This window comes from Streptomyces sp. NPDC101151 (genome assembly GCF_044768335.1).
Taxonomy (GTDB): Bacteria; Actinomycetota; Actinomycetes; order Streptomycetales; family Streptomycetaceae; genus Streptomyces.
The window spans coordinates 1-56,696 of record NZ_JBIWPP010000022.1 but is presented as its reverse complement, the minus strand read 5'-3'; the positions used below and the strand labels follow the sequence as shown (position 1 = coordinate 56,696).

At 71.8% G+C, this 56,696-nt stretch carries 51 protein-coding genes, 1 rRNA gene and 1 pseudogene (1 of these 53 running past the window's edge); 14 read left to right on the top strand and 39 right to left on the bottom strand.

Annotated features, from left to right (window positions below):
• The 4 genes and pseudogenes from ACIRU3_RS31730 to ACIRU3_RS31715 all read right to left on the bottom strand — a co-directional run.
• Positions 1-256 (bottom strand): annotated as a pseudogene (locus ACIRU3_RS31730) (LLM class flavin-dependent oxidoreductase) (its annotated part extends 698 nt beyond the left edge of the window); the annotation flags it as partial.
• Positions 257-288: 32 nt separating this feature from the next.
• Positions 289-1,050, bottom strand: a complete 762-nt coding sequence (locus ACIRU3_RS31725; protein ID WP_404063472.1) for an amino acid ABC transporter ATP-binding protein — start codon at positions 1,048-1,050, stop codon at positions 289-291.
• A gap of 38 nt (positions 1,051-1,088) precedes the next feature.
• On the bottom strand, positions 1,089-2,846 hold the full coding sequence (locus ACIRU3_RS31720) for an FAD/NAD(P)-binding protein (protein WP_404063469.1): 1,758 nt from the start codon (positions 2,844-2,846) through the stop codon (positions 1,089-1,091).
• Positions 2,843-3,700 (bottom strand): amino acid ABC transporter permease, encoded by an 858-nt coding sequence (locus ACIRU3_RS31715; protein ID WP_404063466.1) that lies wholly within the window; start codon positions 3,698-3,700, stop codon positions 2,843-2,845. Before ACIRU3_RS31715 ends, ACIRU3_RS31720 begins: the two co-directional genes overlap by 4 nt.
• A 436-nt stretch (positions 3,701-4,136) precedes the next feature.
• On the opposite strand from ACIRU3_RS31715, the gene ACIRU3_RS31710 reads away from it, so the two are divergent.
• Positions 4,137-5,084, top strand: coding sequence for an ABC transporter substrate-binding protein (locus tag ACIRU3_RS31710; RefSeq protein ID WP_404063463.1), 948 nt, complete (start codon positions 4,137-4,139; stop codon positions 5,082-5,084).
• Here ACIRU3_RS31710 and ACIRU3_RS31705 read toward each other — a convergent pair.
• Positions 5,081-6,226, bottom strand: coding sequence for a DUF5685 family protein (locus tag ACIRU3_RS31705; RefSeq protein WP_404063461.1), 1,146 nt, complete (start codon positions 6,224-6,226; stop codon positions 5,081-5,083). The genes ACIRU3_RS31710 and ACIRU3_RS31705 overlap by 4 nt on opposite strands.
• Positions 6,227-6,537: 311 nt before the next feature.
• Here ACIRU3_RS31705 and ACIRU3_RS31700 point away from each other — a divergent pair, with 311 nt between their 5' ends.
• The gene (locus tag ACIRU3_RS31700; protein WP_404063458.1) at positions 6,538-6,975 is read left to right on the top strand and encodes a cell division protein SepF; all 438 of its coding nucleotides are present in this window, start codon (positions 6,538-6,540) and stop codon (positions 6,973-6,975) included.
• 36 nt (positions 6,976-7,011) lie between these two features.
• Here ACIRU3_RS31700 and ACIRU3_RS31695 read toward each other — a convergent pair whose 3' ends face one another.
• Positions 7,012-8,196, bottom strand: a complete 1,185-nt coding sequence (locus tag ACIRU3_RS31695) for an acyl-CoA dehydrogenase family protein (RefSeq protein WP_404063456.1) — start codon at positions 8,194-8,196, stop codon at positions 7,012-7,014.
• A gap of 68 nt (positions 8,197-8,264) precedes the next feature.
• Positions 8,265-9,917 carry an MFS transporter gene (locus tag ACIRU3_RS31690; protein ID WP_404063453.1) on the bottom strand — a complete coding sequence of 551 codons (1,653 nt, stop codon included), beginning with the start codon at positions 9,915-9,917 and terminating at the stop codon, positions 8,265-8,267.
• A gap of 260 nt (positions 9,918-10,177) precedes the next feature.
• Here ACIRU3_RS31690 and ACIRU3_RS31685 point away from each other — a divergent pair, with 260 nt between their 5' ends.
• Both ACIRU3_RS31685 and ACIRU3_RS31680 read left to right on the top strand, forming a co-directional pair.
• Positions 10,178-11,494: a mannosyltransferase family protein gene (locus tag ACIRU3_RS31685; protein WP_404063451.1), complete on the top strand. Its 1,317-nt coding sequence runs from the start codon at positions 10,178-10,180 to the stop codon at positions 11,492-11,494.
• A 239-nt stretch (positions 11,495-11,733) separates the two neighbouring features.
• Positions 11,734-12,756, top strand: a complete 1,023-nt coding sequence (locus tag ACIRU3_RS31680; RefSeq protein ID WP_404063448.1) for a phosphatase PAP2 family protein — start codon at positions 11,734-11,736, stop codon at positions 12,754-12,756.
• Positions 12,757-12,872: 116 nt separating this feature from the next.
• Here the strand turns inward: ACIRU3_RS31680 and ACIRU3_RS31675 are convergent, their stop codons facing one another.
• The 3 genes from ACIRU3_RS31675 to ACIRU3_RS31665 form a co-directional block, all read right to left on the bottom strand.
• Positions 12,873-13,088, bottom strand: a complete 216-nt coding sequence (locus ACIRU3_RS31675; protein WP_404063446.1) for an I78 family peptidase inhibitor — start codon at positions 13,086-13,088, stop codon at positions 12,873-12,875.
• Between the two features lie 359 nt (positions 13,089-13,447).
• On the bottom strand, positions 13,448-14,425 hold the full coding sequence (locus ACIRU3_RS31670; RefSeq protein ID WP_404063443.1) for a helix-turn-helix transcriptional regulator: 978 nt from the start codon (positions 14,423-14,425) through the stop codon (positions 13,448-13,450).
• Positions 14,426-14,511: 86 nt separating this feature from the next.
• Positions 14,512-15,168 carry a transglycosylase family protein gene (locus ACIRU3_RS31665; protein ID WP_404063440.1) on the bottom strand — a complete coding sequence of 219 codons (657 nt, stop codon included), beginning with the start codon at positions 15,166-15,168 and terminating at the stop codon, positions 14,512-14,514.
• A gap of 541 nt (positions 15,169-15,709) precedes the next feature.
• Here ACIRU3_RS31665 and ACIRU3_RS31660 point away from each other — a divergent pair.
• Together ACIRU3_RS31660 and ACIRU3_RS31655 are read left to right on the top strand one after the other, a co-directional pair.
• Positions 15,710-16,504 carry a hypothetical protein gene (locus ACIRU3_RS31660; protein WP_404063437.1) on the top strand — a complete coding sequence of 265 codons (795 nt, stop codon included), beginning with the start codon at positions 15,710-15,712 and terminating at the stop codon, positions 16,502-16,504.
• A gap of 202 nt (positions 16,505-16,706) precedes the next feature.
• A complete protein-coding gene (locus ACIRU3_RS31655; RefSeq protein WP_404063434.1) occupies positions 16,707-17,096 on the top strand; it encodes a hypothetical protein in 390 nt (129 codons plus the stop codon).
• Positions 17,097-17,149: 53 nt separating this feature from the next.
• Here ACIRU3_RS31655 and der read toward each other — a convergent pair whose 3' ends face one another.
• The 5 genes from der to aroH form a co-directional block, all read right to left on the bottom strand.
• Positions 17,150-18,631 carry a ribosome biogenesis GTPase Der gene (gene der / locus ACIRU3_RS31650; RefSeq protein WP_404063431.1) on the bottom strand — a complete coding sequence of 494 codons (1,482 nt, stop codon included), beginning with the start codon at positions 18,629-18,631 and terminating at the stop codon, positions 17,150-17,152.
• Positions 18,632-18,708: 77 nt separating this feature from the next.
• On the bottom strand, positions 18,709-19,296 hold the full coding sequence (locus tag ACIRU3_RS31645; RefSeq protein WP_404063706.1) for a lysophospholipid acyltransferase family protein: 588 nt from the start codon (positions 19,294-19,296) through the stop codon (positions 18,709-18,711).
• 53 nt (positions 19,297-19,349) lie between these two features.
• Entirely contained in the window at positions 19,350-20,042 is a 693-nt protein-coding gene (gene cmk / locus ACIRU3_RS31640; RefSeq protein ID WP_404063428.1) for a (d)CMP kinase, read from the bottom strand.
• 148 nt (positions 20,043-20,190) lie between these two features.
• A complete protein-coding gene (locus tag ACIRU3_RS31635) occupies positions 20,191-21,276 on the bottom strand; it encodes a prephenate dehydrogenase (RefSeq protein ID WP_404063425.1) in 1,086 nt (361 codons plus the stop codon).
• Positions 21,273-21,635, bottom strand: coding sequence for a chorismate mutase (aroH, locus tag ACIRU3_RS31630; protein ID WP_404063422.1), 363 nt, complete (start codon positions 21,633-21,635; stop codon positions 21,273-21,275). Before aroH ends, ACIRU3_RS31635 begins: the two co-directional genes overlap by 4 nt.
• Positions 21,636-21,844: 209 nt before the next feature.
• Here aroH and ACIRU3_RS31625 point away from each other — a divergent pair, with 209 nt between their 5' ends.
• Both ACIRU3_RS31625 and ACIRU3_RS31620 read left to right on the top strand, forming a co-directional pair.
• Entirely contained in the window at positions 21,845-22,243 is a 399-nt protein-coding gene (locus tag ACIRU3_RS31625; RefSeq protein WP_404063419.1) for a Rieske (2Fe-2S) protein, read from the top strand.
• Positions 22,244-22,265: 22 nt separating this feature from the next.
• Positions 22,266-23,009: a DNA polymerase beta superfamily protein gene (locus tag ACIRU3_RS31620; RefSeq protein ID WP_404063416.1), complete on the top strand. Its 744-nt coding sequence runs from the start codon at positions 22,266-22,268 to the stop codon at positions 23,007-23,009.
• Here the strand turns inward: ACIRU3_RS31620 and ACIRU3_RS31615 are convergent.
• The 12 genes from ACIRU3_RS31615 to ACIRU3_RS31560 form a co-directional block, all read right to left on the bottom strand.
• Positions 22,935-23,684, bottom strand: coding sequence for a DNA polymerase beta superfamily protein (locus tag ACIRU3_RS31615; protein ID WP_404063413.1), 750 nt, complete (start codon positions 23,682-23,684; stop codon positions 22,935-22,937). The genes ACIRU3_RS31620 and ACIRU3_RS31615 overlap by 75 nt on opposite strands.
• Before the next feature lie 4 nt (positions 23,685-23,688).
• Positions 23,689-24,711: an ADP-ribosylglycohydrolase family protein gene (locus ACIRU3_RS31610; protein ID WP_404063411.1), complete on the bottom strand. Its 1,023-nt coding sequence runs from the start codon at positions 24,709-24,711 to the stop codon at positions 23,689-23,691.
• On the bottom strand, positions 24,708-25,427 hold the full coding sequence (locus tag ACIRU3_RS31605; protein ID WP_404063409.1) for an NUDIX hydrolase: 720 nt from the start codon (positions 25,425-25,427) through the stop codon (positions 24,708-24,710). The genes ACIRU3_RS31610 and ACIRU3_RS31605 overlap by 4 nt, the downstream gene beginning before the upstream one ends.
• Positions 25,428-25,616: 189 nt before the next feature.
• The gene (locus ACIRU3_RS31600; RefSeq protein ID WP_404063406.1) at positions 25,617-26,738 is read right to left on the bottom strand and encodes a pseudouridine synthase; all 1,122 of its coding nucleotides are present in this window, start codon (positions 26,736-26,738) and stop codon (positions 25,617-25,619) included.
• On the bottom strand, positions 26,738-27,391 hold the full coding sequence (gene scpB / locus ACIRU3_RS31595; RefSeq protein ID WP_404063403.1) for an SMC-Scp complex subunit ScpB: 654 nt from the start codon (positions 27,389-27,391) through the stop codon (positions 26,738-26,740). Before scpB ends, ACIRU3_RS31600 begins: the two co-directional genes overlap by 1 nt.
• On the bottom strand, positions 27,388-28,578 hold the full coding sequence (locus tag ACIRU3_RS31590; protein WP_404063400.1) for a segregation/condensation protein A: 1,191 nt from the start codon (positions 28,576-28,578) through the stop codon (positions 27,388-27,390). Before ACIRU3_RS31590 ends, scpB begins: the two co-directional genes overlap by 4 nt.
• An 18-nt stretch (positions 28,579-28,596) precedes the next feature.
• On the bottom strand, positions 28,597-29,163 hold the full coding sequence (locus ACIRU3_RS31585) for a hypothetical protein (RefSeq protein ID WP_404063397.1): 567 nt from the start codon (positions 29,161-29,163) through the stop codon (positions 28,597-28,599).
• The gene (locus ACIRU3_RS31580; RefSeq protein ID WP_404063394.1) at positions 29,148-30,281 is read right to left on the bottom strand and encodes a ParA family protein; all 1,134 of its coding nucleotides are present in this window, start codon (positions 30,279-30,281) and stop codon (positions 29,148-29,150) included. The genes ACIRU3_RS31585 and ACIRU3_RS31580 overlap by 16 nt, the downstream gene beginning before the upstream one ends.
• Before the next feature lie 414 nt (positions 30,282-30,695).
• Entirely contained in the window at positions 30,696-31,820 is a 1,125-nt protein-coding gene (gene ald, locus ACIRU3_RS31575) for an alanine dehydrogenase (RefSeq protein WP_404063391.1), read from the bottom strand.
• Between the two features lie 139 nt (positions 31,821-31,959).
• Positions 31,960-34,026 (bottom strand): tetratricopeptide repeat protein, encoded by a 2,067-nt coding sequence (locus ACIRU3_RS31570; RefSeq protein WP_404063388.1) that lies wholly within the window; start codon positions 34,024-34,026, stop codon positions 31,960-31,962.
• Positions 34,027-34,188: 162 nt separating this feature from the next.
• Positions 34,189-34,815, bottom strand: a complete 627-nt coding sequence (locus tag ACIRU3_RS31565) for an NUDIX domain-containing protein (RefSeq protein ID WP_404063386.1) — start codon at positions 34,813-34,815, stop codon at positions 34,189-34,191.
• A gap of 101 nt (positions 34,816-34,916) precedes the next feature.
• The gene (locus ACIRU3_RS31560) at positions 34,917-36,587 is read right to left on the bottom strand and encodes a CTP synthase (RefSeq protein ID WP_404063384.1); all 1,671 of its coding nucleotides are present in this window, start codon (positions 36,585-36,587) and stop codon (positions 34,917-34,919) included.
• A 531-nt stretch (positions 36,588-37,118) separates the two neighbouring features.
• Here ACIRU3_RS31560 and ACIRU3_RS31555 point away from each other — a divergent pair.
• From ACIRU3_RS31555 to ACIRU3_RS31545, 3 genes are all read left to right on the top strand, one after another.
• Positions 37,119-38,921 (top strand): glycoside hydrolase family 15 protein, encoded by a 1,803-nt coding sequence (locus ACIRU3_RS31555; RefSeq protein ID WP_404063703.1) that lies wholly within the window; start codon positions 37,119-37,121, stop codon positions 38,919-38,921.
• A gap of 69 nt (positions 38,922-38,990) precedes the next feature.
• Positions 38,991-40,373: an FAD-binding oxidoreductase gene (locus ACIRU3_RS31550; protein WP_404063381.1), complete on the top strand. Its 1,383-nt coding sequence runs from the start codon at positions 38,991-38,993 to the stop codon at positions 40,371-40,373.
• 49 nt (positions 40,374-40,422) lie between these two features.
• On the top strand, positions 40,423-42,108 hold the full coding sequence (locus ACIRU3_RS31545) for a PucR family transcriptional regulator (RefSeq protein WP_404063379.1): 1,686 nt from the start codon (positions 40,423-40,425) through the stop codon (positions 42,106-42,108).
• Between the two features lie 250 nt (positions 42,109-42,358).
• Here ACIRU3_RS31545 and ACIRU3_RS31540 read toward each other — a convergent pair whose 3' ends face one another.
• The 6 genes from ACIRU3_RS31540 to ACIRU3_RS31515 form a co-directional block, all read right to left on the bottom strand.
• Entirely contained in the window at positions 42,359-43,495 is a 1,137-nt protein-coding gene (locus tag ACIRU3_RS31540; protein WP_404063377.1) for a glycosyltransferase family 4 protein, read from the bottom strand.
• Between the two features lie 332 nt (positions 43,496-43,827).
• On the bottom strand, positions 43,828-44,583 hold the full coding sequence (locus tag ACIRU3_RS31535; RefSeq protein ID WP_404063374.1) for a hypothetical protein: 756 nt from the start codon (positions 44,581-44,583) through the stop codon (positions 43,828-43,830).
• A 28-nt stretch (positions 44,584-44,611) separates the two neighbouring features.
• The gene (gene recN, locus ACIRU3_RS31530; protein WP_404063372.1) at positions 44,612-46,354 is read right to left on the bottom strand and encodes a DNA repair protein RecN; all 1,743 of its coding nucleotides are present in this window, start codon (positions 46,352-46,354) and stop codon (positions 44,612-44,614) included.
• A 56-nt stretch (positions 46,355-46,410) separates the two neighbouring features.
• A complete protein-coding gene (locus ACIRU3_RS31525; RefSeq protein WP_404063370.1) occupies positions 46,411-47,316 on the bottom strand; it encodes an NAD kinase in 906 nt (301 codons plus the stop codon).
• Positions 47,313-48,128, bottom strand: a complete 816-nt coding sequence (locus ACIRU3_RS31520) for a TlyA family RNA methyltransferase (protein ID WP_404063367.1) — start codon at positions 48,126-48,128, stop codon at positions 47,313-47,315. The genes ACIRU3_RS31525 and ACIRU3_RS31520 overlap by 4 nt, the downstream gene beginning before the upstream one ends.
• A 72-nt stretch (positions 48,129-48,200) precedes the next feature.
• Positions 48,201-48,491 carry a hypothetical protein gene (locus tag ACIRU3_RS31515; RefSeq protein WP_404063364.1) on the bottom strand — a complete coding sequence of 97 codons (291 nt, stop codon included), beginning with the start codon at positions 48,489-48,491 and terminating at the stop codon, positions 48,201-48,203.
• Positions 48,492-48,532: 41 nt separating this feature from the next.
• On the opposite strand from ACIRU3_RS31515, the gene ACIRU3_RS31510 reads away from it, so the two are divergent.
• Positions 48,533-48,880 carry an SCP2 sterol-binding domain-containing protein gene (locus tag ACIRU3_RS31510; protein WP_404063362.1) on the top strand — a complete coding sequence of 116 codons (348 nt, stop codon included), beginning with the start codon at positions 48,533-48,535 and terminating at the stop codon, positions 48,878-48,880.
• Here ACIRU3_RS31510 and ACIRU3_RS31505 read toward each other — a convergent pair.
• The 4 genes from ACIRU3_RS31505 to ACIRU3_RS31490 are packed head-to-tail and all read right to left on the bottom strand — an operon-like array spanning position 48,864 to position 52,875.
• A complete protein-coding gene (locus tag ACIRU3_RS31505) occupies positions 48,864-49,712 on the bottom strand; it encodes an ABC transporter ATP-binding protein (RefSeq protein ID WP_404063360.1) in 849 nt (282 codons plus the stop codon). The genes ACIRU3_RS31510 and ACIRU3_RS31505 overlap by 17 nt on opposite strands.
• Positions 49,709-50,755 carry a FecCD family ABC transporter permease gene (locus ACIRU3_RS31500; protein WP_404063357.1) on the bottom strand — a complete coding sequence of 349 codons (1,047 nt, stop codon included), beginning with the start codon at positions 50,753-50,755 and terminating at the stop codon, positions 49,709-49,711. The genes ACIRU3_RS31505 and ACIRU3_RS31500 overlap by 4 nt, the downstream gene beginning before the upstream one ends.
• Positions 50,752-51,795, bottom strand: a complete 1,044-nt coding sequence (locus ACIRU3_RS31495; protein WP_404063354.1) for a FecCD family ABC transporter permease — start codon at positions 51,793-51,795, stop codon at positions 50,752-50,754. Before ACIRU3_RS31495 ends, ACIRU3_RS31500 begins: the two co-directional genes overlap by 4 nt.
• A 51-nt stretch (positions 51,796-51,846) precedes the next feature.
• On the bottom strand, positions 51,847-52,875 hold the full coding sequence (locus ACIRU3_RS31490; RefSeq protein WP_404063351.1) for an HAD hydrolase-like protein: 1,029 nt from the start codon (positions 52,873-52,875) through the stop codon (positions 51,847-51,849).
• A gap of 72 nt (positions 52,876-52,947) precedes the next feature.
• Here ACIRU3_RS31490 and ACIRU3_RS31485 point away from each other — a divergent pair, with 72 nt between their 5' ends.
• Positions 52,948-54,231, top strand: coding sequence for a DUF1015 family protein (locus ACIRU3_RS31485; RefSeq protein ID WP_404063349.1), 1,284 nt, complete (start codon positions 52,948-52,950; stop codon positions 54,229-54,231).
• Between the two features lie 67 nt (positions 54,232-54,298).
• On the opposite strand, the gene ACIRU3_RS31480 is transcribed toward ACIRU3_RS31485, so the two are convergent.
• A complete protein-coding gene (locus tag ACIRU3_RS31480; RefSeq protein WP_404063700.1) occupies positions 54,299-55,099 on the bottom strand; it encodes a hypothetical protein in 801 nt (266 codons plus the stop codon).
• A 135-nt stretch (positions 55,100-55,234) separates the two neighbouring features.
• On the opposite strand from ACIRU3_RS31480, the gene ACIRU3_RS31475 reads away from it, so the two are divergent.
• Positions 55,235-56,308 (top strand): hypothetical protein, encoded by a 1,074-nt coding sequence (locus ACIRU3_RS31475; protein ID WP_404063721.1) that lies wholly within the window; start codon positions 55,235-55,237, stop codon positions 56,306-56,308.
• A gap of 87 nt (positions 56,309-56,395) precedes the next feature.
• On the opposite strand, the gene rrf is transcribed toward ACIRU3_RS31475, so the two are convergent.
• Positions 56,396-56,512: ribosomal RNA gene (rrf, locus tag ACIRU3_RS31470) — 5S ribosomal RNA — on the bottom strand.
• Between the last annotated feature and the right edge of the window lie 184 nt (positions 56,513-56,696).

Below are 56,696 nucleotides of genomic sequence, written 5' to 3'. Positions count from 1 at the left end.
GGACACGGAAGGGCTCGGTGTGCGTGGTGGTGACGGTCGGGACCAGCCCGATCCGCCGGGTGGCGGGTGCCACACGGGACAGCACGGCGAGCGCGTCGGGCCCCGGGCCCGCGAAGGAGTCGTCCAGCGTCACGAAGTCCAGCCCACCGCGCTCGGCGAGCTGTGCCGGCTCGACGTAGGAGGCGGCGTCGGGAGATCCCGGCTGATCGATGGCAGCGGCAAGATGCAACAGCCCGCGCCCGTACCGCGCGCTCACGTCGACGCTCCCTGTTTCCGCGCCTTTCCCACTCACAGCACCTTCGCCAGGAACGCCCTCGTCCGCTTCTCCCGCGGAGCGCCCAGCACCTCGCCCGGTGTCCCCTGCTCGACGATCCTCCCGTCGGCCATGAACACCACCGTGTCGGCGACCTCGCGGGCGAAGGCGATCTCATGCGTGACGACGATCATCGTCGTCCCCTGGCGCGCCAGGTCCCGTATGACGTCCAGGACTTCACCGACCAGCTCGGGATCGAGCGCCGAGGTGGGCTCGTCGAACAGCAGCAGCTTCGGCTCCAGCGCGAGCGCCCGGGCGATCGCCACCCGCTGCTGCTGGCCGCCGGACAACTGCCGGGGGTAGGCGTCGGCCTTGTCGGCGAGCCCCACCCGCTCCAGCAGCCGGCGTGCCCGCTCCACCGCGTCCTTCCGCGGCCGTTTCAGTGCGGACACCGGTGCCTCGATGACGTTGTCGAGGACGGTGAGGTGCGGGAAGAGGTTGAAGTTCTGGAAGACGAAGCCGATCCGGGTGCGCTGTCTGAGCACCTCGCGCTCGGGCAGCTCGTACAGGCTGTCGCCGGCGCGCCGGTAGCCGATCAGTGTGCCGTCGACGCTGATCGTCCCCTTGTCCACCTTCTCCAGATGGTTGACGGTGCGCAGCAGCGTCGACTTGCCGGAGCCGGAGGGGCCGAGCACGACGGCGACCTCACCGGCGCGCACCTGGAGGTCGATGCCCTTGAGGACGTCGAGCGGGCCGAAGCTCTTGTGCACCGACCTGATGTCGACCATGACGGTCATGGTGTGGGTTCCTTCTCGGTGGACGTGGTGGGGGCGGCTCAGGCGGCGGCTCTGCCTGCCCGGCCCCGCAGGAAGGCCAGCGCGGCCCGGGCGGTGGCGTCGTTCTGCCGGAACGCGGGCCCGCCGGTGCGCGGCCGGGTGAAGGCGCCGGGGGTGCGGCCGTCGGTGAACGGGCCGAGCGCGAAGCGCCGCGGATGCGGTCGTCCGGCCGCGTCGAGGATCCGGCCGTCGGCGGGGTCGACGCGCAGCAGCCCGTCGGGGGTCTCGGCGGCTCCGTCGGCGTGCAGCTCGCGCAGCAGGGTGTCGCGGGCCCGCGCCACGGTCGGCTCGGGCAGCCGGGCCTCGACCAGCGCCCGCGCCTCGGCGGAGAACCCCGGCACGGTGGGACTGGCCGCCCGGAACACGCCGTCCTCGGCGGTGACGGTCATGTCGGCGCCGATGAACCGCAGGAGGCCGGCCCGGGACAGGGCGAGGATCTGCCGCAGCCGGGGCCCCGGGGGTCCGGACGCCAGGCGGCTGAAGAAGCCGTGCCACCAGGGACCGAGGTCGCCGAGCCGCACCAGCTGCCCGTAGACGGACAGCAATCCGAGGAAGACGCCCAGGTCGGCACTGTGCTCCGGGTCGTGCCGACGGCTCAGGTCGCCCTCGACACGGCCCCGCATACCCTCCTGGAACTCCTCGTGCGAGGCGTAGCGCATCCCGTCGAGCGGGTGGTCGAGCGCGGTGAGGTCGAGGCGGTCGGCCGGGTCCGGCACGGCGGCGGCGACGAGCGCCCGGATCCCGGCGGGGTCGGCGGCGGCCGCGTACTTCTCCTCGAAGTCGGCCCAGGCCATCGCCGTTCGTCCGGCGTGGGCGGTGAACAGCCGGTGGTAGTGGGCGAAGCCCAGCTCCTTCTCCACCAGCGGCCACACATCGCGCCGGAAGTCGAAGCCTCCCGGCCCGGCCGACAGCGCCTCGACCTCGGCGGGACCGAAGAAACGGGGCAGCGGCGGCCGGTCGCCGGTCCAGTCGTAGCCGATCTTCGAGTGGTACGGCACTCCGCGCCGCGAGCCGACGTACAGCACCGGCTCCCGCCCCGAGGGAACGTAGGTGTCACCCTCGTGGCGCCCGCCCCGCCCCTCGGTGAGCAGCACCATCAGGTCGACGAAGGCCAGCCCGAAGCCGCGTACGAGGACGGGTTCGCCGGCCTTCAGCGGAGACAGGTCGCTGTCGGCGGTGAAGGCGGGCGGCAGGTGAATCAGGCCGTGCTCGTCGGCGTACGCGGCCAACTCGGCCTGGTCGTCGTCGGGTTCGGAGTCGAGATGGCCGAGGGCGAGGACGACCAGGTCGGCGAGCAGGGGGCGGGGGCGGCCCTCCAGCCACACCTGCTGGCGCCCCTCGCGCGGGCCGCCGACCCGCAGGGCACGCCGTGGATGGTGGTGGACCGTGACGCCGGGGGGCAGCTCGGCGACGGCCCGCTCGTAGACCCAGCGCAGATAGCGGCCCTGGATCCGGCGGTCGGCGAAGGTGCGTCCGGCCAGGCCGGCCCACTCGTGCAGGGTGGGACCCTCGCGCACCGGGCCGGCCATCCGCACCGTCTCGTCGGTGAACATGGTGACGTCCTCGGCGTGCGAGTTCATCCACAGCAGGGGCGACTGCGCCGCGCGCCAGATGCGTCCGCCGCCCGGCGGATGGGGGTCGACCAGATGGATGTCGAGGTCCGAACCGGCGTACAGCCCGGGCGCGTTGGCGGCGATGCGTTCGAGCAGTCCGGCACCCCGCGGCCCGGCTCCCACGATCACCAGCTGCGGCCTCATCGGGCGGACTCCGTCCCGCGCGCATAGTGCTTCTCGAGGCAGTACTGGCCGACGCCGAGCACCGAGGTGACGAGGGTGTACCAGAGGGTGGCGACCATCAGCAGCGGGATGACCTGGTAGGTGCGGTGGTAGATCAACTGCGCCGAGAACAGCAGGTCGTTGACGGCGATGACGCTGACGATGGAGGTGCCTTTGAGGGTGCCGATCAGCATGTTCCCGGCGGGCGGCACGATGGAGCGCATGGCCTGCGGCAGCACGATCCGCCGCCATCGCCGCCACCGGCTCAGGCCGAGTGCCCGGGCGGCCTGGATCTGCCCGTGGTCGACGGAGAGGATGCCGCCCCTGACGACCTCGGCGGCGTAGGCGGCCTCGTGCAGGGTGAGACCGATGATCGCCACGGCGACCGGGCTCAGCAGATCGACCGTCTTCACCCCGAGGACCTGCGGGTACAGCGCCCCGATGTTGAACCACAGCAGCAGCTGCACCAGGACCGGGATCGACCGGAACAGCCAGACGTACCCCCAGCCGACCGCCCGCAGCACCGGGTTGGCGGACAGCCGGAAGGCGGCGAGCAGGGTGCCGAGGGCGAAGCCGAGGACCATCACGACCGCGGTCAGCCACAGGGTGAGCCACAGTCCGCGCAGGACGGAGTCGGAGGTGAAGTAGTCGGCGACGACGGTCCACCGGAACGCCTCGTTGCGCAGGACCGAGGTGACAGCGAGCCCGAGCAGGACCAGGACGGCGACGGCGGCCGTCCACTGGCCGAGACGGCGCTGCGGAACGATTCTCAGGGCGTCCGCGGGCTCGGGTGCCTGGGCGGCGGCGGGGACTTGGGCGAGGGTGTCGGATGACATGCGAAGGCTCCGTGGTGGGTCCCCCGCCGGGGCGAAGCCGAGAGTGGGGGAAGGTCGAACACGGTGGTGCCTTCACACAGGCGCGCAACGCGGCGCGGACACGGCCGAGCCCCTCAGCAGGGCCGTCCATCGAGAGTACGCGGGCGTTTCGGTGCACTGTCAAGCCCGTCCACACTGTGAGCCTTACGTCTCAAGTCAGTTGACGGGGAATCGGATGCCTGTTCCACTTGGCCCATGCATCCGCAGCAGTGGCTGGTCACCCGCTCCCACATCGACTTCGGTCGCGTGTGGTCCTCGTCCTGTTGAGCTGACCCCCTGCGCGCCCGCCCCGAGCGGGCCGACGCGTTCTCCCTTCTTCTCTTCCTCCCTCGCCTTCACACGCGCCCCTCCCCTCGCGCTCCCTCCCGCCTGCCTGCTCTCAGGAGACCGCTGCCCGATGCGTACGCCCACCCATGTCCACTATCGCCTCTTTCTTCCCTTTGCCGTGATCACTTCGGCCGCTCTGCTGCTCACCGCCTGCGGGTCGGGCTCCGCCGGGCAGGCGGGGACGGGTGCCGCCGGCGGGTCCGGCGGGGTCCCGACCACGGACGTCGTCTCCGCCGTCAGGAAGCACGACGCGGCCGCGAAGCTGCTGCCGGCGGGCGTCACGAGCCTCACCGTGGCGGTCAGCGTCGGCGGCACCCCGCCCGGCACCACCTATCTGTCCGACGGCACGACCCTGACCGGCCAGGACGTCGACTTCACCAAGGCGGTCGCCAAGGTGCTCGGCGTCAGGCTCAGGGTGGAGCAGGCGAGCTTCGAGGCGATCCTGCCGGCCCTGGACAGCGGAAAGTACGACGCCGGAGCGAGCAACTTCGGTGTCACCGACGAGCGTCGCCGGACGATCGACTTCGTCACCTACATCAACGACGGCCAGGCATTCGCCACCCGCAAGGACAGCAAGCTGACCCGGATCACCGATCTGAGGCAGCTGTGCGGGCTCTACATCGCCACCGGCGCGGGCACCACCTTCGAGGCCACACTGGAGGAGAACGCGCACGTGTGCACCGACGCGGGCAGGAAGGCGTACCGGGTACAGACGTACTCCGAGCAGGGCGCGATCTGGTCCTCGGTGCAACAGGGCCGCAGCGACGTCGTGATGTCCACGATCAACGGCCTGCGCTACGCGGTCGCCCACCAGCAGGGCGTGAAATTCCTCAACGAGTACCACCGCCTGGATGTCGGCTTCGCCTTCAAGAAGGGGACCGGTCTGGCCCCGGCCTTCCAGGCAGCGGTGAACGAGCTGATCGCCGACGGCACGTACGACAGGATCCTGAAGAAGTGGGGGACGACGGGCTCGGCGATCACCAAGTCCCGGATCTCCCCACCAGAACTGAAGAACTAGCAGCCGTCGCACGGACAGCAGCAGTCGCAGCCGTCACAGCAGCAACCGTCACAGCCGCAGCCGCCCGGGCAGGAGCAGTCGCAGTACTGGCAGCAGCCGTTGCGCTTCTTCCGGGACCAGGGCCCCTCGTACTCCTCGGCGCAGCACATCTTGCAGGTGCAGCACAGCGCCAGAAACGCCCCGCAGCCCGCCCAGAACCCGCGCGGAACCCTGGGCTTCTCGCCGTACGGAGGCAGCGGGGCGTACGGACCCGGCCCCGGCCCCGGCTGATGCGCGGCACACGTCGGCACCGTGCCGAACGCCCGGTCCACCGAGCGCCCCAGTTCGTGTACGAGCAGCAGATGGGCGAGCCTGCCGTCGGCGAACTCCGCCTCCCGCAGGGCGAGCCGGATGCCGTGCAGTGCGTCCTCGGCGAGCCGACGCGCCTCGGTCAGGGAGGTGCCGGTGACGGTGAGCGGGTTCCAGGAGCCCGAGCGGGCATCGGCTTCCCTGTCCTCGACGGCGTCCAGCAGGTGCGCGAGCCGCCCGAAGAGGCGGCCGGCCTCGGCGAGCGGTTCGGCGTTGCCCGGCCGCCCGGCGAGCACCGCGGTGTGCGCGAAGGCGGCCGCGGTGGCGGTCTCGGTCGGCTCGGTGACCGTCAGGATCGGTGTGCCGGGCCCGGCCAGGGCCTCGATGCCGACCTGCCGGTCGACGGCGTCGACGAGGACGCCAGTGTCGAACCCGACCGCCGAGCCGCTGTGCGCCCCGGCCCGTCCCCAGCTCGCGGCGACCCGGCGCGCCGCGCGCGCCACCGGCCTGTGCGCCAGCAGCCCGTCCCGGTCGGCGACATGGTCGCGCACCTTGGCGGAGGCGAGCACCAGCGAGACCGCGGCGGCGAGCCGCGCGCCCTCGCCCTGCGCGACGGACGCGGTCCGCATCCCGCGCAGCGCACACGGCCCGGCCGTCCGCCGGGATCCGTTCACCGCCCCCGCCTGAGCCTCTGTCAGCACGGAGATGAGCAGTCCGTCGTAGTTCGTCACGACGCGGGCGAGCTGTCCGTGATCCCGGCGCAGCGCCAGACACAGCCCGCACAAGTGTGCCATCCACTGGGTCCTGAGATTCTCCCCGAGCCGGTGGCCGCAGGGCCTGACTATTCCGAACACGATGATCCCCCGTGGTGAGCTGCGACGTTGAGCTGCGGCATCGTATCGACCTACTGTCGGCTCGTATCAGCCCTTGCGTTCACCCGGACGCACCGCGCATCACCCATCCGCCGACGACAATCATATTTCACTCACAGTCAGCAGCCGTATGAGGCAGGACCCTTGGGGCACAAGGACTCTCGACGGATCGGCTGTGCACCAGTACCGTCACAAACCCCCCGCGCGGCGTCTATCCACTTGGCGCGCCGTCCGCATCATGGATGACCATAGGGATGCGGAAAGCAGAAGGACCGCTGTGAGAGGAGGCGTCCATGGGATCGGTACGCAAGGCGAGTGCGTGGCTCGGCCTCGTCGACGACAACGATGACGAGCGTTACTACGACGACGACTACTCCGAGGGCACCGAGCCCGGGGACGCCTGGGTCACGGACCCCCGGGTGAAGGTGGCCACGGACACGGCCGAGGAGAAGGGGCGCCGGATCGGCACGGTCACCCCGGACAGTTTCCGGGACGCCCGCGCCCTCGGCGAGCTGTTCCGGGACGGTGTCCCAGTCATCGTGAACCTCACGGCGATGGAGCCCGCCGACGCCAAGCGCGTGGTGGACTTCGCCGCCGGACTGACCTTCGGCCTGCGGGGCACGATCGAGCGGGTCGCGAACCGGGTCTTCCTGCTGACGCCCGCGAACACGGAGATCGTCAGCGGCGAGCCTGCGGCACGTCGCGACGACGGCTTCTTCAACCAGAGCTGAGGCAGGGCCGCTCACCGGCCCTGCCCCCTCGGGTGCTCACCGGAAGGCGTCGAGCCCGGTGAGCGCCTTGCCCAGCACCAGCTGGTGCATCTCGACGGTGCCCTCGTAGGTGAGCACCGACTCGAGGTTGGTCGCGTGCCGCATCACGGGGTACTCGAGGGAGATCCCGTTGGCGCCGAGGATCGTCCGCGCCGTGCGGCAGATCTCGATGGCCTCGCGGACGTTGTTGAGCTTGCCGAAGCTGACCTGCTCGGCACGCAGACGGCCGGCGTCCATCCGCCGCCCCAGATGGTGGGCGAGCAGGATTCCCTTGTGCAGTTCGACCGCCATGTCGGCGAGCTTGGCCTGGGTGAGCTGGAAGCCGCCGATGGGCCGCCCGAACTGCTCCCGCGTCTTCGCGTACTCCAGGGCCGCCTCGAAGCTGCTGCGCGCCGCGCCCATCGCACCCCAGACGATGCCGTAGCGGGCGTGCGAGAGACAGCTGAGCGGTCCGCGCAGACCGGTGCCCTCGGGGAGTACGGCGCTTGCGGGCAGCCGTACGTCGTCCATGACCAGTTCGCTGGTCACGGAGGCGCGCAGGGACCACTTGTGCTTGATCTCGGGAGCGGAGAAGCCGGGGCGGTCGGTCGGTACGACGAACCCGCGGATCCCGTCCTCGGTCTGCGCCCAGACGACGGCCACCCCGGCCACGGACCCGTTGGTGATCCACATCTTGCGGCCGTTGAGCACCCAGTCGTCGCCGTCGCGCTTGGCGTGGGTGCGCATGGAGGCGGGGTCGGAGCCGTGGTCGGGCTCGGTGAGCCCGAAGCAGCCGATCACCTCGCCTGCGGCCATGCGGGGCAGCCACTCCTGCTTCTGCTCCTCGCTGCCGAACCGGTGGATCGCGTACATCGCGAGCGAGCCCTGGACGGAGACCAGGGAGCGGATGCCCGAGTCGGCGGCCTCCAGCTCCAGACAGGCGAGGCCGTACTGCACGGCCGTGGCGCCCGCACACCCGTACCCGGTGAGCGACATGCCGAGGGCGCCGATACCGCCGAGTTCGCGCGCGAGATCCCTGATACCGGGCAGCTCGCCCTTCTCGTACCAGTCGGCGACGAACGGCAGCACCCGGTCGGCGGCCCAGCTGCGGACGGTGTCCCGAACGGCCAGGTCCTCCGGTTCCAGGAGGTCGTCGATCCCGAGCGGATCGGCGGCATCGAACGGGGGCAACTTCGCGGACATGGAACACCCTCCGGCACACTGGGGCACAGTAAAAACTAGCAACGCTAGTTACGACTCTGCCGCCGACGTTACGGTGCAGTGTCCCGCACGTCCAGAGCGGGGGTCAGGGCCGACACCCTCGGCTTCTCGGCCTCCCGCGGGGACGGCAGGCCCACCTCGGCGGCCCCGTCCTCGATCTCCCCGCACTGCATGACCCGGGGCAGCCGCAGCGCCATCACCGCGCCCATCAGCAACAGGCCCGCGCTCACCAGCAACGTCACATGCAGCCCGTGCACGAAGGAGTCCCGCGCCGCGTGGCGCAGCGCCGCACCGGCGGACCCGCCCAGGCGGCCGGCGACCTCATAGGCCTCGCCCAGCGAGTGACCGGCGGCGTCCGACGCGTGCGAGGGAACGCCCGGCACGGTTTGCAGACCGGGCGCGTACGCCGCGTTCATCACGCTGCCGAGCAGCGCGATCCCGATCCCGGCCCCCAGCTGGTACGACGTCTCGCCGATCGCCGCGGCCCCGCCGGCCTGCTCGGCCGGGGCCTCGCTCAGCATCGACTCGTACGCCCCGAACAGGGTCGTCTCCAGGCCGAACCCGAGCAGCACGAAGCCGAACAGCAGCAGGCCCGCGTCGTCGGTCCCGCCCATCGCCGTCAGCGTCACGACCGCCGCCGCGGTGAGGCAGAAGCCGAAGCACACCATCCGGCGCGGTCCGAAGCGGCGCAGCATGCGTGCGCCCGCGAGGCCCGCCGCCATCGCCGCGATGGTCAGCGGCAGCAGCCTGAGGCCCGTCTCCAGCGGCGACAGGCCGAGCACCAGCTGCAGATACTGCGCCGCGATCAGCTCCAGGCCCACCAGCGCGAGCATCGCCAGCACGATGCAGCCCACCGAGGTGCTGAACGCCGGCCGCCGGAACATCCGCAGGTCCACCAGCGGATGCGGGCGCCGACCCTGCCGCCGTACGAAGAAGAAGAGCAGCGCCGCGCCCGCCAGCAGCGGCACCACGGTGAACGGGCTCATCACCGGCTCACCGCCGCCGAGCCGCTTCACTCCCAGCACGACACCGAACAGGCCGAGCGCCGCCATCAGCGCGCCGATCACGTCCCACGGCCCGTCGCCGTCACCGCGCGACTCGGGCAGCAGCATCCGTCCGACCGGCAGGCTGACAAGCATCAGCGGGATGTTGACCAGGAAGACCGCACCCCACCAGAAGTGCTCCAGCAGGAAGCCGCCGAGCAGCGGCCCGACCGCCGCGCCGACGGCCGCGACCGCGCTCCAGATGCCGATGGCCAGCGCGCGCTCGCGCCGGGCGGGGAAGACCTGGCGGAGGATCGACAGCGTCGCGGGCATGATCATCGCGCCGCCGACGCCGAGCAGCGCCCGCGCGAGGATCAGTGTCTCCGCGGTGTGCGCGAAGGCGGCCAGAGCGGAGGCGACACCGAAGAGGGCGTAGCCGAGAAGCAGGATGCGTCTGCGGCCGACGCGGTCGCCCAGCGTGCCGAACAGGATCAGCAGCGAGGCGCAGACCAGCGGGTAGACGTCGACGATCCAGAGCAGCTCCATGGCGCCGGGCCTGAGGTCCTCGGTGACGGCGGGGACCGCCACATGCAGCACGGTCGCGTCGACGGCGACCAGCAGCAGGCTGACACAGAGAACGACGAGGACGACCCAGCGGTTGGCACCGGCTCCGGCCGCCCGACGGCGCGGCCGTGCGGCAGCCGTGGTCGTCACGGACATGCACGTACCTCCCAGATGGTCCCTCGCGTGCAGCGGATCGGCGGGGTGGGGACTCCCCGTCGTACGGCCGGAGAGGAGCGGGGTCTCCGGCCCGCGCAAACCCACGCGGGTGACTCGTCAGCGTACGCGAGTTCGCCACGGGGACGCGTGGCGGACCTCTCACACGCAGGACCGAACCCGTGTGGCGTACGCCACCCTGCCCGCTGCCGACCACGCCCCGGCGGGCGGTCCGGTTCCCCGTCCGGTCGATAATCGAGCCCGTGACCGACCTTGAAACGCGCATGTCCCCACCGTGCGCCCCCCTCCTGCGCCGGGCGGCGCCGGCCCTGTTCGGGTACGCGGCCGTCCGCGCCCTGAGCCTGGTCGCGCTGGCCGTGTGGAGCGCCGCGCGCGGCAAGAGCCCGTACACCCTGCTGACCGCGCGCTGGGACTCCCTCTGGTACACGCGGGTCGCCGAGCTGGGCTACGGCTACGAGGTGCGGCTGCCGAACGGCGACATCCACTCCAACCTGGCGTTCTTCCCGCTGCTGCCCTGGCTGGAGCGGCTGCTGCACGCGGTCACGCCGCTGTCGTACGCGGACGCCGGCCTCGTCGTCGCCCTGCTCGCCTCGCTCGCCGCCGCCTGCGGGATCTTCGCGGTCGCGGAGTGGGTGTACGGCCCGCGGGTGGGCATCTGCGCGGTGCTGCTGTGGGCGGTGCTGCCCGTCGGGATCGTGCAGTCGATGGCGTACAGCGAGTCCTTGTTCACGGCGCTGGCCGCGTGGTCGCTGTACGCGGTGCTGACCGGCCGGTGGGTGAGCGCGGGCGTGCTGGCGGCGCTGGCCGGGCTGACCCGGCCGGTGGGGCTCGCGGTGGTCGCGGCGGTGTGGGTGGCAGGCGTGATCTCCTTCGTGCGAAACCGAAGCGCGCGGGGCATGCACGGCGCACACAACGGCGAGCACGCCCCGGCTCCGGCGCACGATGCGCACGCCGGGCACATCGCGAACGGGAACGGCTCGCATGAGACAACATGCGCCCCTTCTTCACCGGAGGGCGCGCGCGACACGACACGCGCCCCCTCTCTCACTGCCGATGCCCCTGCCCGGCGGCGCGCCCTCGGCATGCTTCTCGCTCCCCTGGGAGCCGCCGGCTATGTCCTCTGGGTCGGCCACCGCACCGGGAAGGGTCTGCTCGGGTATCTCGATGTGCAGGCCGGATGGCGGAACGGGTTCGACGGCGGGTACGCCTTCGCCGCCTTCGTCGCCGACAAGTTCACGTCATTTCCGTCGGCCCTCGCCGGGGCGGGTCTGGTCATCGGCGTGGCCCTGCTGATCTGGCTCTACGTGACCGGTGTGCGCCAGCGCCAGCCCGTTGCGCTGCTGGTGTACACGGGGGTCGTGCTGGCCCTCGCCCTGTGCGCATCGAGCTACTTCGGTTCGAAGCCACGGCTGCTGATGCCGGCCTTCCCGGTGCTGTTCCCGCTCGCCCGCGCCCTGGCCCGGCTGCGGACGTCGCGAGCGGCGCTGGTCACGGCGGGTGTGGCGGTGGCCACTGCGGTGTACGGGGCCTTCTGGCTGAACGGCTCCGGTCCCCCATGATCGACTCGGCCGTGCCGGTGAGCACTCCCTGAATTCCACCCCATGATTCGGTGAACGAATTCATAAGCACCATAAAACCGCGCCCGCAACCCGATCAAAGGAATTGCAGGAAGCGGGGTCACAGGATTGCGGAATCCAAGGAATTCGGATCACCCCTGAGAGGTTTCCCACATCACATCGTCATCACAAAGCCGCTGATTCGACCGGGATGAGAGCTCACTCGCTGTAACGTCCATTGGGTGCGTACCGAACGAAACCTCACCCGGAGTCTGGACCGGGTGTTCGCCAGGCTGGACCGTGAGCCGGAACGGCCGGCTCACATCGATGTGCCGCGGATGAGCCGGCACCGGGTCGTGCTGTTCACCGCGACCCTCGCCTTTTACCTGGCGATCGTGTGGGCCGTGGTGATCACCTCCTGGCTGGTCCGGCTCGACTGGCAGGTCATGTTCTTCCGGCCGTACCAGCAGTGGCCGGAGATCCACGCCTTCCTCGACTACTACGTGGTGCTCGGCCAGCGCGGCCCCACCGCCGTGATGGTCGCGGCCTGGCTCGGCTGGCGCTCCTGGCGGCAGCACACCCTTCGCCCCCTGCTGACCCTGGCCACCTCGCTGCTGCTGCTGAACATCACGGTCGGCGCCGCCAAGCTCGGCATGGGGCGGCTCGGTCCGCACTACGCGACCGTGATCGGCTCCAGCGAGATGGGTCTGGGCGGCGATATATTCCCCAGCGGCCACACCGCCAACGCGGTGGTGACCTGGGGAATCCTGGCGTATCTGGCCTCCTCCCCCAGAGCGCGCCGCTGGCTGTCCGCGCTCTCCGCGGTCACGTCGCTCGGCGTCGGCCTCACCACCGTCTACCTCGGTACGCACTGGCTGAGCGACGTGTTGCTGGGCTGGGCCGCCGGCCTGCTGATCCTGCTCGCCCTGCCCTGGTTCGAGCCGCTGATCACCAAGGCCGAGACCGCACTCTTCGACCTGCGCGACCTTTGGCGCGCCCGCCGCGGCGGTACGGTGCCCGTGCCGGCCGTCCCGGTCAGGCCGGTGGTGCTCAAGCCGCGCACCGCGGCCGCCGAGTCCGTTCCGGCGCGCGAGCCGGTGTCGTCGGCGCGCGGCTCCCGGGCCTCGGCCCATCGGGCACCGAGTCCGCACACGGCCCGTTCGGAGCGCACGCCGGTCACCCCGGTGGGCAGCCGCCGTCCGCCGCACGCCGACCGCCTCCCGCGCGGCACCACCCAGCAGGCCCGTCCGCTGACGGGAGGCTGACGCTCCATCACGGCAGCGGGGTCCGGTATGCACAGGCCGCCCCCGCTACGACGACGGCCCCGCTCCCCCTTGCCGGGAGCGGGGCCGTCGTCGTAGCGGGGGCGGCGGAGGGCGGGTCAGCCCTTCCAGGCGCGGGCCACCCGACCGCCCTGCACCTCGAAGTTGAGCCTGCCCACCCGGTACTCCATGGTGATGATCGCGCCCGGCGGCAGCGACCGTACCGTCGACCATCCGCGCTCCCGGGCGAGCCGCACGGCGCTGGCCGCGTCGAGGCCGACGTACCCTTCCGGACTGTCCTGGGGCTCCGCTGGCGGAGTGGGAATCGGTGCCATGCGGCCACGCTAGGCCGCATCGCGCGGTGACGGAAGCCGGAACCCTCGGCCCACGCCCCTGGTCCCTCGCCGGTCACACTTCTGTCACAGGTTCCCGACACTCGTTTCCGCCGAACTCCATCACACGTACGGGGGTTTCCGTACCGCTCACGGGAGTAATCGAACAGAATTCCCGCGCGTCGGAGAGCCTCTTCGAATTGCCCGACGGAATACGCCGCGGTGCGGATCGGAGCGGGCCCGCGGGGCGATTCCCCGCGGAATCCGGCGCCATGCCGGGCGAGCTGACACCGCATAGGAATTTCACGGATCGAGCACACAACCGCCGTACGCCGCCCGCCGGAGCACCCGTCCGCCGGGCGTCATGACGAGGCACCACGGGCCAGCGCGGCATCGAGCCGGTCACGAACCGTCCTGATCATCTCGTTCAGCTCGACGGGTTCCAGGACCTCGAAGGGGAAGCCCGTCATCATGATGTGAATGACCATCACCTCCAGGGTCGGCGCACCGCTGCGCAGGATGCAGGCGTCCTCGCCGTCGGCCTCCAGCATCCCCGCGGACGGTGAGATCCGCTCGACGGCCTCGTGCAGCGGCACCAGCAGCCGGACGGTGGAGTGCGTGGCGTACGCGCTCGTGGAGACGCCCTTGGACACATAGGCGGCGAGATCCTCGGCGGGTGGCTCGCGCGGGGTGAAGCGCGGGCCGTGCGGCGGCCTCGGCGTGATGCGGTCGACGCGGAAGGTCCGCCAGTCCTCCCGGTCCATGTCCCAGGCGACCAGATACCAGCGCCGCTCGGTGCACACCAGGCGGTGCGGTTCGACGGTACGGCGGCTCGCGGCGCCCTCGTGGCTGTGGTACTCGAAGCGCAGCCGCTCGGCGTCCCGGCACAGATGGGCGAGTTCGGTGAGCAGGGCCGGGTCGACGGGGGATGCGGGCGGACCGGTGCGCAGCATCGGCACGGTGAAGTCGTTGAGGGCTCCCACCCGGCGGCGCAGCCGGTCCGGCAGCACCTGCTCCAGCTTGGCGAGGGCGCGTACGGAGGTCTCGCCGATGCCCTCGATGCCCTGTCCGGCGGCGGTGCGCAGCCCGACGGCGACCGCGACGGCCTCGTCGTCGTCCAGCAGCAGCGGGGGCAGCTCGGCTCCCGCGCCGAGCTGGTAGCCGCCTCCGGTGCCGGGGCTCGCGTTGACCGGGTAGCCCAGCTCGCGCAGCCGGTCCACATCCCGGCGGACCGTGCGCGGGGTGACGCCGAGCCGGTCGGCGAGTTCGGCGCCGGACCACTCGCGGTGGGCCTGGAGCAGCGAGAGCAGACGCAGCAGTCGTGCCGAGGTCTCCAACATGGGGCCGAGTCTGCCAGCCGATGCGGACAGCCGCTGTCCTCATCGGGACAGCGGCTGCCCATCAGGTGACCGGCGCGGTCGCCGGTTCAGAGGGCGAGGCGCTGGCCGGGCACGATCAGGTCGGGGTCATCGCCGATGACCTTCTTGTTGGCGGCGTAGAGCCGCTGCCAGCTGGTCCCGTGCCGGGCGGCGATGGTGCTCAGGGTGTCGCCCTCGCGGACGGTGTAGTCGCCGCGGGACGCGCTGCGGTCGCTGTGGCCCGCCGGGCGCTCCGGCGTCTTCGCCGGTGCGGACTTCGTCGTCACGCTGCCCTTCGCGGCGGCCGTACCCGAGGAGGCGGCCGCCGGCGCTGTGCCGGAGGCTCCGGCCCGGGCCGAACAGACCGGCCAGGCGCCCCAGCCCTGGGCGCGCTGGACCTGGGTGGCGACGGCGATCTGCGCGCTCCTGGAGGCCTGGTCGGCCGTCGGGGCGTAGGCGGTGCCGCCGTACGCGCGCCAGGTGCCGGCGGAGAACTGGAGCCCGCCGTAGTAGCCGTTGCCGGTGTTGATGTGCCAGTTGCCGCCGCTCTCGCACTGGGCGATGCGGTCCCACACTCCGTTGTCCGCCGCTGCGGCGTTGCCGGTCGCGGCCAGCAGCCCCAGCGGGGCCAGCAGCGCCGCCCCGGCGAGGGCGGCCGTCGTACGGCCCTTGCGGGCGCTGTCGTGACGAGCGGTGTTGCGGGTGGTATCGGCACACTCGGACATGTAATTCCCTCTCCACGAACCCGGGCTCCCCCAGGGCGGAGCGCGTCTGGCCGCGCAGGACCGCGGTTCCTCGCGCCCGCCCCGTCCGCCACGGCCGTTGCTGTGGTCGTGCTCTGCCTGGTGCCGGCCGGCGGACGTACCCGAGCGGTGCTCGTTGCACACGGCGGAGGAATGTAGGGAGGTGAGGCGGCCGATATCAACCAACTCCTTGTCATTCCAGGCCAGTTCGCCGTTACCACGGGTATCGTCAATTTTCGGCCAGCCGTTTCATGCGCTGATTTCACGATTTTTCGACCACCCGCTGAAGCGATCTGTGACCCACTTCACCCATCCAAGTTCCTTGACTGCGCGCAGAGTTGACAGTGAGTGGCCAATTCCGTACCGAAGGTGACCCTGTGCGGTGGATGGTTCGATTCCGTTCTCCCCGGAGCGTGACCCCCACCACAGGACGTCCGTTGTCTTCTTCATGAGCCCGGAACCCCGGGGCTCAGGGGCCGGGAGCCACCCGGCCGACCCAGCACCGCATCCCGAGGGAGCCACCGTGCCGCGCATGCTCGACGTCAGTGACGCCGTACGCGCCGAGATCGGCGACGAAGAAGCCGACCGGCTGCTCGCCGGAGAGAACGCCCCGGGCAGTTACGACTGCACCTCCTGCCGCACCCCGGGCGACTCCGAGCAGGAGCGCACCAGCACCGTTCTGTTCGTCGGCGACGAGACCGCCGTCCTGGCCTTCGCCCACGCCAGCTGCCTGCCCTCGCAGGTCGTCCAGGTCACCGAGGAGCAGCTGCGGGGCGCCGTACGCTCCATCGGCGGGGCCGGCCGGGACATGGCCGCCGGCGGCGAGCAGCACAGCGTCGTGCCCGAGCAGGCCGTGCTCGGCGTGACCAGCGGACTCGTGCTGGTCGAGGGTGAGCTGCACCCCGCGCTCGTCGTCGAGCCGACCGCGCCCGTCGTGCGCCCCGGATCCACCTCGGCCGGCGACGACTTCCTTCCGCTGCTCATCGAGCAGGGCTTCATGCCGGTGACCGAGCTGGTGACCGTTCCGCCGGTGCTGCACGGCTGGTCGGTGCTGCTTGCGGTCGGCCGGCTGCACGCGGTGCTCCAGCCGGGCACCGACGGTGGGCAGCCGGTGGCCTGGTGGCAGGCGCATCAGCCGCTGCAGGTGACGGACAGCTGGCGGGCCGCCGCCAACAAGCACCAGCAGGTGCTCATGTTCGCGGCGCCGGTCGGGTCCATCGGGCGGCAGCCCCGGGAGGATCTCCTGCGGGAGGCGCTCGACAAGGCAGCGGCGAGCGGGAAGCTGGTCTCGGCGGCGCTTCCTCTCGCGGGGACCTGAGAGTCGCCCGAGGGACCCGGAGCCGTCGCCCGAGGGGCCGGGAGCGTCGCCCGAGGAGCGGGGGGCCGTGGTGCTTTGGCGGGTGCGGGAGTGGGTACGCCGTGGCTTCTCGCTCCCACGCGGCGGAGCCGCATATTGATCCGGTCCCGTGCCCCCGTGTGTCCGACCGCATCTCTTTAAAGTTCCGGTCGTTTGGACATACGTGCACGCATATGACACCCCTTCCCGCCGGCCCGCCTTCTCCCCTGTTCCGTCCGCCCGGACGGGGCAGGAGGGGGCCGGTGGGACATCGGCCACGCCGATCTACGACTCGCTCTACGCGGAGTGGGTCAAGACCTTCCGTACGCTGCCGGGTGATCGCAGCGGTGAGGAGGACCTGGGGTTCAGCGCCTTCGGGAGCGCCCCGCACAGCACCGGCTCCTACCGGTCGAACACCTACAGCGCCTACAGCGCGGGGGCGTACAGCGCCCGCCACGGCAGCGGCCATCAGCAGTCGCAGTGGCAGCGGGTCGGCACCCTGGGGCGCCACCAGGACACCGGGATGCACTATGTTCCGGCGGCGCTGCCACCTGGTCCGCGCCGGGGTGTGTGACGTACGGCGAAGGGCGGCCCCTGTTCCGGGGGCCGCCCTTCGCCATGGGGCTGCTACTTCTTCTTGCTGCCGCGCTTCTCGCGCACCCGCACCGAGATGTGGATCGGGGTGCCGTCAAAACCGAACTCCTCGCGCAGGCGGCGCTCGATGAAGCGCCGGTAGCCGGCCTCGATGAAGCCGGAGGCGAAGAGGACGAACCGCGGGGGCTTGGTGCCGGCCTGGGTGCCGAACAGGATGCGCGGCTGCTTGCCGCCCCGGACGGGGTGCGGGTGGGCCGAGACCAGCTCGCCGAGGAAGGCGTTCAGACGGCCCGTGGGGACACGGGTCTCCCAGCCCGCCAGGGCGGTCTCGATCGCCGGGACCAGCTTCTCCATGTGGCGGCCGGTGCGGGCCGAGACATTGACCCGGGGTGCCCAGGTGACCTGGCCCAGCTCGGTCTCGATCTCCCGCTCCAGGTAGTAGCGGCGCTCCTCGTCGAGGTTGTCCCACTTGTTGTAGGCGATGACCATCGCACGGCCCGCCTCGACGGCCATGCTGATGATCCGCTGGTCCTGCACGGAGATGTTCTCGGACGCGTCGATCAGGACGACCGCGACCTCGGCCTTCTCCACGGCCGCGGCCGTGCGCAGGGAGGCGTAGTAGTCGGCGCCCTGCTGGAGGTGGACGCGCTTGCGGATACCGGCGGTGTCGACGAACTTCCAGGTCACGCCGCCGAGTTCGATCAGCTCGTCGACCGGGTCGCGGGTGGTGCCCGCCAGCTCGTTGACGACGACGCGCTCCTCGCCGGCCACCTTGTTCAGCAGCGAGGACTTGCCGACGTTCGGGCGGCCGATCAACGCGATGCGGCGCGGGCCGCCGACGGCGGTGCCGAAGGACTGCTCCGGCGCGTTCGGCAGGACGTCCAGGACCGCGTCGAGCATGTCGCCGGTGCCACGGCCGTGCAGGGCCGAGACGGGGTGGGGCTCGCCGAGGCCCAGGGACCACAGATAGGCCGCGTCGGCCTCGCCGCTCGGGCCGTCGACCTTGTTGGCGGCCAGCACCACGGGCTTGCCGGCCTTGCGCAGCAGCCGTACAACCGCCTCGTCGGTGTCGGTGGCGCCGACCTTGGCGTCCACGACGAAGACGACCGCGTCGGCCGCCTCGATCGCGTACTCGGCCTGGGCGGCGACGGAGGCGTCGATACCGAGGACGTCCTGCTCCCAGCCGCCGGTGTCGACGACCTTGAAGCGGCGGCCCGCCCACTCGGCCTCGTAGGTGACGCGGTCGCGGGTGACGCCGGGCTTGTCCTCCACGACGGCCTCGCGGCGGCCGATGATGCGGTTCACCAGGGTCGACTTGCCGACATTGGGGCGGCCGACGACGGCGAGCACGGGCAGCGGGCCGTGGCCCGCCGCCTCGATGGCACCCTCGACGTCCTCGATGTCGAAGCCCTCTTCGGTGGCGAGCTCCATGAACTCCGCGTACTCGGCGTCGCCGAGCGCCCCGTGCTCGTATTCGTGCTCGGCCGAGCCGTCGGGCTGGATCTGGTCGTTCATGAAGTCCGTACCTCGTCGTTCATCGTGGTGATCGGTGGAGCGGCCCGTCATGGGCTGATCCACTACTCAAGTGTCGCCTAGCGCCCGGTCAGGCGCCTGGCGTTTTCCAGGTGGCTGGTGAGCTGCTTCTGGATGCGTTCGGTCGCCTCGTCCAGCGCCCTGCGCGTGCGCCGCCCGCTGCCGTCACCGGCCTCGAACGGGTCACCGAAGACGACGTCGACGCGGGAGCGCAGCGGAGGCAGCCCCTTTATCAAACGTCCCGGCCGGTCCGTACTTCCCAGCACGGCCACGGGCACGATCGGCGCCCCGCTGCGGACCGCGAAGTAGGCGAGCCCGGCCCGCAGGGAGGCGAAGTCGCCCTCGCCCCGGGTGCCCTCCGGGAAGATGCCGAGCACCCCCCCGTTGTCCAGCAAGCCGAGGGCGTCGGTGATCGCCGTGCGGTCGGCGGTCGTCCGGTCGACCTTCAGCTGGCCGATGCCGCTCAGGAACGAGCCGAGCGGGCCGACGAACGCCTCCTTCTTGATCAGGAAGTGCGTCGGCCGGGGCGACACGCCCATGACCATCGGGCCGTCGATGTTGTGGGAGTGGTTCACGGCGAGGATCGCCGGGCCGGTCGCGGGCATCTTCCAGGCGCCGAGCACGCGCGGCCGCCACAGCCCGTGCATCAGGCCGACGCCGATGCGCCGCCCGACCTCGGCGCCCCGCTCGGACGGAAGGCTCACTTCCCGGCCCGCTTCTCCTCGACCAGGGTGACGACGCACTCGATGACCTGGGCGAGGGTGAGTTCGGTGGTGTCCACCTCGACCGCGTCGCCGGCCTTGGCGAGCGGCGAGGTCTTGCGGCTGGAGTCGGCCGCGTCCCGCTTGATCAGCGCCTCGCGGGTGGTGTGGATGTCCGCGCCCTTCAGCTCGCCGCTGCGGCGGGCCGCGCGGGCCTCGGGGGAGGCGGTGAGGAAGATCTTCAGGTCGGCGTCCGGCAGCACGGTCGTACCGATGTCGCGGCCCTCGACCACTATGCCCAGCTCCGCGCCGGTGGCCAGCGAGCGCTGCAGCTCGGTGATCCGGGAGCGCACCTCGGGGACGGCGCTGACCGCGCTGACCTTGGAGGTGACCTCCTGGGTGCGGATCGGGCCGGCCACGTCGACGCCGTCGACCGTGATGGTCGGGGCGGACGGGTCGGTGCCGGAGACGATCTCCGGCTTGCCGGCCACCGCCGCGATCGCGGTCGGGTCGTCGAGGTCGATGCTGTTGGCCACCATCCACCAGGTGATCGCCCGGTACTGGGCGCCGGTGTCCAGGTAGCTCAGGCCGAGCTGCGAGGCCACGGCCTTCGACGTGCTCGACTTGCCCGTGCCGGAGGGACCGTCGATCGCGACGATCACGGGCTTGGCGGTCGGGGCGCCGTTTTCCACGGGGGGACACCTTCCTGGTGCGGTGCAGTGTGAGCGGGGTGCGGGGAGCGAGAGCGCCCCGCACAAGGTTACTGGGTACGGGTCACTCGTCCGGACGCGTGCGTGCCGGGCCCGATCCGACCCGGCCCGCCACGGCGGCAGCGGGCGTCTACTGTCGCAGCGCCCAGCCCCGCTCCCGCAGCGCCGTCGTCAGCAGGGGAACCGCCTTCGGCTCCACCATGAGCTGGACGAGACCGGCCTGCTGGCCCGTCGCGTGCTCGATGCGGACGTCCTCGACGTTGACACCGGCCCGTCCCGCGTCGGCGAAGATCCTGGCCAGCTGTCCGGGCTGGTCGTCGATCAGCACCGCCACCACCTCGTAGACCCGCGGAGCGGACCCGTGCTTGCCGGGGACCCGCACCTGCCCGGCGTTCCCGCGCCGCAGGACGTCCTCGATGCCCTGGCCGCCCTCGCGCCGCTTGTCCTCGTCGGAGGACTGCAGGGCGCGCAGGGCGCGCACGGTCTCGTCCAGGTCGGCGGAGACGTCCGAGAGGAGGTCGGCGACGGGGCCGGGGTTGGCGGAGAGGATGTCGATCCACATCCCGGGGTCGGAGGCGGCGATCCGGGTCACGTCCCGGATGCCCTGCCCGCACAGCCGTACGGCCGCCTCCTCGGCGTGCTGCAGGCGTGCGGCGACCATGCTGGAGACCAGGTGGGGCATGTGCGAGACGAGGGCGACGGCCCGGTCGTGGGCGTCGGCGTCCATGACGACCGGCACGGCCCGGCAGTGCGAGACCAGCTCCAGGGCGAGGTTCAGCACCTCGGTGTCGGTGTCCCGGGTCGGGGTGAGCACCCAGGGTCGGCCCTCGAACAGGTCCCCGGTCGCGGCCAGCGGGCCGGACTTCTCCCGGCCGGACATGGGGTGGGTGCCGATGTAGGCGGACAGGTCGAGGCCCAGGGCCTCCAGCTCGCGGCGCGGGCCGCCCTTGACGCTGGCCACGTCGACGTATCCGCGCGCCATGCCCCGGGCCATGGCGTCGGCGAGGACGCCGGCCACATGGGCGGGCGGGGCGGCGACGATCGCGAGGTCCACCGGGCCCTCGGGGGCCTCGTCGGTGCCCGCGCCCAGCGCCGCGGCCGTACGGGCCTGCTCGCGGTCGTGGTCGTCGAGGTGGACGACGACGCCCCGCTGGGTCAGGGCGAGCGCGGCGGAGGTGCCGATGAGTCCGGTGCCGATGACAAGTGCGGTCCTCACTGGGCGATGTCCTTGCGCAGGGCGGCGGCGGCGCCGAGGTAGACGTGGGCGATGTCGGCGCGCGGCTTGTCCGACTCGATGTGCGCGAGAACCCGGACGACCCGGGGCATGGCGCCCTCGATGTCGAGTTCCTGGGCGCAGATCAGGGGGACGTCGACGATGCCGAGCTTGCGGGCGGCGGCCGCCGGGAAATCGCAGTGCAGGTCGGGGGTGGCCGTGAACCAGATGCTGATCAGGTCGTCGGCGGTGAGTCCGTTCCGCTCCAGCACCGCGGTGAGCAGGGCGCCCACCTGCTCGTCCATGTGCCCGGCCTCGTCCCGCTCCAGCTGGACGGCCCCCCGGACCGCTCGTACCGCCACGGCGCTGCTCCTTGCTGACATATCGGCTCTTGGTCGGTCCAGCGTAGTCAGACCCGGCCGGCCGGGCGCGCGGCGCCCGCCCGCTGAGACGGGAGGCCGGCCCGGTGACAGCCGTCCTCCGCGCTCTTCACTTCCTTCGACTTTGACCCCTTTGATGCAAAGATGTCGCAAATCAAGGGTTTCTTCCTGTCGATGTTCGGAGTGACGACATGACATACGGCACGACGCGGCGCGCGGTCCTCGTGACGACGGGCGTGGTGGCGCTCGCTGCCGGCTGCGGCAGCGGCAGCGGGGGCACCGAGAGCTCCACGTCGCCCGGCAGCGAGGAACTGGCGAAGACCGGCGACATCCCGGAGGGCGGCGGAAAGGTCTTCAAGGAACAGAAGGTCGTGGTCACCCAGCCGACGAAGGGCGACTTCAAGGCCTTCTCGGCGATCTGCACGCACCAGGGCTGCACGCTGAACCGGGTGGCGGACGGCACGATCGACTGCCCCTGCCACGGCAGCAAGTTCCACATCGCCGACGGCTCGGTGGCGCACGGACCGGCGACCAAGCCGCTGCCCGCCAAGACGATCGAGGTGGCGGGAAAATCGATCCGTCTGGCGTGATCGACCCGCGTACGCTCCGGGCATGCAGCCCGAGGACCTGGTACGCGACCACACGATCTACGCCTGTGTCATGGGCTCGCGCGCCTTCGGCCTGGCCACGGACACCAGTGACACCGACCGCAGGGGCGTCTTCCTCGCCCCCACCCCTCTGTTCTGGCGGTTCGAGAAGCCGCCGACGCATGTGGAGGGGCCGGGCGAGGAGCGGTTCTCCTGGGAGCTCGAGCGCTTCTGCGAGCTGGCGCTGCGCGGCAATCCGAACATCCTGGAGTGCCTGCACTCCCCGCTGGTGGAGCAGGTGGACGACACCGGCCGCGAGCTGCTGGCCCTGCGCGGCGCGTTCCTCTCCCGGCGGGTCTACGACACCTTCACCCGCTACGCCCTGGGCCAGCGCCGCAAGCTGGACGCCGACGTCCGTACGACGGGCGCTCCGCGCTGGAAGCACGCGATGCACCTGCTCCGCCTGCTGATGAGCGCCCGCGACCTGCTGCGCACCGGCGAGCTGCGCCTCGACGTGGGCGACCGCCGCGAGCCGCTGCTGGCCGTGAAGCGGGGCGAGGTCACCTGGGCGGAGGTCGAGGCGCGGATGGCCCGGCTCGCGGCCGAGGCCGAGGAGGCCCTGCACCGCACCACGCTGCCGCCGGAACCGGACCACGCGCGCGTGGCCGGCTTTCTGCACCGGGTCCGCCGTGCCTCAGCCTGCCAGCCGGACGCGGACCACGAAATCGTGCAGGGCGTCGTGCGCGCCGGGCGCGTCGGGCAGGGCTGAGGCTGCCTGCGCCTCGTCGAGCACGGCGTGCAGCCGCTCCACGTCGGCCTCCACGCGCGCGTGCTCGATGTCGGCGGTGCCGTGCTCGCGGTCCGCCTTGGCGGATATCAGCTCGGGCAGATAGCCGGGCGCGTCCACCTGCTCCAGGAGCGTGGGCAGATGAGCCTGGACCTCGCCGCTGCGCATCAGGTGGATGCCGGTGAGCAGCACGCGGAACGTGTAGAGCAGCGGCTTGAGCTCGCCGGTCTTCTCGAACAGCCGCCACTGGGTCACCGCGAACCCGCGGTAGTGGTGGGCGTGGTGGCTGGTGAGGACGCCCGGCACGAGCGCGGTCAGCTCCCGGTGCGCCTCGGTGGTGTGCGCGACCAGGGGCGAGAGCAGCTGCTCCAGCACATAGCCGTTGCGCCGGAGCATCAGCCGTACGAACTTGCGCACGTCGTGGGTGACGAGGTCCATCTCGACGCCGAACCGCACCCACGCCCGTGACCGTGTCTCCTCCGGTTCGTGCAGCCCGACCAGGTCCGCGGCGGGCAGCAGATGGGCGCCGCGCAGGTCCAGATCGGAGTCCCGGGACGGGAAGCCGTACAGGTGGGCTCCGGAGACGGTCGCGAACAGCAGCGGGTCCGGCTGTTCGGCGATCACGGGCGTCAGGTCCATGTCGAGGTCGTCGATCATGGGCCTAAGCGTCCCAGAGCGCTCCCAGGACCAACAGGTCGCCCCGGTACTCGATCCGGTCGGCCCACTCGGTGGGCCAGGCCTCCGCGCCCAGCCAGGCGCCCGCGAAGGCGCCGGTGAGGCAGGCGATCGAGTCCGAGTCGCCCGAGGAGCAGGCGGCCCGGCGCAGAGCGGTGACGGGCTGGTCGGGAAAGAGCAGGAAGCAGAGCAGCCCGGTGGCGAAGGCCTCCTCGGCGATCCAGCCCGCGCCGGTGGCCAGGCACGGGTCGGTCTCCGGGGAGGCGCTGCGCACGGCCTCCTGGAGCCGCGCGAGGATCTGCAGGCACTCGTCCCAGCCGCGCGCGATGAAGTGCTCGGGGCTGGGGTCCTGGGAACGGGTCCAGAGGTCGCCGAGCCAGGTGTGGTGGTAGCGGGTGCGGTTGTCGTAGCCGTACGAGCGCAGCTGTCCGACCAGTCCGGCCGGATCGGTGCCCCGGGCCAGCAGGTGGACCGCCCGGGCGGTCAGGTCGGAGGCGGCCAGCGCGGTGGGGTGTCCGTGGGTGAGCGCGGACTGCAACTGGGCGGCGCCGGCCCGCTGTTCGTCGCTCAGTCCGGGGGCGAGACCGATGGGGGCGACGCGCATGTTGGCGCCGCAGCCCTTGGACCCGATCTGGCTGGCGTCCTGCCAGATCCGGCCCTCCTCCTTCAGCAGGTCGCACGCGGTCAGGCAGGTGCGGCCGGGGGCGCGGTTGTTCTCCGGCGACTGGTACCAGTCCACGAACTCCTCGCGCAGCGGCCGCTCCAGCCGCTTGGGCCCGAGGGACCCGCGGTCCATGGCGGTCCTGAGCGCCCGGCCGAGTGCGAGGGTCATCTGCGTGTCGTCGGAGACGAAGGCGCGCTCGGGCAGCTCCATCTCCCGCCAGGGCCCGCACTTGGCGAGGATCGCGGGCACGTCGTTGAACTCGGTCGGGAAGCCGAGGGCGTCCCCGAGGGCGAGTCCGATCAGGGATCCGGTGGCGGCGCGCTTGCTCGGCTGGGTGGTGGTCATGCGGGGCGTCCTTCCCGGGACGGTCGGAGCAGGGGCGGGTGCAGGGCGGTGGCGGTGCCCGCGCGGTAGAGGGCGGCCGGTTTGCCGCGGCCTCCGGTCAGCCGGGCGGCGCCGGGGACGGGTTCGACGAAGCCGGGCGTGGCGAGCACCTTGCGGCGGAAGTTGGGCCGGTCGAGCGCCGTGCCCCACACCGACTCGTAGACCTGTTGCAGCTCGCCGAGGGTGAACTCGGGCGGGCAGAAGGCGGTGGCGACGCAGCTGTTCTCCAGCCGGCCGCCGATCCGCTCGTGGGCGTCCGCCAGGATCCGCTCGTGGTCGAAGGCGAGCGGCCGGGCGGAGTCGTACGGCAGCCAGCAGGCCCGGGCCGCGTCACCGCCGCCGCGCGGTTCGGGCGGCTCGGGCAGCAGCGCGGTGAAGGCGACCGAGACGACCCGCATCCGGGGGTCGCGGCCGGGCTCGCTGTAGGTGCGCAGCTGCTCCAGGTGCAGCCCGGAGACGTCGTCGAGCCCGGTCTCCTCGGCGAGTTCGCGCCGGGCGGCCGTCTCCGCGGACTCGTCGGGCAGCAGGAAGCCGCCGGGCAGCGCCCACTGCCCGGCGTACGGCTCCTGCCCGCGCTCGACCAGCAGCACGTGCAGGGCGCCCGCGCGAAGGGTCAGGACGGCGAGGTCGACGGTGACGGCGAAAGGCTCGTAGGCGTACTTGTCGTAGCCCTCCACGTGCCCGGCCCCCTCTCTGCACGGCCGACACCTTTATGGTCGACATGACTAATAGTCGCTACGACCATAAAGGGAGGGCGGCCCGGTCCGCAAGACCCTCAGCGCCTCCTGGAGCCCCGTTCACGCATACGACGACGGCCGGTCCCGGGAATCCCGGGACCGGCCGCCAGAAAGCCACGCAGGCGCCTCCTAGAGGTCGACCTCCTGCATGAGCATCCCGACCTCGGTGTTGGACAGGCGGCGCAGCCAGCCCGACTTCTGGTCGCCCAGGGTGATCGGCCCGAAGGACGTGCGCACCAGCTTCTCGACCGGGAAGCCGGCCTCGGCGAGCATGCGCCGAACGATGTGCTTGCGACCCTCGTGCAGGGTCACCTCGACGAGGTAGTTCTTGCCGGTCTGCTCGACGACCCGGAAGTGGTCCGCGCGCGCGTAGCCGTCCTCCAGCTGGATGCCGTCCTTGAGACGCTTGCCGAGGTCGCGCGGGATCGGGCCGACGATGGCGGCGAGGTAGGTCTTCTTCACGCCGTACTTCGGGTGCGTGAGACGGTGCGCCAGCTCGCCGTGGTTGGTGAGCAGGATGACACCCTCGGTCTCGGTGTCGAGCCGGCCGACGTGGAAGAGCCGGGTCTCGCGGTTGGTGACGTAGTCACCGAGGCACTGGCGCCCCTCCGGGTCCTCCATCGTGGAGACGACACCGGCGGGCTTGTTGAGCGAGAAGAACTGGTACGACTGCGTCGCGACCGTCAGGCCGTCGACCTTGACCTCGTCCTTCTCCGGGTCCACGCGGCGGCCCTGCTCCAGGACGATCTCACCGTTGATCTCGACGCGCGCCTGCTCGATCAGCTCCTCGCAGGCCCGGCGGGAGCCGTAGCCCGCGCGCGCGAGGACCTTCTGCAGCCGCTCGCCCTCCTGCTCGGCGCCCGGGAAGGTCTTCGGGAGCTTGACGTCCTTCTTGCCGGCGTACCGCTCGCGGTTGCGCTCCTCGGCGCGGGCGTCGTACTCACGGGAACTCGCCGGAACCGTACGGCCGCGCCCGGTGCTCTGGCCCTGCCTGGGCCCGCCCTTGGCGCCGCCGCGCGCCGAAGCGCCACGACCCGACTTCGGGCCGTCCTGGGTGGCGCCGGGGCCTACGTCGTAGCGCCGCTCCTCCGGGCGCGGCTTCTTCGGCCGGCCGCCCTGCTTGTCGTCGCGGGCGTTCCCGGCGCCGCGGTCATTACCGCGGCCGCCGCTGCTCCCGCCGCGGCCGCCGCTGTTGCCACCACGGCTCCCGCCGTTGTTTCCGCTGCTGTTCCTGCCGCTACTGCTTCGCATCAAAGTTCCGTCTTGTCGTCTGCGTCCTCGGAATCCGGAGCGTCCGGATCGAACGACGGCACGCCCTCCTGGGTCTCGGCCTCGATCGCCTCCGCCTCCGGGAGGAAGGGCGCGAGCTCCGGAAGCTCGTCCAGGCCGCGCAGGCCCATCCGCTCCAGAAAGTAGTTCGTCGTCCTGTACAGGATCGCACCTGTTTCGGGTTCCGTGCCCGCCTCCTCGACCAGACCGCGCTGCAGGAGGGTGCGCATCACACCGTCGCAGTTCACCCCGCGCACCGCGGAGACGCGGCTGCGGCTGACCGGCTGGCGGTAGGCGACTACGGCCAGGGTCTCCAGCGCCGCCTGGGTGAGACGGGCCGTCTGGCCGTCCAGCACGAGCCGCTCGACGGCGGGCGCGTACTCGGCACGGCTGTAGAACCGCCAGCCCCCCGCGACGAACCGCAGCTCGAAGCCGCGGCGCTGCACGGTGTAGTCGTCGGCCAGCTCCCGCAGCGCGTCCGCGATCTGCCGCTTCGGCCGTTCCAGGATCTTCGCCAGGTGTTCCTCGGTCGCGGGCTCGTCCACGACCATGAGGACCGCCTCCAGGGCGGGCTTGAGGTCGAGATCGGCGACGGTACGGAGTCCCGACAGGAGTTCCGCGGTCTCCTCGCTCATGCCTTCTTCTCCTCCTTGGGCTCCTCGGGCGGCCGGTCGAACTCGTCGGTGACCATCGGCGCCGCGTCCCCCTCGCTGCCGGTCCAGCGCACGATCAGCTCCCCGAGCGCGGTCTCCTGGTCCAGCGCGACCGCCTTCTCGCGGTACAGCTCCAGCAGCGCGAGGAAGCGGGCCACCACCGTGAGGGTGTCGTCGGTGTCTTCCACCAGCGCCCGGAAACTGACCTCGCCGAGTTCCTTCAGGCGTGCGACCACGATCCCCGCCTGCTCCTGCACGCTGACCAGTGGGGCGTGGATGTGGTCGACGTACACCTGCGGCTTGGCCCTGGGCTGCATCGCCTTGACGGCGAGCTTGGCGAAGCCTTCGGGGCCGATGCTGATGACGACCTCGGGCAGCAGCTCGGCGTGCTGGGGTTCGAGGCCGACGGTACGGGGGTAGCGGCGCGCCTCCTCGTCCAGGCGCTCGTTGAAGATGTCGGCGATCCGCTTGTAGGCGCGGTACTGCAGCAGCCGTGCGAACAGCAGGTCCCGGGCCTCCAGCAGTGCCAGGTCGGCCTCGTCCTCGACCTCGGCGGTGGGCAGCAGCCGGGCGGCCTTGAGGTCCAGCAGGGTGGCGGCGACGACGAGGAACTCGGTCGTCTGGTCCAGGTCCCAGTCCGGCCCCATGGCCCGGATGTGCGCCATGAACTCGTCGGTGACCTTGGAGAGGGCGACCTCGGTGACGTCCAGCTTGTGCTTGGAGATGAGCTGGAGAAGGAGGTCGAAGGGGCCCTCGAAGTTCGAGAGACGGACCTTGAAGACACCGTCGGACGGCTCTTGGGGTTCGGAGTTCCCGGAGGACAGGGAGGTCCGCTCAGGCCCACGCTGCGGCTCGGGCTCGGGCTGCGGCCCACGCTGTGGCTCGGGCTCGGGCTCCGGCTCCGGTACGGACGTGTCCGGCGCCTGCCCAGGCATTTCCGGCTCGGGGAACTGCGGCTCGGGAATCTCCGGCTCAGCGATCTCGGGCTCGGGAGTCTCCGGCTCAACGGTCTCCGGCTCGGCGATCTCCGGCGCAAGAACCTCGGGCTCGGCGACCTCCACCGGCACCGCGGCCTGCTCGGCCCGAGGAGTTCCCGGCCCCCGCCCCAGCACACGCCGACGGCCGGCGCCTGCGCCGGGGGCCGGTACGGGAACGTCGTTCGAGGTCATGGCCCCCGCAGGCTACCGCTACCGCCCGCGCAGCCGCCGTACCAGGATGCTCGCGTCTCCTCGGGACTCCAGGTCGGCCAGGACCACGGCGACCGCCTCGCGCACGATGCGCCCGCGGTCGACGGCGAGACCGTGCTCGCCGCGGAGCACGAGTCGCGCGTGCTCCAGGTCCATCAGCTCCTCGGCCGAGACGTACACCGTGATCTTCTCGTCGTGCCGCTCGCGTCCGCTGGGCCGCCGGTTGGCCGCACGCCCGCGCTTGCGAGGCTGTGCGGCCGTCGCGGACGAGGCGGCAGAAGAACCTTCCTGCGCCGTCTGCTGCCGCCCCGGCCGGCTGCGGGACTCGCCGGTCCCGGCCGGCTCCGCCTCCGCCGCGGCGTGCTCCGCGCCCTCTCCGTCACCGCCCTGGACGGGCACCGACGGCGGCATGTCCTCGGCGGCGGCGACGTCGTCGCTCTCTCCCGCGGGAGCCGGCACCCGGGCCTCACCGTTGGCCCCGCGCCGGGGCGAGGACGGCTGGAGCGCCGTGCCCCCTGTCGTACGGAACAGTTCGTCGGCACCGGGCAGACTCACTCGGCGTGACACCGGGCGAGCACCTCCCTGGCGAGCTGGCGATAGGCGGCGGCACCGACGGAGTTGGAGGCGTAGGTGGTGATCGGCTCGCCGGCGACCGTGGTCTCCGGGAAGCGGACCGTGCGGCCGATGACCGTGTGGTAGACGTGGTCGTCGAACGCCTCGACGACACGCGCGAGCACCTCACGGCTGTGCACGGTGCGCGAGTCGTACATCGTGGCCAGGATGCCGTCCAGTTCCAGCTCGGGGTTGAGCCGCTCCTGGACCTTCTCGATGGTCTCGGTCAGCAGGGCCACACCGCGCAGGGCGAAGAACTCGCACTCCAGCGGCACGATCACCTTGTGCGCGGCCGTCAGCGCGTTGACCGTGAGCAGGCCGAGCGAGGGCTGACAGTCGATCACGACGTAGTCGTAGTCGGGCAGCAGGGGCTTGAGGGCACGCTGCAGCGTCGACTCGCGCGCGACCTCGGAGACCAGCTGGACCTCGGCGGCCGACAGGTCGATGTTGGAGGGCAGCAGGTCCATGTTGGGGACCGCCGTCTTCAGCAGGACCTCGTCCGCCGACATGCCCCGCTCCATGAGCAGGTTGTAGACGGTGAGGTCCAGCTCCATCGGGTTGACGCCGAGACCCACCGACAGCGCGCCCTGCGGGTCGAAGTCCACGAGCAGCACGCGCCGGCCGTACTCCGCGAGCGCGGCACCCAGGTTGATGGTCGACGTCGTCTTGCCGACGCCGCCCTTCTGGTTGCACATCGCGATGATCTTCGCGGGGCCGTGATCGGTCAGCGGACCCGGGATCGGGAAGTACGGCAGCGGGCGTCCGGTCGGGCCGACGCGCTCACGGCGCTGGCGGGCCGCGTCGGGCGCGAGCGTGGCCGCGTACTCGGGATCGGGCTCGTACTCGGCGTCGGGGTCGTAGAAGTGCCCCTCGGGCAGTTCGTCGTAGTCGGCGAAGTGGTTGTGGGGCGCGCCACTTCCGTCGCCGGCCATGGCGTTCACGTGATGGCCATCCATGCTCTGGTGTGCTGTCCGGACCGTGTGCGGACCCGAACTCTGGTGGGCTGCGAAGGTGCGCACAGCTACGGAGCCGACAGCCTCGAATCCCTCGGGGCCCTGGCCCCGTACAGGCATTCCTGGTCGACCACCCCCGGGAGAAAATGTCGACTCATTCACAAGTCGTCTTACCTCCTTGGGGACCAGGAAACTTCTAGACAAGGTCAGCGTGGCACTATGCCGACGGTTGGCGACTCTATGGCGTGTCGGCGGTCCGCAGCAACACAATCCGCCGGACCCGGCAGGATGTGTCGGCAATGAAACATCCCTCTGTCAAGGGCGTACGGCCGTCGCACAGTAGGTTTCACCGGTGTGCGAATCGGTCGAAGGGTTACGTTCGAGGCGAGTTGACCGAGAGCCGCAAAGTGACCATACACACATCCGGCCAGACCTTGTCGGGCAAGGTCCGGCCGGGTGCGCAGTGTTGACGATCTGTGTTGACGTATCGCCTTTTGCCTGACGGCGACTTAGCGACACACCAGGTCGGAGGGGTCAGCCGAGCAGGGACTCCAGCTCCACGTGCTCCAGGCCGTGCGCCTCGGCGACCTCCTTGTAAACGACCTTGCCGTCATGGGTGTTGAGACCCTTGGCGAGCGCGGCGTCGCGGCGCAGCGCCTCGACCCAGCCGTTGTTGGCCACCGAGACGATGTACGGCAGCGTCGCGTTGGTGAGGGCGTTGGTGGAGGTGTTGGGCACCGCGCCCGGCATGTTGGCGACGCAGTAGAAGACCGAGTTGTGCACCCGGAAGGTCGGCTCGGCGTGCGTGGTGGGACGCGAGTCCTCGAAGCAGCCGCCCTGGTCGATCGCGATGTCGACAAGAACACTTCCGGGCTTCATGCGGGACACCAGCTCGTTGGTGACCAGCTTCGGGGCCTTGGCGCCCGGGATGAGGACGGCGCCGATGACGAGGTCGGCGTCGAGGACGGCCTTCTCCAGCTCGAAGGAGTTGGACATGATCGCCTTGACCTTGCTGCCGAAGACCTTGTCGGCCTCGCGCAGCTTGTTGATGTCACGGTCGAGCAGGGTCACGTCGAAGCCCATGCCGACGGCAATCTGGGTGGCGTTCCAGCCGGAGACACCGCCGCCGATGACGACGACCTTGGCCGGGGTCACACCCGGGACGCCGCCCGGCAGCACGCCGCGACCGCCGACCGGAGCCATCAGGTGGTAGGCGCCGACCTGCGGGGCCAGGCGGCCCGCGACCTCGGACATCGGGGCGAGCAGCGGCAGCGCGCGGCTCGGCAGCTCGACCGTCTCGTAGGCGATGGCCGTGGTGCCGGACTCGATGAGCGCGTCCGTGCACTCCTTGGAAGCGGCCAGGTGCAGGTAGGTGAAGAGGATCTGGTCCTTGCGGAGGCGGTGGTACTCCTCCGCGATGGGCTCCTTGACCTTCAGCAGCAGGTCGGCGGCGGCCCAGACCTCGTCCGCCGTCTCGAGGATCCCGGCACCGGCGGACACGTACTCGGTGTCCGTGATCGACGAGCCGAGGCCGGCGCCCCGCTCGATGACGACCTGGTGGCCGTTGCGCACCAGCTCGTGCACACCGGCGGGGGTGATGGCCACCCGGAACTCGTTGTTCTTGACCTCGCGGGGGATGCCGACCTTCACGTCGATCACGGTCCTTGGCTCAGAGGGTATGGGGGGTGCATTACATGACATACCCAGGCATGCAGGGGCACACCGGGAGACACCGCAGGAGAACGAGCGGCAGAGCCAGTTTAATGAAGGCGTTCCGAGTGTCTAGCCTTTCATTGCATCAATCTTTGTCGGAAGCACTACGGATTTCGCAGGCGTCAGTGTCCTGTTCCGGACTGGATCCGTCCTCCTGCTGTTCCTCGCCCAGCATGCGCTGGGCCGTCGCGCGGTGCAGGCGGGCGGCCGTGGGGTCGCCGAGCCGGTCCAGGGTGTCCGCCAGCCGGAGCTGCAGCGCGGCCTGCAACCGGACCTCCTCGGCACGCCGCGCCCACTCCGCCGCCTCCTGGCAGGTGCGCAGCGACTCCTCGGGCCGCCCCGCGTACTCCTGGACCCGGGCGAGCTCGCTCAACGCCCGCGCGTGGGCACCGATATCGCCGTCCTTGCGGTATCCGGCGGCGGCCGCCCGCCAGTTCCTGAGCGCCTCGCCGTAGCGGCCCGCATAGGTGTGGGCGGTGGCGATGCGGCCGTACAGCCGGGAGGCCTCCGTGCGCTCACCCCGGGCCAGCCGCTCCGCGAGGGCCCGGCCGAACCAGTCGGCGGCCCGGTCGTAGTCCCCCAGCTCCTGATGGGCGCCACCTACGGATTCCATCGCGCGGCCGGTCGCATACGGGTCATTTGCTTCGCGTCCGGCGTCCAGGGCGGCCCGGTAGCGGGCCAGCGCCGCCAGGGTGCGGCCGGTCTGTGCGTCCAGATCGCCCAGGTTCAGCAGGGCCGCGGCCTTCTCCCGGTGCAGCCCGCGCCGCTCGGCGACATCGAGGACCATGCTGTGGACGCCGTACAGATCGGGCGCGGCCGCCTGCGTGCCGAAGTGCGCCGCCACGGCCCTGACCAGCTGGGACATCAGCCGGCGGGCGAGGGTGTCCAGCTCCCCGTCGGCCACCGCGAGGCGGACCGCGGCCAGCAGGGCGGGCCTGCGGACCCGCAGCCAGTCGGCGGCCGCGCGGGGTGTGGGGAAGCGGAGCGCCCGGGGCATCTCCTGCAGCTTGTCGCGGGCCTGCGGGCTGTCCGTCTCGGTGATCGCCCGGCACGACTGCAGCAGCCGTACGGTCCGCTCCAGCATGCGGGCCAGGGCCAGCTGCAGCTCCGCCGGGCGCTCCTGGGCCTCGGCGAGGGAGCGCAGCAGCGGGTGCAGGCAGCCGGGGACGTCGTACTCGGGCAGCGGGGAGTCCACCGCCCGCAGCAGACCGAGGGCGACGAACTCGTCAAGGGCGGCGCGGGCGGCGCCCACCGAGCAGCCGGCCAGCGCGGAGGCGGTGTGCGGGTCGATCAGGCCGGCCGGGGCCAGCCAGAGCAGTCGCAGTATCCGGGCGGCCGGGCCCGGCAACTGGTTGTGGACGAGCTTGAAGACGCGGGCGAGCGGAGTGCCGTCGGCGCCCTCGTCGGTGTCGGTGTGCATCCGCTTGGCGAGGTCGGAGACGGCCGCCTGGGGCCGGGAGGCGAGCCAGCCGCCGGCCAGGGTGAGCGCGGCCGGGTGGCCCTGGCACGCCTCGGCCAGGCTCTCGGCGGAGCGCGGGTCGACGGTGATGCGGACCGAGCCGGTGTAGCGGGTGAGCAGTTCCACCGCCGACTTGGTGTCGAGGCCGCCCAGGGTGCACGGGCGGACGTCCGCGATGCCGGTGAGCGGGCCCCCGGAGACGGCGACCACCAGGCACTCCGGGGCGTCCGGCAGCAGGGCGTCGACCTGCTCGGCGCCGGCCGCGTCGTCCAGCAGGAGCAGCGCGCGCCGTTCGGCGAGGGCCGCGCGCAGCGCCGCGGTCAGGTCGTCCTCGGCGGCTCCCGCGGGCGCCCGCACGTCCAGCGCGGTGAGCAGCTCACGCGCGGTGCGCTCGACCGGTACGGGGGTGCCGTCGGGCTCACTGAGCCGGGCCCGCAGCACTCCGTCGGGGTAACGCTCGGCGACCTGGCGCACGAGTTCCTCGGCGAGCGCGGTCCGGCCCGAGCCGGGGCGGCCGGCGATCAGGAGCACGCGCGCGCGGGGGGCCTTCCGGCCGGAGAGGGTGTCCAGACCCGCACGCTCGATGTCGGCGCGCAGGTCCTTCAACTCCCGTGTGCGGCCCAGGAAATGGTCCGCCGTGGCCGGATGTGCGGACAGCCGCACACCGTCTGTGTCCACCGCCTGATCCGTCACGGGCCACACTCCCGTCCCACCGCACGCGCAAGCCCGCCGGATCTTCCGGTACGGGCGTTTCCAGAGCCTAGTTCACGCTCTGCGACGTTCCGGATGGAGCGCGACGGGCACGTCCCTCGATCGGATCAGGCGATCGTCACACCAATGCGCGAACGGGTGAGTTCAGGACGCGAAGGGACGCGCGGGCCACGGCGCGTCGGCCGGGCGCAGGGCGTCGAGCCCGTCCCCGCCCCGGGCCGCCACCAGCGAGAGGACGCCCACGACGAGGCAGTTGTTGTGCACGTCGCCGGAGAGCGCCCGGCGCACCAGCTCGTCGACCGGCACGCGCGCGTACTCCATGTCGGTCTCCTCGTCCTCCGTCTCGAAGCGCTCCCCCTCGGCCTCGGACAGATTCCGGGCGAGGAAGATCCGCACGGCCTCGTCGCACCCGCCGGGGGTGGTGTACACGTCGGTCAGCACCCGCCAGTCCTCGGCCTTGACGTGCGCCTCCTCGTACAGCTCGCGCTGGGCGGCGTGCAGCGGGTTCTCGCCGGGCACGTCGAGCAGACCGGCCGGGATCTCCCACAGCTTGTGCCGCACCGGGTGGCGGTACTGGCGGATGAGCAGGACCCGGTCCTCCTCGTCCAGGGCGACGACGGCGACCGAGCCGGGGTGGACCTGATAGTCGCGGCGGACCACGGAGCCGTCGGGCATGACCACCTCGTCCGTGCGGACGGAGGTCTTGTTGCCCGTGAAGGGGGTCTCCGTCCTGCGGATCTCCCACTCCTCGGGTGTGTCCTTGATCGTCATGCCCTGTCCTTCCACACGCCTTCACAAAGAACCGGCCAGCCGAAAGCCGGGATGCCCACCTTGTTGAAGGTATGCACCCCGGCCACCGTACAGCTGGTGTGTTACTTGGAATTCTTCCGCGCGCCCTCGGCCTGCTGGCGCTCGACGGCCGCCTTCACCAGGCCGGCGAAGAGCGGGTGCGGACGGGTCGGCCGCGAGCGCAGCTCGGGGTGCGCCTGCGTGGCGACCAGGTAGGGGTGGACATCGCGCGGGTACTCGACGTACTCGACGAGCTTGCCGTCCGGCGAGGTGCCCGAGAAGAGGATGCCTGCCTTCTTCTCCAGCTCCGCGCGGTAGGCGTTGTTCACCTCGTAGCGGTGGCGGTGCCGCTCCTCGACGTACTCCTTGCCGTCGTACACCTCGCGCACGATGGAGCCCTCGGCCAGCTTGGCCGGGTACATGCCGAGCCGCATCGTGCCGCCCATGTCGCCCTCGCCGGCGACGATGTCCAGCTGCTCGGCCATGGTGGAGATGACCGGGTGGGCGGTGGCGGAGTCGAACTCGGTGGAGTTGGCGTCGGTGATGTCGGCGAGGTTGCGGGCCGCCTCGATCACGATGCACTGCAGGCCCAGACAGAGGCCGAGCAGCGGGATCCTGTTCTCGCGGGCGAAGCGGATGGCACCGACCTTGCCGAGCACACCGCGGTCGCCGAAGCCGCCCGGGATGCAGATGCCGTCGACGTCACCGAGCTGCTGCGCGGCGTCCGCCGCCGTCTTGCAGTCGTCGGAGGTGACCCACTTGATCTTCACACGGGCCCTGTTGGCGAAGCCGCCCGCACGCAGCGCCTCGGTGACCGAGAGGTAGGCGTCGGGCAGATCGATGTACTTGCCGACCAGGGCGAGGGTGATCTCGTGGTCCGGGTTGTGGACGCGGTCGAGCAGGTCGTCCCAGGTCGTCCACTCGACGTCCCGGAAGGGCAGGTCCAGCTTGCGGACGACATAGGCGTCCAGGCCCTCGCCGTGCACGGTCTTCGGGATGTCGTAGATCGAGCGGGCGTCGGGGCAGGCCACGACCGCGGCCTCGTCGACGTCGCACATCAGCGAGATCTTGCGCTTGATGGCGGTCGGGACCTCGCGGTCGCAGCGCAGGACGATCGCGTCCGGCTGGATACCGATGTTGCGCAGCGCGGCGACCGAGTGCTGGGTCGGCTTGGTCTTCAGCTCGCCGGAGGGGCCGATGTACGGCAGCAGCGAGATGTGCACGACGAAGACGTTGTCCCGGCCGACCTCGTGGCGGACCTGGCGGACGGTCTCCAGGAACGGCAGCGACTCGATGTCGCCGACCGTGCCGCCGACCTCCGTGATGACGACGTCCACCTCGTCGGTGGCCATGCGCCGGATGCGGTGCTTGATCTCGTTGGTGATGTGCGGGATGACCTGCACGGTGTCGCCCAGGTACTCGCCGCGCCGCTCCTTGGCGATCACCGTCGAGTAGACCTGACCGGTGGTGACGTTGGCGGAGCCGTCCAGGTCGCGGTCGAGGAAGCGCTCGTAGTGGCCGATGTCCAGGTCGGTCTCGGCGCCGTCGTTGGTGACGAACACCTCACCGTGCTGGAAGGGGTTCATCGTGCCCGGGTCGACGTTCAGGTACGGGTCCAGCTTCTGCATCACGACGCGCAGGCCGCGGGCCTTGAGCAGCATGCCCAGGCTGGAGGCGGTGAGGCCCTTGCCGAGAGAGGAGGCGACACCCCCGGTGACGAAGATGTGCTTGGTCGTCGTGGATTTGGGCGTCATGGCCAAGAGGGGGCTCCCGTGGTCGCTGGCTGTCGTGCGGTACGGCTCCCGATCCGGATGCTTCGGGGGTGCCGTCGCTGCGGTTCGGGGGTTTTTCGCCCACCGGTCCACGGGCTACCAGCGTATCAGCGCCCGGGCGGGATGGCTTCCGGCCACGCTCCGCGCCCGCGCCGACACGGAAAGCCCCGCCACATGCGCCGACAGGGCCGCAGCGGTCCCGTCGTTCTCACCCGCAGGTCACTCGTTCGGCCCACACGGGTTGCCCAGAGCGGCACGCAGATCATCTACGTGCGTCGTATCCTGCTCGGACACTCGCTGCCGAGCCCGGCCGGAAACGACGGCACACCCCCGCCTGCATCACCCGGAACAACGAGAGCGCGGCAGTTCGTTGAGCAAGGACTGTCGTTTTGCCTCAGGGCTCGGCGGGCTGCTTTGCTTCACCGCTCAACGACGCACAACAACGACCCCTTGACCGCACTAGCGACAGCCCCCCTGTGCGGGGGTGACGTGGCCGTTCGACTGGAGTTGCACGTGGCCGGGCGCATCGAAGACTACGCACTCATCGGAGACATGCAGACCGCGGCACTGGTCTGCCGGGACGGCACAGTCGACTGGCTGTGCCTGCCCCGCTTCGACTCGCATGCCATCTTCGCCGGCCTGCTGGGCACCGAGGAACACGGCTTCTGGCGGCTCGGCCCGGCGCACGCGGCCGACGCGGCTCCGCCCACGGCCGCCCGGCGGAGCTACCGCGGCGACTCGCTGATCCTGGAATCGGAGTGGGACACCCCGCGCGGCACCGTCCGCGTGACGGATTTCATGCCCCCGCGCGACGGCGCCCCGCAGCTGATCCGGATCGTGGAGGGCGTCACCGGCCGGGTGCCGATGCGCTCGGCGCTCAGGATGCGGTTCTCCTACGGCCGGGTGGTGCCCTGGGTTCACAAGCACGAGGGCCGGACGGTGGCGGTCGCCGGTCCCGACTCGGTGTGGTTCGACACGGAGGCCGAGACCTACGGCAAGGCGCTGACGACCTACTCCGACTTCACGGTCGCCCCGGGTGACCGGATCGCGTTCACGATCTCCTGGGAGCCCTCGCACAAGCAGCCGCCGGCGCTGCCGGAGCCCGAGCAGTCGCTGCAGGCGACGGAGGACTTCTGGCGCGACTGGGTCGAGCACTGCACGTACCACGGCCCGTACCGCGAGGCGGTGGTCCGCTCGCTGATCACCTTGAAGGCGCTGACGTACGCCCCCACCGGCGGCATCGTGGCCGCCCCCACCACCTCGCTGCCCGAGGACATCGGCGGCGTCCGCAACTGGGACTACCGCTACACCTGGCTGCGGGACGCGGCGATCACCCTGTCCTCGCTGCTGCGCACGGGCTACCGCGACGAGGCCCGCGCCTGGCGCGAGTGGCTGCTGCGCGCGGTCGCGGGCGACCCGGAGAACCTGCAGATCATGTACGGCATCGCGGGCGAGCGCGAGCTGGGCGAGGCCGAGCTGGACTGGCTGCCCGGCTACGAGAGCTCGGCCCCGGTCCGGGTCGGCAACGGCGCGGCGCACCAGCTCCAGCTGGACGTGTACGGCGAGGTCACCGAGGCCCTGCACCTGGCCCATATGACAGGTCTGGCCCGCAACGACTACGCCTCCCTGCTCCAGCTGAAGCTGATCCGCTACCTGGAGGACCACTGGCAGGAGCCGGACGAGGGCATCTGGGAGGTGCGCGGACCGCGCCGGCACTTCGTGCACTCCAAGGTCATGGCCTGGGTGGCGGTGGACCGCACCATCAAGCTGATCGAGTCCGGTGACGCGGACGGCCCGCTGGAGCGCTGGAAGGAACTGCGCGACGACATCCACCGGGACGTCTGCGAGAAGGGCTACGACAAGGAGCGCAACACCTTCACCCAGTCCTACGGCTCCAAGGAGCTGGACGCCTCGCTGCTGCTGATTCCGCAGATGGGCTTCCTGCCCCCGGACGACAAGCGGGTGATCGGCACCATCGAGGCGATCCAGCGCGAGCTGTCCACCCCGGACGGGTTCATCCTGCGCTACCCGACGGAGGGCGAGAGCGAGGGCGTCGACGGTCTTCCGGGCGACGAGGGGGCTTTCCTGGCCTGCTCGTTCTGGATGGCGGACGACCTGGCGATGATCGGCCGGGTGGACGAGGCCCGCAAGCTGTTCGAGAAGCTTCTCGCGCTGCGCAACGACCTCGGCCTGCTCGCCGAGGAGTGGGACCCGCGCCTGCAGCGCCAGGTCGGCAACTTCCCGCAGGCCTTCAGCCATGTTCCGCTGATCGACACCGCGCTGCGGCTGACGGCCTCGGGGGCGTACGGCGGCTGAGCGCGACCGGGTGACCGTGCCCGCCTACGCTGGAAGCGCACCACAGCCCCTGTGCGGAAGGGGGCGGCCATGGCTTCCCTCTCGAAGGCGGGCGCGGCTCTCGCCGCGCTGCGCGAGGACCTGGCCGGCGAGGTGTTCGCCCCCGGTGACGGGGGCTACGACGAGGCACGTGCCGTCTTCAACGCGATGATCGACCGGCGCCCGGCCGTGATCGCCCAGTGCGCGGACGCGACCGACGTGGTCCGGGCGGTGCGCTTCGGACGGGAGCTGGACCTGCCCATCGCGGTGCGCGGGGGCGGGCACAGCGTGGCCGGCACGGCCCTGGGCGACGGCGCGCTGGTGGTGGATCTGCGCCGGATGCACCGGGTCACCGTGGACCCGGCGGCCGAGGCGGTACGGGTCGAGGGCGGCGCAACGATGAGCCATCTGGACCGGGCCACCCAGCCCTACGGCCTCGCGACCACCGGCGGCCGGGCCTCCTCCACCGGCGTCGGCGGGTTCGTCCTGGGCGGCGGCAGCGGCTGGCTGGACCGCGCCTTCGGCCTCGCCGTCGACAACCTCATCGGCGTGGAGCTGGTGACCGCCGACGCCGAGCGGGTGCACGCGAACGCCGACGAGAACCCCGAGCTGTTCTGGGCCCTGCACGGGGGCGGCGGCAACTTCGGCGTCGCCACCGCGCTCACCCTGGAGCTGCACGAGCTGCCGGAGTTCGCCGTCGCGCTGCTGCTGTACCTCCCGAAGTCCGGCCCGGACGCGGTCCGCACCTTCCGCGAGGTGCTCGCCACCGGCCCCGACGAGGTGGGCGGCGCGGTGCTGTATCTGACCGGCCCGCCCGCGGAGTTCGTACCGGAGCATCTGGTGGGCACACTGCTGTGCGCGGTACTGCTGACGTACACGGGCGGCGAGGAAGACCTGCGCCGGTCGGCCCGGCCGCTGCTGGCGCTGCCGCACGAGACGGAGCTGGTCGGCGCGCGGCCCTACGCGGACCTGCAGAGCATGCTGGACCCACCGCCCGGCCTGCGGAACTACTGGTCGGCGGAGTATCTGACCGGTCTGCCCGACAAGCTGGTGGACGTCTTCTGCGCCCGCGCCGAGGACATGCCGGTGCCGACCTGCACCCAGCACCTCCTCCTGCCGCAGGGCGGTGCTGTCGCCGCGGGTCCGCACGACTACCCGGTGCCGTACCGGGACGCGCCCTGGGTGGTGCATCCCTTCGGCTGCTGGCCGGACCCGGCCGACGACGAGCGGGCCGTGGCCTGGGTGCGGGACGTCCGCGCGGACGTCGGGCCGTGGAGCACCGGCGAGGTGTACCTGAACTTCATCGGCGAGGAGGGCGCCGAGCGAGTGCGGGCGGGCCTGGGCGCGGGGAACCTGCTGCGGCTGGAAAAGGTGAAGCGGACCTACGACCCGGACAACGTGTTCCGCTTCAACCACAACATCCGTCCGGTGTAGCCGGCTCTCGAGCTGTCGTCCGGGCGTTTGCGCAGGTAGCGTCCGCTCCATGGACAGCGGTACGGAGAGCAGATTCGCCACTCAGGGCGCCGGGATCACCGTGCAGCGGGCCCTGGAGCTGCCCGGGCTGCGCAGCGGGCTCCCGGAGATCCTGGCGGGCGGCGACCGGCTGGGGCGCACGGTCCGCTGGGTGCACGCGGGCGAGGTGCCGAACATCGCCTCGCTGCTCAAGGGCGGCGAGCTGCTGCTGACCACCGGCTACGGCCTGGGGACCCGCCCGGCCGAGCAGCGCGCGTTCGTGCGGACCCTCGCCGAGCGCGGGATCGCCGCGCTGGTGGTGGAGCTGGGCCCGCGCTTCACCCGGCTGCCCGCCGCCCTGGTGGACACCGCCCGCGGCGCGGGGCTGCCGCTGGTCCAACTGCACCGCGAAGTGCCCTTCGTGACCGTCACCGAGGAGATCCACACCGAGATCGTCAACGGGCACTACGCGCTGCTCCAGCGTGCGGAGGAGGTGCACCGGCGGTGTACCGAGGCGCTGTTGGGCGGTGGCGGGGTGCCGCAGGTGCTGGGCATCCTGGCCGACTTCAGCGCCAACCCGGTGTTCCTGGAGACGGCGGACGGGCGGCTGCTGTACGCCGCCGGGTCCGGACCCGAGGGCGCGGACCCGCTGCAGGTGTGGGAGGGGCTGCGGGGTCCGCACAAGGACGTGCCGCCGCCCGCCGGTTCGGTGCTCGTCGACGTGCCCGGCGGCGGGCCCGGGGCGGGGCCGGGGGCGGTACGGGCCCGGCTCGCGCTGCTGCCGGTCCGCTCGCCGCTGGCTCCGGTGCACCGGATCGCCGCCGAGCGTGCCGCGGGCATCCTGGCCGTGGTGCTGATGCAGGCCCGGCAGGAGGAGGAGCTGGCGGCGCGCGGCCGGGGCGACTTCCTCACCGATCTCGCCGAGGGCCGCATCACGGCGGAGGACGCCCCGGCGCAGGCCCGGGTGCTCGGCTTCAAGCCCGGCGGCAGCCCGCTGCTGCCGGTCGTCATGCGGGTCGGGGACTCCCTCTCCCCCGATGGGGGTACCGCCCGCTCGAGCGGAGCCGAGAGTGGGGGAGGCTGGGCGGTGCTGGCGCGTGCGGTCGCCGAGGAGCTGGCCTCGGTGGGTGTGCCGGTGCTGCTGGGCGTGCGGCCGGTCGAGGGCCGGGTGCCGGTGCTGGTCGGGCTGCGCTCGGAGTCGGAGCGCTCCGCGGTCGCGGACCGGGTGGCGGCGGCGCTGCGGGCGGGCGTCGAGCGGGCCGGGATGCAGCGGCCGGGTGCCCCGCCCCCGGTCGTGGTGGTCGGGGTCGCCGGCGGCTGGGCGGCCGCGTCGGCGGGGCTCAGGCATGCGGCGGAGACGGCGACGGCGGCGCAGGGCCTGACCGACCGGCCCTGGTACGACGCCCGCCGGCTCGACATCGACCTGCTGCTGTGGCGGCTGCGCGACCACCCGGACCTGGCGGCCTTCGTGGACCGTGCGATCGGCCCGCTGCGCGACCACGACCACCGCTCCAAGCCACCGCTGCTGCCCACCCTGGAGACCTATCTGGCGCACGCGGGCCGCAAGGCGGAGACCGCCCGCGAGCTGCACCTCAACCGCCAGACCCTCTACAACCGGCTCGCCCGCATCGGGGAGTTGCTGGGCACCGACCTCGACGACCCGCAGACGGTACTGGCTTTGAGCCTGGCCCTGCGCGCCCGCCGGCACGCGCCCTAGGTGGCCTGTCCGGCGGATGAGGCCGGAATGGCGGGGCCTGGGGCGCCCTCCGCCACTGCCTCAAGGGCGTGGGGGCACCCCCGGCGGCGTTGTCGTCGGTTGCCGACTCCCCCACACTCGGCAGCGCTCGCACGGGGCACCCCCATCGCGTCGACTCCCTCCCCCGCCTTGCAGCTGCACGCACCAGACCCTGCACATCCACGCTGACGAGGCACGGTTGCCCGGAGCGGCCTGATCCGCCGGACCGGCCCTAGGCCAGCGGCCTCGGCTGGGTCAGCTCGTCGTACACGCTGAGCACTTGGGCGACGGTCTCGTCCTCGGTCGGCCACGTCGCGGCCTGCCGTGTGCCGTGCTCGCGCAGCGCCTCGCGCCGCTCCGGATCCATGAGCAGTCCGACGACGGCGTCCGCGAGCGCCTCCGCATCGCCGTACGGGACGAGTTCGGCCGCGTCGCCCACGAGGTCCGGGATGCCGCCGACGCGCGTGGCGACGAGCGGCACGCGCGCCTGCAGCGCCTCCTGGGCGAGGACGGACCGTGACTCCCAACTGCTGGTCAGCAGTGCCAGATCGGCGGCAGTGAGCAGCTCGGACACGTCCTCGCGGCGCCCGACGAGCCGCACCGGCAGCTCCTCGTCCTCGATCCGCCGCTGCAGTTCCGGCCGCAGCGGCCCCTCCCCCGCGACCACGACCAGCGGTACGGGGTCGAGGTCCCGCCAGGTCCGGGCCGCGTCCAGCAGGACGTCGTAGCCGCGCTGCCGGTCCAGGGAGCCGACCGCCATGAGCAACGGGCGCCCGGTGGCTCCGAGTTCGGCGCGGATCTTGGGCCGCCGCGGGTCCGGATCGTCGTGGTCGACGGGGCGGAGCCGGCCGGGCAGGGCCACGGCCGCGAGCCGGGCGTCCCGCGCACCCGTGCGGCGTGCCCGGTCCACCAGGTCGGAGGTGGTGGCGAGCACCACGGCGGCGGTCCTCACCACACGTCGCTCCAGCAGCCGCAGCAAATGCGCCCGCGCGCCCTCCGCCCGGGCCCGGTTGTGCCAGGTGACCACCAGCGGGGTGCGGCGCCCGCTGAGGGCGAGCACGGCACGGAAGGAGGCGTGCAGCCCATGGGCGTGCACCAGGTCGGCGTCCGTGCAGGCCGCCCGGAGCGCGGCCACGGATCCAGGGTCGCTGCTGCGCGGCACGTGCACATGGTCGGCGCCGGTCCCGGTGAAGTCGTAGGCGCGATCGGCCTCGACGGGGGCGCACACCGTGACGCGCACGCCCCGGGCGACGAGCCCCTCGGCCAGGGAGCGTACGTGCGCACTGCTGCCGGCGTTGCCTCCGCCCAGCACCTGCACGGTGCGCAGCGACGACTGGCCGTGCGGTGCGTTGCTGCTCACGGGGCTCACAGGGCCGGGGCTCCTGACTCGGCGCGGGCGGTCACGTAGAAACGTACAGAAGGTAGCGGGCGGAGAAGGACGGAAGGACATACCGCGCGCCTCCCGCACGGACTGCGTTCGACCCGCCGCCCGCGCGGCGTTGACCCGCCGCCCGAGCGTAATCCGCCGCCCGCCCTGCGTTCTGTGCCAAGCATGCCAGGACGTACGGCCGTTCCGGGTAATCCCGGGAGGCGCACAGCGCGGCGGGCCGGAGCAGTGCGCCGGAGCACGTCACCCACACGAGTGAGGGAGACCCCGGATCGGCGGCACGGCCACCGTCCCCGTACCACGAGGTCAGCGGCTCACAGTGCCCGCGCCAGGTCACTCACACGGTCCCCGTACACCGCAGCAGCCACGACCGCAGCGGCGTGCGCGAGCAGCCCCGCGCGCCCGTTGCACACGACCACGCCGGCACCGAGCGCCGCCCCCAGGGCGTGCGCCCCCGTGTCACCGATCATCACACGCTCGCCGAGGTCGTCGGGAAGCACGGCCGCGGCACCGCCCAGGGCCGCCGCGGTCAGTTCCGCGCCCGGCCCCTTCCGCGCCAGCCCCGGCGCCCCGAGCGCGAGCACCGCCGCGGCCGCCCGGCCCGGCCGTACGTCGACCAGGTTCACGAAGTGCGCGGCCCCGGCGATCACGACACCCGCCAGCACCTTGTCGACCGGCCGCTGCTTCAGCAGGGCACCCGCCACCAGCCCCGCGGCGGAGATCCCGAACAACTTGACGGCGCCGCTGGTGACTTCACCGTCCCGCAACGCGCCCAGATGCGCCCGGAAGCCGCGCCGCGGATCGCCCGCCCCTACGACGTCGTCGTACGCCCCGCAGACCCCGGCGGCCAGCACCGCGAGTCCGGCACCGGGGTGCACCCGCCCGGCGGCGGCCGCCGCGCCGAGCGCCGCGGCGGGCCCGGCATACAGCCCGACGGTGCGGCCGGCGTGGTTCCTTCGCTCCCAGTGCGCCGGCCCGCCGGGCGGGTCGGCGCGCAGCAACGCCTGGCCAGCCCGGGTGAGCACGGCGGACAGCAGGAACGAGCGGGACCTTCGCACACGGCTGATCATCCCGCCACCCTAAGGCGCCGGACGGGACCTAGAGGTCGGCCCTGGCGGTCGCCAGCAGCTCCTCCGCGTGGGCACGGGCCGTCTCCGAGTCCTCCTGGCCGGCCAGCATCCGGGACAGTTCACGGACCCGCTCCTCGCCCTCCAGGACCTTGACGCCGGAGCGGGTGACCGAGCCGTCGTTGGTCTTCTCGACCAGCAGCTGGCGGTCGGCGAAGGCGGCGACCTGGGGCAGGTGGGTGACCACGACGACCTGTGCGGTCTTGGCGAGCTTCGCCAGGCGCCGCCCGATCTCCACCGCCGCCTTGCCGCCGACACCCGCGTCGACCTCGTCGAAGAGGTACGTCGGCACGGGGTCGGTGCCCGCGAACACGACCTCCACGGCCAGCATCACGCGGGACAGCTCGCCTCCGGAGGCGCCCTTGGCGATGGGCCGCGGCGGTGCTCCCGGGTGCGGGGCGAGCAGCAGTTCCACCTCGTCAGCGCCCGACGGCCCGTACGCCACCGTGCGCCCGCCGACCTCGACGCCCTCCGGGTCCTCGGTCTGCCGGAGATCGAAGGACACCCGCGCGTGGGGCATCGCGAGCGAGGCCAGCTCGGCGGTCACCGCGGCGGCGAACCGCTCGGCGGCCTCCGTCCGTGCGTCCGTCAACGCCTGTGCCAGCCCGCCCAGTTCGGTGCGCAGGGCGTCCCGCTCGGCGGTCAGCTCCCCGATCCGCCCGTCGTCGCCGTCCAGTTCGGTGAGCCGCGCGGCACTCCGCTCGGCCCAGGCGAGGACGGCGTCGATGTCGTCCCCGTACTTGCGTGTGAGGCCGCCCAGCGCGGCCCGGCGCTCCTCCACGGCGGCCAGCCGCAGCGGATCGGCGTCCAGGTCGTCGGCGTACCCCGCCAGCTCACCGGCCACGTCACCGAGCAGGATCCCGATCTCACCGATCCGGTCGGCGAGGGCGGCGAGCGCCGGGTCGTGCGAGCGGACGGCCTCCAGGGCCCGGTGTGCGCCCGCGACGAGCGTCGAGGCATCGATGCCCTCGGGGTCCTCGGGATTGCCCGCGAGAGCGGCGTGCGCGGCGATGGCGGCGGACGACAGCGCCTCGGCGTGCCCCAGCCGCTCCGCCTCCTCGGCCAGCTCCACGTCCTCCCCGGCCCGCGGCTCCACGGCGGCGACCTCGTCGAGCCCGTACCGGAGGTTGTCGGCCTCCTGGGCGCGCTCACGCGCGCGCGTGACGATCTCCTCCAGCTCGGCGGCGACGGCCCGCAGCCGCCGGTAGGCCTCGGTGTACTTGGCGAGCGGCACGGCGACGCCGTCGCCCGCGTACCGGTCGAGCGCCTGCCGCTGCCGGGACAGCTTCAGCAGCCCCTGCTGGTCGGTCTGGCCGTGCACGGCCACCAGGTCGTCGGCCAGCTCGGCGAGCAGCCCCACGGGCACGCTGCGCCCGCCGAGGTGCGCCCGTGAGCGCCCCTCGGCGGAAACGGTACGGCTGATGAGCAGCGCCCCGTCGTCGAGCTCGGCTCCCGCCTCCTCCGCACGTACGAGGGCAGTGGCGTCCGTGGGGACGGTGATCCGCCCCTCCACGACCGCTTTCTCGGCCCCGATCCGCACGAGCGCCGGGTCAGCCCGCCCACCGAGCAGCAGCCCGAGGCTCGTGACCACCATGGTCTTGCCCGCACCCGTCTCACCGGTGACGGCGGTGAACCCCGGCGACAACTCGACGACGGCATCGTCGATGACCCCGAGCGACCGTATCCGCATCTCCTCCAACACGGAACAGACCATACGAGGTCCGGGCGGGCGAGCGCACATGGCCCGCCCCACCACACCCCCATGGGGGGCTAGTGCGGTGCCCCCCGCCACCCATGTGTCGGCAACGCGAACTTCGCCACAAGCCGGTCGGTAAAGGACGAATGATGCAGCCGGGCCAGCCGCACCGGCACGGCTCCCCGCCGCACCTCCACCCGCGCGCCCGGCGGCAGCTCGATGGTCCGCCGCCCGTCGCACCACAGCACCCCGGGCGGGATATGAGGCAGAACCTCCACAGCGAGCACAGAATCCGGCGACGTCACCAACGGCTTCGCGAACAGCGCATGCGCACTGATCGGCACCATCAGCAACGCCTCCACCTCGGGCCACACCACGGGCCCCCCGGCGGAGAACGCGTACGCCGTGGACCCGGTGGGCGTCGACAGGACGATCCCGTCACACCCGAAAGCGGTAACCGGCCGCCCGTCGATCTCCAGGACGACCTCGAGCATCTTCTCGGCGCCGGCCTTCTGCACGGCCGCCTCGTTCAGCGCCCAGTCCGTGTGCACGATGTCCCCGTTGCGATGCACGACGACATCGACGGTCATCCGCTCCTCGACCTCGTACGACCGCGCCACCACCCGGTCGACCACCCGATCGAGGTCGTCCCGCTCGGCCTCCGCGAGGAATCCCACCCGGCCGAGATTGACGCCGAGCATCGGCACTCCGGAGGCGCGGGCGAACTCCGCGCCGCGCAGCAGCGTGCCGTCGCCGCCGAGCACGATCAGCAGCTCACAGCCGTCGAGGCACTGCGGTGTCGCTTCCTTGACGAGTTGCACGTCGTCGGGCAGCGGCAGGTCGCGCGCCTCCTCCTCCAGCACCCGCACCCCGATACCGGACTGCAGCAGCCCCTTGACCACCAGCTCGGCACTGCGGATCGCCGCGGGCCGCCCGGTGTGGGCGAGCAGGAAAACAGTACGCGCTCGGTTCTGTGTCAACGCGGCCCCTCCGCCACTGCTCGGTCGGCATCGGCCGGGTCCAGTTCGGGGGCCCCGGACCGCAGCCAGAGAAAGTACTCGACATTGCCCGAGGGACCGGGCAGCGGACTGGCGGTGACTCCACGCACCCCGAGCCCCAGCTCCCAGGCCTTCTCGGCCACCCCCCGCACGGCCTCCGCCCGCAGCTGCGGACTCCGTACGACACCCCCGCTGCCCAGCCGTTCCTTCCCCACCTCGAACTGCGGCTTGACCATCATCACCAGGTCGGCATCCGGCTTCACGCACCGCTTCAGGGCGGGCAGCACCAGCCCGAGCGGGATGAAGGACAGATCACCCACGACAAGATCCACAGGTTCCCCATCGATCGCCTCAAGCGTCAACTCGCGTACGTTCGTACGGTCCTTGACGACGACGCGTTCATCGTTCTGGAGAGACCAGGCGAGTTGGCCGTATCCGACGTCCACGGCGACGACCTGCGCGGCGCCCGCGCGCAGCAGGACGTCGGTGAAACCACCGGTGGACGCGCCGGCGTCCAGCGCGCGCCGGCCCTCGACCACGAGCCCCTGCGGCACGAAGGCCTCCAGCGCGCCGGCGAGCTTGTGCCCGCCCCGGGACACATAGCCCGGATCGCTCTCGTCGGCCCGGACCACGATCGCCGCGGCGGTCTCCACCTGCGTGGCCGGCTTGGTCGCCACGAGCTTGCCGACGGTGACCCGGCCGGCGGCGATCAGCTGGCTGGCGTGCTCGCGCGAGCGCGCGAGCTTCCGGTGGACCAGTTCCGCGTCCAGACGGCGACGTGCGACTCCTGCCACGTTCGGTTCAGCTCCTGCTTTCGTACGGCAATCGACAGATGCGACCCGAAGGGTCTCACTGAGGGGCGGCGGTCAGTGACGGGCGGGAGCCGGAGGTCCCAGACGGACGTCGAGCGCGGTCAGCGCGTCGCGCAGCCCCCCGTGTACATCCTCGTACACCTCGAGGTGCCCGTCGGTGGCGAGGTGGTCGGCGTCGGCCAGCCGCTCCAGCTGTGCGTCGACCTCGGCATTGCCGGTGGGCGTGCGGGGGACGTTCAGGGGGGGCGGGGCGGCAGGGTCGTACTCGGGTTCGACCTCACCCACGACCTCCGGCTCGGCCACGGAACCGGCCACGGAATCGGCCTCTGACACGGACTCGCTCATGCCCAGACGCTACCCCGAACCACTGGGGTACCGTCGTCGCGATGGCCACGATCGAGGAGTGCCGCGCCGCACTGGGAAAGCTCTCGGACAACATGCAGGGTGCCGAGGGCGACGTCCGCGCGGCCGCCGCCCTGGACCGCTCCGTGAGCTGCCACATCACCGACCTGGACGTCACCTTCGCGGGTCGCCTGACCGGCGGCCGGATCGAGGTGGACGAGACCCACTCGGGGCCACCGCCCGAGAGGGCGCAGATCAGGCTCGCCATGGCGGGCGACGACCTGGTGTCCCTGGTGAACGGCGAGCTGAACTTCGCGACCGCGTGGGGCTCGGGGCGGGTGCGGCTGGAGGCGAACCTGCTGGACCTGTTCCGGCTCAGGAAGCTGCTGTGACCCTCGCCGCACGTGCCTTTCTGGCCGCCGGCACCACCAGTGGGGTCCCCGTCTCGGGGTCGTCGATGATCTGGCAGCGCAGCCCGAAGACCTCCTCGACCAGCTCGGCCGTCACGATCTCGTTCGGGGCCCCCTCGGCGATCACCCGGCCGCCGCGCAGGGCGATGAGATGGGTGGCGTACCGAGCGGCGTGATTGAGGTCGTGCAGGACGGCGACCAGGGTGCGGCCCTGGGTCTCGTGCAGCTCCGCGCACAGGTCGAGGACGTCGATCTGGTGCTGGATGTCCAGGTAGGTGGTCGGCTCGTCCAGGAGCAGCAGCGGCGTCTGCTGGGCGAGCGCCATGGCGATCCACACGCGCTGGCGCTGACCGCCGGACAGCTCGTCCACGTATCGGTCGGCGAGCTCGGCGACGCCCGTCTGCGCCATGGACTCCTGGACGACCCGCTCGTCCTCGGCGGACCACTGCCGCAGGATGCCCTGGTGCGGGTAGCGGCCGCGGCCGACGAGGTCGGCGACGGTGATCCCGTCCGGCGCGATGGACGACTGCGGCAGCAGGCCGAGGGTCCGCGCGACCTTCTTGGCGGGCATCGACTGGATGACCTGCCCGTCCAGCAGCACCCGGCCCTGGCTCGGCCTGAGCATCCGTGACAGCGCCCGCAGCAGCGTCGACTTGCCGCACGCGTTCGGACCGACGATCACCGTGAAGGAGTTGTCGGGGATCTCCACCGACAGCTGTTCGGCGATCACACGCTGGTCGTAGGCGAGGGTGACGTTCTCGGCGGACAGGCGGTTCACAGTGCTCCTTCGGGTGTTCTGGTTCGAGCCGCTCATATCCGGCCCGCCCTGCGCTCGGTGACCAGCAGCCACAGCAGATAGCCGCCGCCGAGGACGCCGGTGACCACGCCCACGGGCAGCTGGTCGGCGCCGAAGGCGCGCTGCGAGGCCCAGTCGGCGCCGACCAGCAGGGTCGCGCCCATGCACAGGGAGGGAACCAGGTTGGGCCCGGGCGAGCGGGTCAGCCGCCGGGCAAGCTGCGGCGCGGTGAGCGCCACGAAGCTGACGGGTCCCGCCGCGGCGGTGGCGGCCGCGGTGAGCAGGACGGCGCAGACCATCAGCACCAGCCGTACGCGCTGCACGCGCACGCCGAGGGCGTTCGCGACGTCGTCGCCCATCTCCATCATCCGCAGGCCCCGCGCCTGGGCGAGAACGAGCGGTACGAGGACGGCGCAGAGCCACGCCATCGGCCAGACCTGCTCCCAGCCGCGGCCGTTGAGGGATCCCGTCATCCACACCACCGCTCGGGCCGCGTCGACCAGGTCGGCCTTGGTCAGCAGATAGCCATTGACGGCGGTGACGATCGCCGAGACGCCGATGCCGACCAGGACCAGCCGGTATCCGTGCACACCTTGCTTCCAGGCGAGCAGATAGATGGCGAGTCCGGTCACCAGGCCGCCGATCAGCGCGCCCACCGTGACCTGGGTGGCGCTGCCGGACATCAACACGATCACGACCAGCGCGCCCGCCGTCGAGCCCTGCGAGAGGCCCAGCACGTCGGGGCTGCCCAGCGGGTTGCGCGAGACCGCCTGGAACAGGGCGCCGCCGAGGCCCAGCGAGGCGCCGACCAGCAGGCCGACCAGGACGCGCGGCAGCCGCAGCTCGTTGACGATGAAGTCCTGGTACGCCGTGCCGTCGCCGGCCAGCGTCCTGATGACGTCGGCCGCCGGGATCTTGGCGTCGCCGGTGCCGATCAGCGCCACGCCGGCGGCGAGCGCGGCGGCCAGCAGCAGGATCACGACGATCAGCGCGCGCAGGTCCAGGCGCAGGGAGAGCCCGCCGGGGGTGCGTACGGCACGGCTCCGGGAGAGTGTCTTCACAGCTGGGCCGTCCTCCGCCGACGTACGAGAAAGATGAAGACCGGCCCGCCGATGATCGCGGTGACGATGCCGACCTGAAGTTCCGAGGGACGGGCGACGATCCGGCCGATGACATCGGCGCCGAGCAGCAGAACCGGCGACAGGACCGTCGCGTACGGCAGGATCCAGCGCAGGTCCGGGCCGGTGAAGGAGCGCACGACGTGCGGGACCATCAGGCCGACGAAGACGATCGGGCCGCAGGCGGCGGTCGCGGCACCGCACAGGACGGTCGCCGCGAGCATGGCCAGGGCGCGGGTGCGGCCCAGGTGGGCACCGAGAGCGCGGGCGGTGTCGTCGCCCATCGCCACGGCGTTCAGCGGCCGGGCGAGCGCCAGCGCGAGGACCGTGCCGACCGCCAGGAACGGCAGCACCTGCACGATGGTCGAGTCCGTGGCCGAGGCCAGCGAACCCACCGTCCAGAACCGCATCTTGCCAAGCGCCGCATCGTCCATGATCATCACGGCCTGGAGATAGCCGTACAGCGCGGCGCTGATCGCCGTACCGGCGAGCGCCAGCCGCACGGGTGTGGCACCCCGGCTGCCGCCGAGAAACCAGACCAGCGCACCGACCGCCGCCGCGCCGCCGAAGGCGAACCACACATAACCGGTGAGGCTGGTGACACCGAAGTAGGTGATGGCCGTGACCACGGCGGCGGAGGCGCCGGCGTTGATGCCGAGCAGTCCGGGGTCGGCCAGCGGATTGCGGGTGAGCGCCTGCAGCACCGCCCCGGACAGGCCGAGCCCGGCACCGGCCAGCAGACCGAGGACCGTGCGCGAGAGCCGCTCGTCGACGACGACGTCGCCGTATGTCCCCGTGCCGTGGAACAGGCCGTGCCAGACCTGGTCCGGCGTCAGCGCCTTCGCCCCGATCGCGATGCTCGCCAAGGCGACGAGCACCAGGATCGCGACGGAGGCCAGGAGCCCAAGAGCCCGCACCGCCCGGCGGGTTGGGGGCGCGGGGGCGGTCTCCGCGCGCTGTTCCGGAGGACTGTCGACCAACACGAGGTTAGGTTAGCCTACCCTCCCATTCGATTCGATCCCGCGGTACCGGGATCAGAGCCCGAGCCGGGCCAGCGCCTTCCCTCCGTCCAGCTCGCAGGAGCCTTCCCCGGCCGCCGTCCAGGCCGCCGCGCACAGCGCCCGCAGCCCGTCCAGGGCCTCGCCCTCGCCCACCAGCTCCAGCCGCTCCGCCCCGGCGGTCGCCGTCCAGCCCCCGCAGCGGAACCCGGCACCGGCCTCGGTGACTTCCGGCTGGCCGGTGAGCAAACCGCGCAGATCGGCATCCACGAACGTCGGCCGGTGCTGCGCGGGCGCGGCGAGCAGCTGGGGACCGTCCGTGACGCCGGTCAGCACCAGCAGCGAGTCCACCTGGCCGTTGAACGCGCCCTCGATGTCCGTGTCCAGCCGGTCCCCCACCACCAGAGGCCGCTCCGCACCCGTACGCAGGATCGTCTCCCGGTGCATGGGCGGCAACGGCTTGCCCGCCACCTGCGGCTCCGCGCCGGTCGCGATCCGTACGACCTCCACGGCCGCCCCGTTGCCCGGCGCGATCCCACGCCCGCTGGGAATCGTCAGATCGGTGTTGGACGCGAACCACGGCACCCCACGCGCCACGGCGTACGACGCCTCCGCGAACCGCCCCCACGACAGGTCGGGCCCGCCGTAGCCCTGCACCACCGCCGCAGGATCGTCGTCCGCCGACTCCACCGGCGTCAGGCCGCGCTCGCGCAGCGCCACCCGCAGCCCCTCACCACCGATCACCAGCACCCGCGCACCGGCCGGCACCTGCTCGCTGATCAGCCGTGCGACCGCCTGCGCGGAGGTGATGACGTCGTCCGCCCCCGTCGGTATCCCCAGCTCCGACAGGTGCTCCGCCACCACGTCCGGCGTCCGGAGCGCGTTGTTGGTGACGTAGGCCAGATGCATCCCGCCCGCGCGCGCGTGGGCCAGCGAGTCGACGGCGTGCACGATCGCGTTCCCGCCCGCGTACACCACCCCGTCCAGATCGAGCAGCGCCGTGTCGTACGCCTCGCTGAGGGGCTGCCCACTGCCCTCGGGCCTCGTCCTGACGCCCTGGCTCATTCCACATCGCTCCTCGTTCGACCGTCTTTCCCCGATCATCCCGCACACCACTGACACACGTACGATGCCGGGATGAACACTGCAGGTCACCCCGAAGCAACGGCGCGCCGAGGGCTGGAACTCACCCCGTTCCGAGGCCTTCGTTACGACCCCGACCGGGTCGGCAGTCTGGCCGCCGTCACTTCCCCTCCCTATGACGTGGTCGTTCGCCCGGACGGCCTGCACCACCTCCAGTCGGCCGACCCGCACAACATCGTCCGGCTGATCCTCCCGCAGGCCGACACCCCCAACGTCCGGAACGAGCAGGCGGCCGACACCCTGAACCGCTGGCTCGCCGAGGGCGTCCTGGCCGCCGATCCGGAGCCCGCTCTGTACGTGTACGAGCAGCGGGACGGCAACGGCATGCTCCAGCGCGGTGTCATCGGCGCCCTGCGCGTGTCGGAGCCCTCGGAGGGCGTGGTGCTGCCGCACGAGGACGTCATGCCCCCGGTGGTCGCCGACCGCGCCGCCCTGATGCGTGCCACCCGCGCCAACCTGGAACCCCTGCTGCTGACCTACCACGGCAACGGCGCGGCGGCCGAGGTCGTCGAGCGCACGGTGAAGCAGGCTCCGCTGCTGGCCACCATCACCGAGGACGGCTTCCACCACAGCCTGTGGTCGGTCACCGACCAGGCCGACGTGACCCTCATCCAGTCCGACCTGGCCCACCATCAGGCCCTCATCGCCGACGGTCACCACCGCTGGGCCACCTACCGGCAGCTGCGCGCCGAACATCCGTCGCCCAGCCCCTGGGACCACGGCCTGGTCCTGCTGGTCGACACCGCCCGCTACCCCCTGCGCGTCCGCGCCATCCACCGGCTGCTGCACACCGTGCCGGTCACGGAGGCACTGGCGGCCGTCGAGGGCATGTTCCGGGTACGACACCTCGAGGTACCCCTGGCCGGGGCCCTGGAGGCACTGGCGGACGCGGCGTGCGCGGGCAACGCCTTCCTGCTGGCCGGCGACGGCGCCTTCCACCTCATCGACCGTCCCGACCCGGACCTGCTGGCCCGCACCGTCCCCACGGACCGCCCGGCCGCCTGGCGCTCCCTGGACGCCACGGTCCTGCACGCCACGCTCCTCGACCACGTCTGGCGCATCCCCGAGGACTCTCCGGCCCACATCGCCTACATCCACGACACGGCTGCCACGGTCGCGAAGGCCGAGCGGGACGGCGGTACGGCCGTCCTGATGCACCCGGTCCACGAGGAGGTCGTACGCGACCTGGCCCGCCAGGGCGTGACGATGCCCCGCAAGTCGACGTCCTTCGGCCCCAAGCCGGCGTCGGGGCTGGTGCTGCGGGCGCTGGAGATCTGACCGCACACATGAAAGGGCGGGATCCTCGGCAGGATCCCGCCCCTTGTCACCGTGTCACCCGTTCAGGTCAGTCCTCGTCGTCCTGGGTGGAGGCGTCCGCGGACTCGGCGGTCACCGCGCCGTCGCCCTTCGCCTCGCTGTCGTTCTCGGCGTGGTTCCCGCCGTGGTTCTCGCCGTGGTTCTCGTCCTCGTCGAGCGCGTCGACGAACTCCACGCCGTCCATCTCGGCGAGCCGGTCTGACGCGTCCGTACTGCCGTCCCGGTCGGCCTCGACAGCCTTCGCGAACCACTCCCGCGCCTCGTTCTCACGGCCGGCGGTCAGCAGGGCGTCGGCGTAGGCGTAGCGCAGTCGCGCGGTCCACGGCTGGACGGAGTTGGAGGCCAGCTCCGGGCTCTGCAGGGTCACGATGGCCGCGTCCAGCTGCCCCAGGTCACGCCGGGCACCTGCCGCGACGAGCCGCATCTCGACCTGTCCGGCCTTGTCCAGCCTGTGCACCTCGGGGGCGCCGGCCATGTCCAGTGCCTTCTCCGGGCGCCCGAGCCCACGCTCGCAGTCGGCCATCACCGGCCACAGGTCCGCGGTGCCGGTCATGCGCCGCGCGGCCCGGAACTCGGCGAGGGCCTCGCTGTACTTCTGGTTGGCGTACGCGGCGAACCCGGCGGCCTCGCGCACGGCGCCCACGCGGGACGCCAGGCGCAGGGCCACCTTGGAGTAGCCGTAGGCGCCCTCGGGGTCCTCGTCGATGAGCCGCGCGACCATCACCAGGTTCTTGGCGACGTCCTCCGCGAGCGTCTTGGGCAGGCTCTGCAGCTCCTGCCGGACGTCCTTGTCGATCTCGTCGCCGGTGACGTCCTCCGGGATCGGCAGCCGCTTGATCGGCTCACGGTCCCGGTCGCGATCGTCGCGGAAGCGGGTGCCGCCACGACGGTCGTCCCGTCCGTCACGCCCGTCGCGCCCCCGGAAGCCGCCAGGCCGACCGCCGCGGTCGTCCCGACGGGGCCCGTGGCCGCCTCGATCGTCCCGGCCCCGGAAGCCCCCGCGATCACCACGGCTGTCGTCCCGCCGGAATCCGCCACGGTCCTCGCCCCGGCGGTCGTCCCGACGCTCGTCGCGACGGAAGGCGGGGCGGTCTCCACCGCGGTCATCGCGACGGTCGTCACGGCGGAAGGCGGGACGGTCTCCACCGCGGTCATCGCGACGGTCGTCACGGCGGAAGGCGGGACGGTCTCCACCGCGGTCGTCACGGCGGTCGTCACGGCGGAAGGCGGGACGGTCTCCACCGCGGTCGTCACGGCGGTCGTCACGGCGGAAGGCGGGACGGTCGCTGCCGCGGTCGTCACGGCGGTCGTCACGGCGGAAGGCGGGACGGTCGCTGCCGCGGTCGTCACGGCGGAAGCCCCGGTCGCCACGGTCGTCCCGACGCGGGCCACGATCACGGTCGTCACGCTGGAACGCCGGACGGGAACCGCGGCTGTCATCACGACGGTCATCACGACGACCGTAACCACCACGGTCACCACGATCGCCGTAGCCACCGCCACGGCTGTCATCGCGACGGTCGTCACGACGGAAGGCAGGGCGGTCTCCACCGCGATCGTCACGACGGTCATCGCGACGGTCGTCACGACGGAAGGCAGGGCGGTCTCCACCGCGATCGTCACGACGGTCGTCACGGCGGAAGGCGGGACGGTCGCTGCCGCGGTCGTCACGGCGGAAGCCCCGGTCGCCACGGTCGTCCCGACGCGGGCCACGATCACGGTCGTCACGCTGGAACGCCGGACGGGAACCACGGCTGTCATCACGACGGTCATCACGGCGGAAACCACCGCGGTCGCCACGATCCCGATCGTCACGACGGTCGTCACGACGGAAGCCACCGCGGTCGCCGCGGTCGCCCTGCCCGCCGCCACGGTTGTCGTCGCGCCGGCCATAACCGCCGCGATCGGTACGGTCGTTGTCACGACGGAAGCCACCACGGTCACCGCGGTAGCCGCCGCGATCACCACGGTCACCACTGTCCCGTCGCCGCTGGTCGCGCTCCGGTCGATCGTCGGGAGAGTTGGTGGACATGGGTGACTCCTGTCTTCGGTACCGCAAGCATTGTAAAAACAAAAGGACCCCTGGTCCCAGCTGAACGCTGGGACCAGGGGTCCTCCAAAGATTGTTCGGCGGCGTCCTACTCTCCCACAGGGTCCCCCCTGCAGTACCATCGGCGCTGAGAGGCTTAGCTTCCGGGTTCGGAATGTAACCGGGCGTTTCCCTCACGCTATGACCACCGAAACCCTAATGGTTTCGAGCGAACAAGCACACTCTTCATTTGTGTTCATGATTCGGCTCAAAGCCGGCAACTGTTCGTTGCCTCAGAACATACACAGTGAACGCGAGCATCAATGGACAAGCCCTCGGCCTATTAGTACCAGTCAACTCCACCCGTTACCAGGCTTCCATATCTGGCCTATCAACC

Excerpts from the sequence above, each read along its gene's own strand:
- ACIRU3_RS31725 (WP_404063472.1), bottom strand. The coding sequence starts at position 1,050 with ATGACCGTCATGGTCGACATCAGGTCGGTGCACAAGAGCTTCGGCCCG.
- ACIRU3_RS31720 (WP_404063469.1), bottom strand. The coding sequence starts at position 2,846 with ATGAGGCCGCAGCTGGTGATCGTGGGAGCCGGGCCGCGGGGTGCCGGA.
- ACIRU3_RS31715 (WP_404063466.1), bottom strand. The coding sequence starts at position 3,700 with ATGTCATCCGACACCCTCGCCCAAGTCCCCGCCGCCGCCCAGGCACCC.
- ACIRU3_RS31710 (WP_404063463.1), top strand. The coding sequence starts at position 4,137 with ATGCGTACGCCCACCCATGTCCACTATCGCCTCTTTCTTCCCTTTGCC.
- ACIRU3_RS31700 (WP_404063458.1), top strand. The coding sequence starts at position 6,538 with ATGGGATCGGTACGCAAGGCGAGTGCGTGGCTCGGCCTCGTCGACGAC.
- ACIRU3_RS31695 (WP_404063456.1), bottom strand. The coding sequence starts at position 8,196 with ATGTCCGCGAAGTTGCCCCCGTTCGATGCCGCCGATCCGCTCGGGATC.
- ACIRU3_RS31690 (WP_404063453.1), bottom strand. The coding sequence starts at position 9,917 with ATGTCCGTGACGACCACGGCTGCCGCACGGCCGCGCCGTCGGGCGGCC.
- ACIRU3_RS31675 (WP_404063446.1), bottom strand. The coding sequence starts at position 13,088 with ATGGCACCGATTCCCACTCCGCCAGCGGAGCCCCAGGACAGTCCGGAA.
- ACIRU3_RS31670 (WP_404063443.1), bottom strand. The coding sequence starts at position 14,425 with ATGTTGGAGACCTCGGCACGACTGCTGCGTCTGCTCTCGCTGCTCCAG.
- ACIRU3_RS31665 (WP_404063440.1), bottom strand. The coding sequence starts at position 15,168 with ATGTCCGAGTGTGCCGATACCACCCGCAACACCGCTCGTCACGACAGC.
- der (WP_404063431.1), bottom strand. The coding sequence starts at position 18,631 with ATGAACGACCAGATCCAGCCCGACGGCTCGGCCGAGCACGAATACGAG.
- ACIRU3_RS31645 (WP_404063706.1), bottom strand. The coding sequence starts at position 19,296 with ATGCACGGGCTGTGGCGGCCGCGCGTGCTCGGCGCCTGGAAGATGCCC.
- ACIRU3_RS31625 (WP_404063419.1), top strand. The coding sequence starts at position 21,845 with ATGACATACGGCACGACGCGGCGCGCGGTCCTCGTGACGACGGGCGTG.
- ACIRU3_RS31620 (WP_404063416.1), top strand. The coding sequence starts at position 22,266 with ATGCAGCCCGAGGACCTGGTACGCGACCACACGATCTACGCCTGTGTC.
- ACIRU3_RS31615 (WP_404063413.1), bottom strand. The coding sequence starts at position 23,684 with ATGATCGACGACCTCGACATGGACCTGACGCCCGTGATCGCCGAACAG.
- ACIRU3_RS31610 (WP_404063411.1), bottom strand. The coding sequence starts at position 24,711 with ATGACCACCACCCAGCCGAGCAAGCGCGCCGCCACCGGATCCCTGATC.
- ACIRU3_RS31600 (WP_404063406.1), bottom strand. The coding sequence starts at position 26,738 with ATGCGAAGCAGTAGCGGCAGGAACAGCAGCGGAAACAACGGCGGGAGC.
- scpB (WP_404063403.1), bottom strand. The coding sequence starts at position 27,391 with ATGAGCGAGGAGACCGCGGAACTCCTGTCGGGACTCCGTACCGTCGCC.
- ACIRU3_RS31590 (WP_404063400.1), bottom strand. The coding sequence starts at position 28,578 with ATGACCTCGAACGACGTTCCCGTACCGGCCCCCGGCGCAGGCGCCGGC.
- ACIRU3_RS31580 (WP_404063394.1), bottom strand. The coding sequence starts at position 30,281 with ATGCCTGTACGGGGCCAGGGCCCCGAGGGATTCGAGGCTGTCGGCTCC.
- ACIRU3_RS31565 (WP_404063386.1), bottom strand. The coding sequence starts at position 34,815 with ATGACGATCAAGGACACACCCGAGGAGTGGGAGATCCGCAGGACGGAG.
- ACIRU3_RS31560 (WP_404063384.1), bottom strand. The coding sequence starts at position 36,587 with ATGACGCCCAAATCCACGACGACCAAGCACATCTTCGTCACCGGGGGT.
- ACIRU3_RS31550 (WP_404063381.1), top strand. The coding sequence starts at position 38,991 with ATGGCTTCCCTCTCGAAGGCGGGCGCGGCTCTCGCCGCGCTGCGCGAG.
- ACIRU3_RS31545 (WP_404063379.1), top strand. The coding sequence starts at position 40,423 with ATGGACAGCGGTACGGAGAGCAGATTCGCCACTCAGGGCGCCGGGATC.
- ACIRU3_RS31535 (WP_404063374.1), bottom strand. The coding sequence starts at position 44,583 with ATGATCAGCCGTGTGCGAAGGTCCCGCTCGTTCCTGCTGTCCGCCGTG.
- recN (WP_404063372.1), bottom strand. The coding sequence starts at position 46,354 with ATGGTCTGTTCCGTGTTGGAGGAGATGCGGATACGGTCGCTCGGGGTC.
- ACIRU3_RS31515 (WP_404063364.1), bottom strand. The coding sequence starts at position 48,491 with ATGAGCGAGTCCGTGTCAGAGGCCGATTCCGTGGCCGGTTCCGTGGCC.
- ACIRU3_RS31510 (WP_404063362.1), top strand. The coding sequence starts at position 48,533 with ATGGCCACGATCGAGGAGTGCCGCGCCGCACTGGGAAAGCTCTCGGAC.
- ACIRU3_RS31505 (WP_404063360.1), bottom strand. The coding sequence starts at position 49,712 with ATGAGCGGCTCGAACCAGAACACCCGAAGGAGCACTGTGAACCGCCTG.
- ACIRU3_RS31490 (WP_404063351.1), bottom strand. The coding sequence starts at position 52,875 with ATGAGCCAGGGCGTCAGGACGAGGCCCGAGGGCAGTGGGCAGCCCCTC.
- ACIRU3_RS31485 (WP_404063349.1), top strand. The coding sequence starts at position 52,948 with ATGAACACTGCAGGTCACCCCGAAGCAACGGCGCGCCGAGGGCTGGAA.